Below are 56,366 nucleotides of genomic sequence, written 5' to 3'. Positions count from 1 at the left end.
CCGCGACGGCGGCACGAAACCGCAGATGATCGTGACGGAGACCGCCTCGTACAGCGACATTGTCTTCGGCTTGCTGTCGTTGGCGGGCTGGACCTACGCGCTGCAACTGGCCGACCTGCCCGACCAGAAGCTGTGGCGGGTCGACCAGAAAGCCGACTACGGGCCGTTCAACCAAGCGGCCCGCGGCCGGGTCGACCTGGCCAGGGTGTCCCGGCACTGGGAGGACATCCTGCGGGTGATCGCGTCCATCCACACCGGCGCCGTCCGCGCCCATGATGTGATCCGGATGCTGTCCCGCGACGGGCATCCCACCCAGCTTGGTGAGGCGGTCGCGAACTACGGCCGTATCCACAAGAGCCTGCATGTGCTGCGCACCGCCGACGACCCCGGCTACCGCAAGACCATGAAGGGCCAGGGCAATCTCCAGGAAGGCCGCCACTCGCTGGGTCGGGAGATCTTCCACGGTAAACGTGGCGAACTGCGGCAGCGCTACTACGAGGGCATGGAGGACCAGCTCGGCGCGCTGGGCCTGGTCTTGAACGCGATCGTGCTGTTCAACACCCGCTACCTCGACGCGGCGATCGCGGAGCTGCGCGCTGGCGGCCACGAGGTCCGCGACGAGGACGCCGTCCGGCTGTCCCCGTTCGTGCGCCACCACATCAACATGCTGGGCCGGTACTCGTTTCTGCTGCCCACCGATCTGGTCGGCCGGCTGCGCCCGCTGCGCGACCCCAACACCGTGGATACCGACGAGGAGGACGAGTCGGGCTGACCACGCTGGTCAGGGCAGCCGCGTGGCGCGGTCGGCGGCGACCCGCAACTCCTGGACGCCCTTGCTGAGGATGGCCACCGCACCGGCCCGGTCTCCGGCGGCCATCGTGGCCTGCGCCGAGAGCAGACCAGATACACCGGCGGCGGCCACGATCGCGGTGGACAGCACCGCGTCCGGCCTGTCAACCCAGCCGGCTCAGCCTGACAGCCTGCTTGAGGAAGACGACGCCGTCGATCATGTCGAGCTGGGCCGGGTCCAGCGGGAAATAGGCGAGATCGTGGGAGATGCGCGGGGCGGGCTTCGTGATGGCCTCGGCTAGGCGGCGGGCGTCGATGAGAGAGTGGTCCCACGGGAGCGTGGACAGGATGCCCTCGACGGTGTCCGGGGGCGGGGTGTTGTCGCCGGCCGTGCCGAGGGCCGAGGCCAGGAAGGCGTACCGGTCGCCCAGGCGCGTCCCGGTGATCGCCCCCGCGCTCCACCACTCCAGCTGCTGGTCGCCGAACGGCATGAAGCTCTTGTTCCGTTGCAGGTGGAGGTTGGAGGCGAAGACCAGGGCCGGGCCGTGCTCGGCGACGGTATGCAGGTTGGCGGCCATCATCGCGTCCCGCAGGGCCGACAGCCGGGTCCACCGTGCCGGGGACGCGTCGGCCATCCAGTAGTGGTAGCGGAGCAGGCCGGTGGCGGTGCGCCCGTACAGTGCCGCCCGCTCCCTGTTCTCCGCGCTCAGCTGCGGCGCCTGCGTGTCGAGCAGCGCCACCAGGTCGTCTGCGATCAGCCGCAGCCGCTGGGCGTCGGCGGACTGGCCGATCGATTGGGATGGATCCATGGCCGCGGCCTCGTTCGACCACCGGTCGTCCGGGCCCAGCAGCGTGTCGAGGGTTTCCCTGGTTACTACAGTGCAGGGGAGCGGGCCGTCGAGGAGAGCATAGAGGGCGGTGAGCGCCTGGCGCGGGCTCGCCGCCCAATACTCCAGAGGGCCATCGAACCCGAAGAACCGCAGCTTTCCGTCATGCTCCTCGTTGTACGCGCGCATCCAGCGCACGAGCTCGCGGTTGGCCGGTGACGCGCCGAAGCCGTGGCTGAAGCCGCGTTCCATGACGTCATCGAGCGTGCCCGCGCCCGTCGTGATGTAGTCGTCCACCACGAGGCCCATGAGACAGTCGCTCTCGATGGCGAACGACCGGTAGCCCTCGTGCTCGACCAGATGCCGGAAGATCTCGTTGCGCAACTCGCCCAGCTCCCCCACGAAGTGCCTGGCCTCGCCCAGGCCGAGCAGCAGGGGCTTGGCGGGAAGCGACCGCAGGAACGCCGAGACGCCCGCGCCATCGAGCGGCCGGGCCGTGTCCTTGATATCCATACCTTCAACGGTATCGTTGAACACTCGGTGTAAACTTTGGCCTGGAAATCCCCGCTCTCATCGCGACGGACCTTCAATCGGTGATGCACCCATGAGGCCAGTGGACCTGGCGCGCGAGCACGGCCTGTCCACCCAGGCGATCAGGAACTACGAGGACGCCGGCATCCTGCCCGCCGCCGAACGCACCGTCCACGGCTACCGCACCTACACGCCGCTGCACGCGCAAGCCCTGCGCGCGTTCCTCGCCCTCGTGCCCGGGCACGGTCGCCAGACGGCCACATCGATCATGCAGGCGGTCAACCGGGGTGCCACCGAGGACGCGCTGCGGCTCATCGACGAGAGCCACGGCCAGCTCCTCGACGACCGCCGCACCCTCCAGGCCGTCGAAGCCACGCTCCGCGATCTGGCACCCGTGCCGCAGGAACGCGGCGACACGTTCATCGGCCCCCTGGCCAAGAGGCTCGGCCTCCGCCCTGCCACCCTGCGCAAATGGGAGAACGCCGGGCTGGTCCAGCCGCGCCGCGATCCGCAGACGGGCTACCGGATCTACAGCGCGGCCGACGTATGGGACGCCCGGCTGGCCCACCAGCTCAGGCGGGGCGGCTACCTGCTGGAGCAGATCGCCCCGCTGATCGCCCAGGTCCACTCCGCCGGAGGCGTCGCCCCGCTGGAGTCGACCCTGCGCGACTGGCAGGCCTGCCTGTCCGCCCGGGGCCGCGCCATGCTCAAGGGCGCCGCCGACCTGGACGCGTACCTCCGCGCCCGCGAACCCTGAGGCCAAGTCACGTCCACCACAGGAAACGGCATGGCCACGAAAGGAAACCATGCATGAGTGACGGGGCATTTCGCCTGATCAATGGTTCAGCATTCGATCAAAGCAGCACGTGGCGCCTGAGAATGTCGCGCAGTGGGCCAGATCGAATTGCCACAGATCCAGGCCCAGACGGAGTCGGGAGTTGGATTGTGCCGAAGTCAGCCGGTGCCTGCGTTGACTCGGTGGCCACAGCGGAAATCCTTTCCGTGCCGGTGAGGTAGCTCCATGTTGTCGCCCACCCCCCGACAACCCAGAACCGGGCGGTCGGCGGGCAATGACCATTCACCCGATCGGCGCGGTCAGGACCGGCGGCGGTTGGCCGGGGCGCGGGCCTGCTGCCAGCGGGCCAATGCTTCCGGCGAGACCCGCGCGTAGCGGGTCAGCGAGGCGACGCTGGTGTGGCCGGAGAAGGACAGCAGGGTGGAGGTGTTCGCGCCGTCCTCGGCCGCGTGGGTCAGCGCCGAGTGCCGGAGTTGGTGCAGTGTCCATGGCCCGCCGGGCATCTTCGCGGTGGCGGCCTCGAAACATTCGGCCGCCCGCCGGTAGGACAACCGCGCCCGGCCGGACTCCGTATCGAGGTCCATCGGCGCCAGTTCGACCCGCGCCCGCCGGTCGGTCAGGAACACCGGCCCGGACTTCCGGCCATCCAGAAGCCGGGGCAACAACCGGGCGGTCCCGGTGCGCCACACGATGATGTCGTTCGCGCCGCCCTTGCGGCGGACCTTCGCCTTGCGGTTGGGGCGGTCCAGGTCCGGCACGTCCAACGCCAGCACTTCCTCGGCGCGGGCGGCGGTCTCGTACAACATCCGCCACAGGGTCCGTTCCCGCAGCGGCAGGTGCGGCTTGTTCAGCAGGGCCTCGACGTCGGCGCGGTCCAGCGAGCGGGTCCGGTCCGGCACCCGCAGCCGCCGGCGGATGCGCCGGGCCGGGTCGCCGGTGATCCACCCCTGGGTGCGCCACCAGCCGCCGGCCGAGCGCAGCGCGTCCAGCCGCGCGTTGACCGTCGAGTTCGCGCACTTGCCCCAGCGGCCGGCGAACCACGTGCCGATCCGCTGGACCGTCGCCTCCTCATCCAGCGTGCCCACCGCCGTGTCGGCGCCGAGCTTGTCCACCAGCGCGTGCAGCGCGATGCCGTAGGCGCGGGCGGTGTTGGCGTTGGGCACCTCAGCCAGGAACGCCGCCACCGCGTCGCCGAGTTGGGTGCTGACGCGGCGACCTCGATGCGGTGCACCGTGCCCACGGTCAGCCCGCGCGCCGGAAGGCGGTCAACGGCCAGGGAACCCTGGCGGTGCCCTGCCGGTCGCGGCGGGCGACGTCCACCTACACCACCGGGAAGTCGCGGGTGAAGACACCGTCGACGTACCGGCCCTCGATGTCCGACCGCGCAACCGCATCATGGTTGACGCCGTCGACATCGGTCACGATCACGCTGTCGCCTTCGGCGAACCGCTGGGGACCAGCCATCACAGGGCCACCGCCTCTATCGCATATAAGCGCATGGAGTCACCCGGTCCGGCCGGAGACGTTCCCCGAGGTCGATCACCACGCTACCGCAGATAACCAAGAGCTATCTGCGGAACCACCAACCACCGATCCGACGATCAGCAGCCACATGCGGGCTGACCAGCGGCGTCACGGCCTAACGTTGGTTTCCGGGCCGATGTTCCTCGACGGCCGTAAGGCCAGGACGGAGTCAGGATCGTTCCCTTAACGTGTGAACGCCGCGGCATCCCTGGCCGAGCGTGAAGGGTTCGGCCCCGACATCGACTGTATAATGCCATATACGGCCAGGGATTGTATTTTATCCTAGGCCGCCAACCTGACCATCAGAACACCCCAAGAAGACGCACGGACGCCGCGAGCCCCGACCCGGGCGCACTGCCGGGTCGGGGCTCGCGGCGTCCGACGTAAAGCTCAGATCAGGCCGAGCTTGCGCACCGCGTCGCGTTCCTCGGCCAGTTCGGCCACGGAGGCGTCGATGCGGGGGCGGGAGAACTCGTCGATCTCCAGTCCCCGCACGATCTCGTACTTGCCGTCCTTGGCGGTGACCGGGAAGGACGAGATGAGACCTTCCGGCACGCCGTAGGAGCCGTCGGAGACGACGCCGGCGGAGGTCCAGTCGCCCTCGGGGGTGCCGTTGACCCAGGTGTGCACGTGGTCGATGGCGGCCGAGGCCGCCGATGCCGCGGAGGAGAGGCCGCGGGCCTCGATGATCGCGGCGCCGCGCTTGGCGACGGTCGGGATGAAGGTGTCCGCGAGCCAGGCCTGGTCGTTGATGGCCTCGGCGACGTTCTTGCCGCCGACCTCGGCGTGCTGTACGGAGGGGTACTGGGTGGCGGAGTGGTTGCCCCAGATCGCGACCTTCTTCAGGTCGGTCACGGCCACGCCGAGCTTCTTGGCGAGCTGGGCCAGGGCGCGGTTGTGGTCGAGGCGGGTCATCGCGGTGAAGCGCTCGGCCGGCACGTCGGGGGCGTGCGACTGGGCGATCAGGGCGTTGGTGTTGGCCGGGTTGCCGACCACCAGGACGCGGATGTCGTCGGCCGCGCCGGCGTTGATGGCCTCGCCCTGGGGCTTGAAGATGCCGCCGTTGGCCTCGAGCAGGTCGCCGCGCTCCATGCCCTTGCTGCGGGGGCGGGCGCCGACCAGCAGGCCGATGTTGGTGCCGGCGAAGGCCTGCTTCGGGTCGTCGAAGATGTCGATGCCGGCCAGCAGGCCGAACGCGCCGTCGTCGAGTTCCATCGCGGTGCCCTCAGCCGCCTTGACCGCCTGGGGGATTTCCAGGAGGCGCAGTTTCACCGGGGTGTCGGCGCCGAGCAGCTGACCGGAGGCGATCCGGAACAGCAGCGCGTAACCGATCTGGCCGGCCGCGCCGGTGACGGTGACGTTGACAGGGGCTTGGGTCATAGCGGGTTCTCCAGCTCGAGACGACATTGGCTAGTACCTGGATGCTAGCCTCCCCGGCCCCGGGCGTCCGGGTGCGTCCAGTCACTCTCCGGCCGCGCGGTGGACGGGCGGGTCGGTGGCTTCGACGCCGAAGACGCGGCCGAGGGCGATGAGGCCTTCGTCGAGGTGGCTGAGGCTGGAGAGCACGGCGCGGGTCTCGGCGTCGTCGATGCGGTCGGAGACCGGGGTGCCGTCGTCGCGGACGAGGGCAGGGCCGGCGGTGCCGGGGTGGGTGAGGGCTTCGTGGATGCGGTCGATGTTGGCGCCGATGCGGCCGGTGAAGCGGTCGAGACGTTCGATGTCGGGGCCGGTGAGCTGGCCGGGCTGGGTGCGGGCGGCGACGTGGCGGGCGCGGAAGGCGATGCCTTCGAGGGTGGTCAGGACGTGCCAGCCGTAGTCGCGGCGGGCGCTACGCAGGTTGATGGGGTGGGTGAGGGGTTCGATGGTGGTGCGGACCTGTTCGACGGCGCGGTCGAGGTCGCGGGACAGTTCGATGATGCTGAGGTTTTCGCGGCCGGACATGACTTCGGCGGCGGAGGTGAGGAATTCGCGGAGTTCGTCGAGGGTGGTGGCGATGTCGTCGAGCATGACGGCGCGGGTACGGACGGGGACCACGATGACGGCGGCGAGCAGGCCGCAGGCGGCGCCGGCGGCGGTTTCGGCGACGCGGATCCAGAGGACTTCGATGCTGAAGGTGCCGAGCAGGCGGTAGAGCAGGCCGAGCATGGCGGTGACGAAGAAGGACATCAGGAACTGGGAGACGCGGGAGGTGTAGACCATGCCGAATACGCAGGCCGCGGTGAGGGCGAGGATGGCGGGGGTGTTGCCGCTGACCAGGAAGGCGAGTGCGACGCCGCCGACGATGCCGAGGAGGGTGCCGCCGGTGCGGCGGAGGCCTTTGACGAAGCGGGCGCCGGTGCTGGAGGTGCCGACGAACACGACGAAGACGGTGAGGACGGCCCAGTACCAGCGTTGGGGGGAGATGAGCTGGCCGGCGAGGACGGCGAGGCCGCCGCCGAGGACGGCTTGGATGGCGCTGCGGGTCTGGTTGTCGTAGGTGAGGATTCTGGCGGGTTCGGGGTCTTGTCCGGGGGTGGGGTTTTCGGTGGCGTGGGTGGCGATGCGCTGGGCGCGGTCGTCGGCGACGGCGAGTTCGGCGAGTGCTTTGCGGACGCCGTCGCCGGGGCGGGCGTGGTCGTCGATGCGGCTGCCTTCGACGAGCATGCGGCTGTATTCGCCGGTTTGGCTGATGAGGGGGAGTTCGCGGGGGTCGCGTTCCATCAGGGAGCGGAAGCGGGTGAGGCGGGTGACGAGGTCTTCGGTGACGTCGGCGGGCAGGGGGTGGGTGGCGGTGCGGCGGGCGGTGATGGTGAGCCAGCCGACGGCGAGTTCGACTTCGATGGCGCGGCGGCGGAGCTGGTCGGCTTCGTGGGGGCCGATGACGTCGGGGGCGTTGTCCTCGATGAGGAGGACGGTTTCGTGGAGGCGGGCGAGTGCGGTGCGGATCTGGCGGTCGCTGCGGCCGTGGGTGAGGGTGGCTTCGGTGGCGCGGACGGCGGCGGCGACGCGGGTGCGGAAGGCGCGGCGGATGCGGATGAGTTCGGTTTCGGCGTTGTGGCGCAGGAGGAGGAAGCGGACGACGGCGTTGGCGGCGAGGCCGGTGAGCAGCGCGATGATCAGCTGGGGGAGCTGGGTGGGGTGGGCTTGCAGGAACATCGGGAAGAAGAAGAGGAAGAACGCGATGGAGCCGAGCGCGGTGCCGCGGGGGCCGAATCGCTGGACGTGGACGGCGACGAAGATGAGCAGGACGAAGAGGACGGTGTCGAGGGGGTGGTGGAGGGCGCTGAGGCAGGCGGCGGTGATGGTGGCGGCGCCGAGGGGTGCGGCGAGGGCGAGGGTGGTGGCTTGGCCGCGGGTGGTGGTGTCGCTGATGGTGAAGGCGCTGAGCATGGCGGCGATGGCGGCGAAGAGGGAGGTGGTGAGGGGGTAGTGCAGCGGGGTGAGGGCGGCGATGGCGAGGACGATGCCGAGGACGGCCGAGGTGGCCAGGCGCAGGCGGGAGAGGCCGGGGTCGGCTGCGGCGAGGCGGTCGGTGAAGGTGGTGAAAATGGTGCGGAGGTGGCCGGTCATCGGGCGAGGAGCTCCCATTGGGCGAGGGTGAGGGCTTGGTGTCCGCTGGTGGCGGTGATGCGTAGCCGGTAGTGGCGGCAGGCGGTGGGGGTGGGGAGGGTGAAGGGGCGGGTTTGGCGGGGCCAGGGGAAGTGTTCGCCGGTGCGGGTGTCGAGGGTTTGCCAGTGGTGGCGGTCGTTGCGGCCTTCGAGGGTCCAGGCGGTGGGGTGGCTGCCCTGGTGGCCGGAGGTGAGGGTGTAGAGGACGACTTCGCGGGGGTGGCCGTCGACGGTGAATTCGAGGGTGGGTGTTGGGGTGCGGAAGGTTGCTTCGGTACGGCTGGTGTTGTCGGTGAGAGCGTCTGTTCGGCCGTCGGGGCTGTGTGCGGTGCCGGTGAGGTCGGTGAGGGGGGTTGGCGGGGTGGGGGTGGCTGGTTCGGTTGCCCAGGTGCCGGGGTGGGTGCGGAGGTCGAATTCGAGTACGGCGCCGTTGGTGAGGGTGGTGTGGTTGAGGGTGGCTGTGGCGTGGGGTTGGCCGTTGATGGTGAGGGCGTGTACGTACGGGGTGTCGGTGCCGGCGTGGGGTGCGCGGATCACCAGGTCTTTTCCGTTGTCGAGGTGCACGGTGGCGGTGCGGAACAGTGGCGCGCACGCGATGTAGTGCGGGCTGCCGATGGTGAGGGGGTAGAGGCCGAGGGCGGTGAAGACGTACCAGGCGGACATTTCGCCGTTGTCTTCGTCTCCGGGGTAGCCCTGGCCGAGTTCGCTGCCGAGGTAGAGGCGGCGGAGGACTTCGCGGACGGTGCGTTGCAGTTTGGCCGGTGCGCCGGCGTAGGCGTAGATGAACGGGATGTGGTGTGAGGGCTGGTTGGAGTGGCCGTATTGGCCCATGCGGACGTCGCGGGCTTCGGTCATTTCGTGGATGCGGCCGCCGTGTCCGGTCTCGGGGGTGCGGAAGAATTCGTCGAGTTTCGCTTCGAGGCGGTGGGGGCCGCCGTGGAGGGCGGTGAGGCCGGGGCCGTCGTGTGGTGCGGAGAAGGCGGTGTTCCAGGCGTTGGTCTCGACGAAGTCGTCGCCCCAGGTTTCGGGGTCGTAGCCTTCGGCGGGGTAGTGCGGTGTGCCTTCGGGGGTGCGGCCTTGGAAGAAGCCGATGCGTGGGTCGAAGTGGTGTACGTAGTGCTGGGCGCGTTGGCGGAGGTAGGTGGCGTTGTCGGCGTAACGGCGTGCGCGGTCTCCGGTGGCTTCGTGGGCGAGGGCGTCGGAGAGGTTGGCGAGGGCGTGGTCGTTCAGGCAGCCTTCGAGTGCCCAGGAGAGTCCTTCTCGGACGGTGGTGGGGGTGTAGCCGAGGAAGGGCGAACGGTCGAGTCCTTTGCGTCCGACGCTGCGTCGGGGTGGAGCGACGGTGGCGTTCTTGAGTGCGGCCTCGTACGCGGCTTCGATGTCGAAGTTTCGGACGCCTTTGAGGTACGCGTCGGCGAAGGCGGCGTCGGAGCTGGTGCCGGTCATGAGGTCGGCGTAGCCGGGGGAGGACCAGCGTGCGATCCAGCCGCCTTCGCGGTATTGCTGGACGAAGCCGTCGATCATCCGGCCGCATTGTTGTGGTGCGAGGAGTGCGTACGCGGGCCAGGTGGTGCGGTAGGTGTCCCAGAAGCCGTTGTTGACGTACAGCTCGCCGTCGACGACTTTCGCGCCGGTTCGTCGTCGTGTGCTGGGGCGGAGGCTGCGTACGACGGGGCTGGCGTGGCGTGTGCCGCGTGGGGTGTTCTCGTGGGCGCGGTTGGGGTAGAGGAACAGTCGGTAGAGGCAGGAGTAGAAGGTGGTGAGTTCGTGTTCTGCGGCGCCTTCGAGGTCGACGCGGTTGAGGACGTCCTGCCATTGGTCGCGGGCGCGGGTGCGTACGTCGTCGAAGGTGGTGCCGGCCGGGATTTCGAGTTCGAGGTTCCGTTTTGCTTGGGCGAGGCTGATCAGTGAGGTTGCGATTCGCAGCGTCACTTCGGGTTCGGCGAATTCCAGGTAGCCGGTCACGGTCCGCCAGAACGGGCGGCGGATGCGGGTGCCGCCGGTGGGTTGTTGGTCGGCTTCGGCGTACACGTACATGCGGCGGGCGCCGGCGGAGAGGCGGCTGCGGATCCAGGTGTGGCCGGTGACTACGCCGGTGTCCGGGTGTACGCGGAGGCCGCCGCGGTTGCGGGCGTTGTCGAACAGCACCCAGCCGCGGTTGTCGGGGAAGGTGAAGCGGACCAGGGCGGCGTGGTCGGACGGGGCGAGGTCGGCGGTGATTCCGGTGCGGAATCGCACGCCGTAGTGGTAGGGGCGGTCGGTTTCGTCGTCGTGGGTGAACGCGAGCGCGCGGCGGGTGGGGTGGGGTTCGACGGGGCCGGTGCCGGGCATCAGGTGGAAGGTGTGGCGGTCGCCCATCCATGGGCTGGGCTGGTGGCTGACGCCGAGGGCCTGCAGCCGTGGCCGGTTCTCGGCGTCGTTGTGGCGGTGGTAGGAGTAGATCCAGTTCAGTGCGCGGGCGTCGGTGATCGGGGTCCAGAAGTTGAACCCGTGCGGGACTGCGGTCGCCGGGAAGGTGTTGCCGCGGGAGAACGTGCCGCTCGAATGAGTGCCGCGGGTGGTGCGTACGTGGTCGACGGGCTCTTTGGGCGTGTACGCATGGTCGGCGAGGCGGACGTCGTCGAGCCACCCGGTCACGTCGCCGTCGCCGAGCGGGTCGACGAGCAGAACGATCCGCCGCACCCGTCGCCCTGCGTATGCGCCGAGCGGGCGTCGGACGAGGTTCCACTGGTCGACGTACAGCGTCTTCGCTTCGCCCTGAGCGGCAGCGGTGAACCCGGCGCTGCTTCCGTCATCGAACTCGACGTCGAGAGCCGCGTACGTGCTGCGGTAGCTGGGGATCGGCCCGTCGGAGGCCGGGAAGACCACATACGTCAGTGCACTGTGGACAGTCACCGGGACGTCCACCTCGAACAGGACGGTTCGTGGGCGCGCCGAGTAGTGCAACGCCCGCAGACCGGTGAACCCGACGCCGGTCTTCGCGGTGGGTGAGTACGACGGCCCGTGATCCACACACGCTCCGTGATCGACCGGTTGCGGATCGCCCGCTTCGAACGAGGAGAAGAACCCGGTGCTGATCACCTGTCCCACGGTAATCGCTGCGCGAGCGTGACACCTACCGTTGCTGGTGGCTACGGCACCAACCTCGACCCGCCCGCTCCATCAAGGTCAGAAGCTGGCGACGGGATCGCCGAAGAGGTCCTTGTCCGGTGTCACGCCCAGTCCGGGGCCTTCCGGCAAGGTGATGTGGCCGCCCTCGACATGGGGGCCGGCCTTCGGGCCGTAGTAGCCCTCGATGAGGGGGCCGCGATCCAGGCGCCTTCATTCAGGTCGGGCCGGATCGTGACGCCCAGGTGGACGCAGGCGGCGGCGATCACGTCCCCGCCGTAGGCGTCGTCGCTGGTGTGCGGCAGGTTCCGGGCGTCGCAGAGGTCCCGGAAGGCGCGCATCCGCATCAGCCCGCCGATGCGTGTCACCTTCATGCCGAAGCCGTCCACCAGCCCCGTCCCGGCCGCAGTGATGACCGTGTTCAGGCTCACTCCGCTTTCATCCAGATAGATCGGCTGCTGGACCATAGGAGCGTGCCCGGAGATGCGTGAAGGGCGGCCCCACGCACGGGGACCGCGGGGTGTCGGCAAAGTCGGTGTGAGGTGCCCTGCGCAGGCTGCTGAGGTCTGTGAAGGGCCCCTTCACAGACCCGAGACAGGTCCGGCGCACACCACGAGGTGGTCGCGTAGGCACCGCCGATGATGACGCGGCCGCCACGGCTCACTCTGCTGAACACGGGTCCCCGGCCAACTTTGCCGGGACCCTGCACGGGGACCGCCCTTCACCCGCTCACCCGCGGGATCAGAACCTCGCGCACTGCCCGGCGGAAGGGCCGTGAACAGTGTTGCCGAGGGCATGATCGGTCGGGGCGGGCGAGTTGCCAGCGCAGGCCAGCGGTCCGCGGACGGTACTGCTGGTGAGCGCCGGGCCGGCGTTGCCGGTGAGGGTGACCGGGCCGGAAATGTCGGTCAGCTCGACCGACGTCGTTCCGGTCGTCCCGGTGATCGCCACCGGGGCGTTCACCTTCGTGCGGTTGAGCACGACCTGCGCCGCGCCGGTCGCGGAGACGGGGCCGTCAAGTGCGCCGCCGCGCACCACCAGGGACGCGCCGCGCGCCACCGTGACCGGGCCGGAAACGGTGGCGCCGTTGAGGCACACGACTCCGCTCGACACGGTCAGCGGGCCGCGTTGCGCGCCGGTCAGCGTCTTCGTGCACGACGCGTCCGGGCGGCCCAGCAGTTCCAGCTCCGACAGGGACGCGGTACCGCCGGTGGTCTCGGTGACTTCGAGCCGGTAGTAGGCGTAGTGCGCCGGGTTCTTCACCTGGAACGCCCTGGTCTGCTGCCGCCACGGGAAGCTCTGGCCGGTCTGCTGATCGGCGACCGCCCAGGTCTTGCCGTCGTAGGAGCCTTTGAGCACCCAGCTCTTCGGATCGCCTGCGCCGGTGCCGGAGGTCAGCGTGTAGTCGGTGACCGCCTCGTCGGTGGACTTCAGCTGGTACTGCACCGCGCCGGTCACCTTCGCCTGGGTGCGGGAGGTGTTGTCCACCAGCGCCGACACGTCGGAACCGTCCGAAGCGGACAGTGCGCCGGGGGTGGTCTCGTCGTGCAGGGGATCGGGCGCCGCGTCGCCGGTGGTGATCGACTTCGGGGCGTCGTCCGGGCCAGTGCCCCACTTCGATGGGGCCGGGCCCATGTCGAAGTCGAGCGTCCCGCCGTGGGCGATTGCGTCCTGCGGCAGCGACGTGGAGGTCCAGTTCTTGCCGTTGACCTTGAGGCCCTGGACGTAGACGTTCTTCGCGGAGTTCTTCGGCGCGTTGATCACCAGGTCCCCGCCGGGCAGGTGCACGGTCGCCTTGGTGAACAGCGGCGAGCCGATCGCGTAGTTCGGGCTGCCCATCTGCAACGGGTAGAAGCCCAGCGCCCCGAAGACGTACCACGCGGACATCTCGCCGTTGTCCTCGTCACCGGCGTAGCCCTGGCCCAGTTCGCCGCCGGTGTAGAGCCGCGACAACGCCTCCCGCACCTTGGCCTGCGTCTTCGACGGCTTGCCCGCGTAGTCGTACATGTAGAGCAGGTGGTGCGAGGGCTGGTTCGAGTGGCCGTACTGGCCCATTCGCACGTCCCGCGCCTCACGCATCTCGTGGATCACGCCGCCGTAGCCGCCCGGGAAGGTCGCGGTCTCCGGCTCGGCGAAGAACCGGTCCAGCTTCGCGGCCAGCTTGTCCTTGCCGCCGTAGAGGTTCGCCAGCCCCTGCCCGTCCTGCGGCACGGTGAACGCCATGTTCCAGCCGTCGGTCTCGGTGTAGTCCCCGCCCCAGGCCCGCGGGTCGTACTGGTCCTTCGGCTTGGTGAACTTGCCGGTGGCGTCCTTGCCCTGGAAGAACCCGGTACTCGGGTCGAACAGATGTACGTACTGCTGCGCGCGGCTGGTGAAGTACCGGTGGTTCTCCAGGTACTCGGCCTTGCGCGGATCGCTGTCCGCCGCCTGGTCGTAGAGCTTCTTCGACAGGTTCGCGATGCCGAAGTCGTTCACGTAGCCCTCGATCGCCCAGGAGAAGCCCTCACCGGTCGAGTTCGGCGTGTAGCCGAGGAAGATCGACTGGTCCAATCCTTTACGGCCGACCGCGGAATTCGGCGGCGTCACGGTCGCGTTCTTCAGCGCCGCGTCATAGGCCGATTTCACGTCGAAGTTCGAGACGCCCTTGAGGTAGGCGTCGGAGAACGCGACGTCGGAACTCGTGCCGGTCATCAGGTCCGCGTAGCCGGGGGAGGACCACCGTGCGATCCACCCGCTGTCGCGGTACTGCTGCACGAAACCGTCCGCCATCTTGCCCGCCATGTCCGGTGTCAGCAGCGAATACGCCGGCCAGGTCGTGCGATAGGTGTCCCAGAAGCCGTTGTTCACATAGATCTGGCCGTCGACGACCTTCGCCCCGGTCTGGGTGGGCGTGTCCTGCCCGGTCTTGGCCGCCACCGGGCTCGCGTACCGGTACTTCGGCGCCCGCGCGGTGCCGGTGTTCTCGGCACCCTCGTTCGGGTACAGGAACAGCCGATACAGGTTGGAGTACAAGGTTTCCAGCTGGTCCTTCGACGCGCCCTGCACCTCGATCACGCCGAGCTGCTTGTCCCACGCCTGCTGCGCCGCCCCGCGCACCGCATCGAACGTCGCGGTCGGGGCGATCTCCTGCGCGAGGTTCTTCTTCGCCTGATCCACGCTGATCAGCGAGGTCGCGACCCGCATCGTCACGGTCTTGTCCGCGCTCGCGTCGAACCGCAGGTACCCGGTGACGTTGTCGCGGCCCTGCCCGGTCAGCTTGCCGCCGGCGCGGACCGGTTTGTCGAATGTGGCGTAGACGAACATCCGCCCGGCGCCCGCGGACAGCCCGCTCTTGACGTCGGAGTACCCGCTCAGCGTGCTGTTCGCGGCGTCGAGGGTGAGCCCGCCGGCGGTGGTCACGTTGTCGAAGATCAGGCTGGAATCGTTGCCGGGGAACGAGAACCGCATCATCGCCGCGTGGTCGGCGGGTGCGATCTCGGTCTTGATCCCGTTCTGGAAGGTGACCCCGTAGTAGTGCGCCCGCGCGACCTCACTGTCGTGGGTGAACGTCAGCGCGCGCTTGCTCCGGTCCGCGTCCGGCACGCCCGCCATGGCCGAGGGCATCACCTGGAAGGTCTGCCGGTCACCCATCCACGGGCTCGGCTCGTGGCTCACCGCGAACGCCTGCAGCGACGGCAGGTTGTCCGCGTTGTTCTGCGAGTGGTAGTTGTACAGCCAGCTCGCCGAACCGGCGTCGGTCACCGGGGTCCAGAAGTTGAACCCGTGTGGCACCGCGGTCGCCGGGAAGTTGTTGCCCCGGGAGAACGTCCCGTTCGCCATCGTGCCGCGAGTGGTCAGCACATTGTCGCTGGGCCGGGTACTGGCGGGCGGCACCGGCGTGGCGGAGATCTTCACGTCGTCCAGCCAGCCGCCGAACGTGGCCGGCCCACTCGGGTTGTCGTAGCCGAGCACGACCCGGGAGATGGTCCTGCCCGCCGCCACCCGGCCGATCGCCGCGCGCACCAGATTCCACTGATTGGCGTACAGCACCTTGCTCGCGCCCTGCCCCTGCGGGCTCAACCCGAACCCGTACTGGTCGGTCGCACCCAGATCACGCAGGTGCGTTCCATCGGTGAAGTCCAGATCCAGCGCCACGTTCGTGCTCGGGTACTTCAGATCACCCTCGACGAACTGCGGCTGCACCTTGTAGGACAGCTCCGTCGACGCGGTCACCGGGATCTGTACGTCGAACAGCTTGTTGTAGGAGTAGCCGTGCCCGGCGGCCTGGGTGCCCGCGTAGTGGAAGGCCTGCTTGCCGGTGAACCCGACGCCGTCCTTGTTCGTGTACCCGCCCGACGGGCCGGAATCGGTGAAGCTGCGCATGTACGGCACCGTCGCCGGGGTCGCCCCGCCCAGCTCCAGCTCGGACAGCTGCACTGCGTTGTCGCCGTGGTTGCGGGTGATGTCGAGCCGGTAGAAGCGATAGCCCGCGCTCGGGGCGGCGAGCTGGTAATCCTTGCGCTGGAAGCGGTCGTCGAACGTCTGACCGGTCCGCTTGTCCAGCTGAGTCCAGTGCGTTCCGTCGGTGCTGCCCTGCAGCGTCCAGTCCTGCGGGTCGCGGCCGGCGAAGTCGTTGGCCGAGGTGAGCGCGTAATGCGTGATCGTGCCCGGCGCGGTCAGCGACACCTGCGCCCAGGCCGCCGGCGCGGGAGCGAGCCACTTCGTCGCGGTCTTGCCGTCGACCAGATTGGCCGCGACCTCACCGGCACCGGCGTTCTCGCTGCTCGCGCTGATCACCGTGTCGCCGGTGACCCCCGCGGCGCGCGGCTTTCCGGCCGCATCGGTGTCCACGCTGTCCTGCGCGGGCTGCGGATCACCGGGCTCGAACGAAGAAGTGAAATCCGGTGGCGCGGCCTCCGCCGCCACGGCCGGACCGGCCCCGGGCAGCGCGGCCAGCCCCGCCGCCACCACAGCCGCGGCCAGCACGGCAGACAAGGATCTCGCACTTCGGGGCATCGGTGCTCCCACGTCGTCGGAACGGGCGCGCCTGCTTCGGGGGCTCCGGCGCCCCGGAAGCGAAACCCGTCGTGACATCGATGTCAAGATCAGTCGCGGATCTTGGCTCGAAACGGACAACCCCGGACGCGCCCGGCTGCTGCACCCGGATGTGCGACCCGGCGTGCTCACCCGTCCGCGAGCGCCGGGGTCGCGCGCAGGTATAACGGAATCCATGTCGCACGATCCCGATGAGGACGCCCGCGCACGGGCCGGGCAGGCACTCGCCGCCGGTGACCCGACCGGCTGGTTCGAACCGCTGTACGCCGATGTCGAGGCCGGAGCCGCGGTACTCCCGTGGGCGCGGACCGAGGCGGCGCCGGACCTCGCCACCTGGGTGGCCACCCATCCGGGCGGCGGCGCGCGGGCGCTGGTCGTCGGCTGCGGAATGGGCTACGACGCGGAGCTGCTGGCCGAAGCCGGTTACCAGACCTCGGCCTTCGATGTCTCGCCGAGCGCGATCAAAGCGGTGCTGAACCGGTTCCCCGACACCGTCGTCTCCTACCGCACCGCCGACCTGCTGGAACCGCCCGCCGAGTACTTCCACGCGTTCGATCTCGTCTTCGAATACCTCACCGTGCAGTCGATGCCGCGGGACGTCCGCCCGGCCGCGATCGCCGCGATCGGCGGATTCGTCGCCCCGGGCGGACGGCTACTGGTCGGCACTACCAACGCCGAACAGGTCGACCTCCCCACCGGACCGCCGTGGCTGCTCGACCGCGCCGAACTCGACTCGTTCGCCCGCGACGGGCTCACCCTGGACTCCGTGACCCCGATCCGCAACGACCAGCTCTGGTGGGCGGAATTCGCCCGCTAGCGCCCCCGCTCACGCGCGCTTCAACATTCACCGGGAGCACCGTCCTAAACGGATTCCAGGAATCGCTTGAGCACCCGCAGCCCGAACCGCAGTCCGTCCACCGGCACGCGCTCGTCCACGCCGTGCGCCATCGCGCGGTAGGGGAAACCCTCGGGCAGCGCCAGGGGAGCGAAGCCGTAACACGCGATTCCCAGCCGGGAGAACGCCTTCGCGTCCGTTCCGCCGCCAAGGCAATACGGCACCACGATCGCATCCGGATCCTCGGCGCGCAGCGCGGCCGCCATCGCATCGAACCACGGCGAGTCCACCGGCGCCTGCACCGGCGGCTGATGCGTGATGAACTCCCGCGTCACGCCCGGACCGAGCAGCGTGTCCAGCACCGCGAACACCTCGTCCTCCGTGCCGGGCGGCAGCCGCACGTCGACCTGCGCCGTGGCCGTCGACGGGATCACGTTCACCTTGTAGCCGGCGTTGAGCACCGTCGGCGTGGTGCTGGTGCGGATCGTTGGCAGCACCAGCGAACCCGCCACGCCGAGCCGCGCCACCGTCGCCTCCACCGCCGCACCGGAGGACAGGTCCACCGGCACGCCGAGCGCGTCGCCGGTGCGCTCCACGAACGCCCGCACGGCCGGGGTCAGCCGCACCGGCCAGCGATGCGACGCGATCCGGTGCAACGCCTCGACCAGCCGGACGACCGCGTTCTCGTCGTTGGGCCGGGACCCGTGACCGGCCCGCCCGCGTGCGGACAGCCGCAGGTGTGCGGTGCCCCGCTCGGCCGTGCCGACCGGGTAGAGCCGCACAGTCCGGCCGTCGGTGGCGGGCACCGGATAGGAATAGCCGCCGGACTCGCTGATCGCCGCCGCGCAGCCCTCGAACACCGACGGATGTCGCTCCACCAGCCAATGCGCGCCGAAGTCGCCGCGGTCCTCCTCGTCCGCGACGAACGCCAGCACCAGATCACGGCGCGGCCGCAGCCCTTCGGCCACCGCGGCCAGCACCATCGCGCAGAAATCCTTCATGTCCACCGCGCCGCGGCCCCACAGGAACCCGTCGCGCACCTCGCCCGAAAACGGCGGCACCGACCAGTCCGCCGCGTCCGCGGGCACCACGTCCAGATGCCCCTGCACCAGCAGCGCGGGCAGCCCCGGATCGGTGCCCGGGATCCGGGCGAGCACATTCGCCCGGCGCGGCGCGGACTCCACGATCCGCGCGGAAACCCCGTACCGGCCAAGGAAATCCGCCACGTACTCGGCCGCCTCGCGTTCCCCCGCGGCATCCCCGCCGCCGTGGTTGGTGGTGTCGAACCGGATCAGGTCCGCACACACCCCGACGACGTCGGCCGGCGCACTCTCAGCCATAGATGCCCTGCACCGCGCCCCCGGCGATCGCGGTGACCACCTTGAACGCCTTCATCGCCTCGGTCATGCTCGGCGCCTCGAACCCGACCCGGCGCACCCCGATCTGTTCCACCGTCGGGATCACCGCGGTCGCCTGCGCCAGATGACTCGCGTCGAACTCCACCTCGATCCGGTGCCGCCCCGGGTTCCGCTCGCCCCGCCCGGCCCGCGCCATCGCCTGCCGCGCGCCCGCGGTCAGCAGCTCGGCGGTCCGCGCCGGTGGCAGGCAGATCGCCGCGTACCGGCTCACGCATTCCTTCACCGCGACCAGTTCCGCCTCCGGCGCGTACTCGCGGGCGTCTTCGCAGGTGTGATCGTCGCCGCTGACCAGCAGCACCGGCACGCCGTACTCGGCGGCCAGCGCCGCATTCAGCCTGCCCTCGCTGGCCGGCACGTCGTCCAGCCACACGCCGGTGATCTGGTTCTCCAGATAGGTGTGCGACAGCACGCCGTCGAACCCGGCACCGGCGTGATAACCGAGGAACACGGCACCGTCCACACCGGAATCCACGCCCTGCATCATCGACAGCGGCTTGTGCCGGCCGGTCAGCATCCGCGCCCGCGGATCGAGGTCCTCCAGCAGCAGGTTCCGCTGCGACGAATGCGCCTCGTTGACCAGCACGTCCTCCGCACCGGCCGCGAACAGCCCGGCCAGCACCGCGTTCACATCGCCAGTGAACAACGTCCGCAGCCGCTGCCACTGGGAGGTCCCCGGAACGACATCGTCGGTCCAGGTGACCCCGGTCGCGCCTTCCATATCGGCCGAGATCAGGATCCGCATGGCGCGCACTCTAGTGATCCCGTCCCCGCGCATAACGATCGGACACGCACCGGTGCGGTCACATATTGCGGGGTTACCGCGGTATGTGGTTACTTTTCGTCTTCAGGGGGTCGGGGCCGGACGACGGGGGGATCTGCCAGTGCGGATGGGGTATGTGCGGCGCGTTTGCACGATCGCGGCGGTCGGCACACTGGGGGTGCTGCCGACGGCCGGGATCGCCGCCGCCCAGCAGCACGCTCAGCAACCCGCCCCGGAGCCCGCGCAGCCGAAAGTGCTGCGGGTCGCGCTGACCACCGGGATCGACCACCTGAATCCGTTCACCGCGTCACTGGCCGCCTCCACCCAGGTCGGCCGGTTCATCTACGAATTCCTCACCATCCCTTCCGCGGAGAAGGCCGCGGCCGCACCCGCCCTCGCGGAATCCTGGCGGATCTCCCCGGACAAGCTGACCTGGACGTTCAAGATCCGCCAGGGCGCGAAATGGTCCGACGGGCAGCCCATCACCGCGAAAGACCCCGCGTTCACCTTCAACCGGATGCTCACCGACGAGACCGCCCGCACCGCCAACGGCAACTATGTCGCGAACTTCGCCTCGGTCACCGCGCCGGACGACGCCACGCTGGTGATCAGGACCAAGACCGTGCAGGCCACCATGGACCTGCTCGACGTGCCGATCGTGCCCGAGCACATCTGGGCGCCGATCAAGGACCTCACCGCCCCCGAGACCGACACCGTGCCCGTGGTCGGCGTGGACGACGGGCCGTACCGGCTGACCGAATACAAGCAGAACGAGTACCTCAAGTTCGCCGCCAACAAGGGCTACTGGCGTGGCGCGCCGAAGGTCGACGAGCTGCAGCTGCTCGTGTTCAAGGACGTCGAATCCGCGGTGAACGCGCTCAAACAGGGTGAAGTCGACGTGCTCAACCGGCTCACCCCGACCCAGTTCGACGCGCTCAAGGACCGGCCGGACATCGCCACCAACCAGGCACCCGGCCGCCGCTACAACGAGATCACCCTGAACTTCGGCGTGCAGAACGCCCAGAACCAGCCGATCGGCAACGGCAACCCCGTGCTCAAGGACATCCGGCTGCGCCAGGCCATCGCGCAGACGATCGACCCGAAGACCGTCGTGGACAAGGTGATGGGCGGCTACGGCCAGCTCGGCGGCGGCGTGATCCCGCCGATCTACCAGGCCTACCACTGGGATCCGCCCCCCGACCAGGCCCGCGGCTTCGACCTCGCCAAGGCCAACGCTGCCCTCGACGCGGCCGGCTACCGCAAAGGCGGGGACGGCCTGCGTACCGAGCCCGGCGGCGCCCGCCTCGAACTGCGCCTGACCGGGCACGCCAACCGCGGATTCGACCAGCGCGTCGCCCAGTACGTCAGCGGCTGGCTGCACGACATCGGCATCTCGGTCAAACAGGAACTCGTCTCCGACGAGGAACTCAACGATCGCACCAACGCCGGCAACTACGACCTCGCGATCTCCGGCTACGCGACCAACCCCGACCCGGACTACGCGCTGTCCCTGCACACCTGCGCCGCCCGCCCGAACGCGCAAGGCAAAGGCGGCACCACCGACACGTTCTTCTGCGACCCCCAATACGACCAGCTCTACGCCCAGCAGCTCGCCGAAACCGACCCGGCGGCCCGGGCCGGCTACGTCAAACGGGCGCAGGCCCGGCTCTCCAGCCAGGCCGTCAACGTCGTGCTCGACTACGACAACGCCCTTGAGGCCTACCGCTCCGACCGGTTCTCCTCCTTCGGGAAGCAACCCCAGCCCGACGGCCCGATCCTGGAACAGACCGGCTACTGGGGCGTCTACGGCGCGGTCCCGGCCGTGGCCCGCAGCGGCGACAGCGCCGCCAACACCGGGCTCTGGATCGTGCTCGGCGTCGTGGCGGCCGTCGCGCTCTTCGGCAGCGGCTACACGCTCGGCCGCCGCCGCGCGATCCCGATGGACGACCGGGAATAGCCATGCCCGATCTCTCACGACACCCCGGCGAAAAGGCTGTGAAGGGGCCCTTCACAGCCTCAGAGTCCGTGAAGGGCCCCTTCACGGACTCCCGGCAGGACGGGCAGCGCGGCGGGACGGGCACGGCGCGGTTCGTGGCGGTCAAGGCCGCCGAGGCGGCGGCGAGCATCGTGCTGGTGATCGTGCTCGGCTTCTTCCTGTTCCGGCTGCTGCCCGGCGACCCGATCGCGTTCATGGCCCGCGACCGGCCCACCGACCCCGGCCAGATCGCCGAGCTGCGCGACCGCCTCGGCCTGGACAAACCGATCCTCGCCCAGTTCGGGAACTACTTCCTCGGCCTCTTCCAGGGCGACTTCGGCGAGTCCTACCTCGAACGCCGCCCCGTGCTGGACATGATCGGCGAACGGCTGTGGCCCACCGTCCTGCTCGTCGGCAGCGCGACCGTGCTCGCCGTCGCGATCGGGCTGTGGCTCGGCATCCGCGCGGCCTGGCGCCGCGACAGCCTCTTCGACCGCGCGCAGACCGGGATCGCGCTCACCCTCTGGTCGGTCCCGCAGTTCTGGCTCGGCCTGCTGCTGCTCGTGGCCACCGGCGGCCTGTTCCCCAGCCGCGGCATGCACTCGCCGGACGCCGCGCCCGGGTTCCTCCCGCAGACCCTCGACGTGCTGCACCACCTGATCCTGCCGTGCCTGACCCTGCTCGCCGTGTTCTACGCGCAGTACATGCTGGTGATGCGGTCCTCGCTGCTCGGCGAAATGAACGCCGACTACCTCGTCACCGCCCGCGCGAAAGGCCTGCGCGAAGACCTCGTGCGCCGCCGCCACGCGGTGCCGAACGCGTTGCTGCCCACGGTGACGCTGGTGTTCATGCAGTTCGGCATGGTGGTCTCCGGCGCGGTCACGGTGGAGGCGGTGTTCAGCTGGCCGGGCCTCGGCCAGCTCACCTACGACGCCCTGCACGGACCCGATCTGCCCGTGCTGCAAGGCGTTTTCGTGGTCCTCGCCGGCGCCGTGGTGCTGATGAACCTGCTCGCGGAACTGCTCTACCGCGTGCTCGACCCGAGGGTGCGTACCGGATGACCGCCGAAATCGCCGCGGAAAGCCCCCGCGCCATCGCCTGGCGCCGCCGCCGCGCCGGGATCGCCCGCACCTGGCACGAATTCGCCACCCGCAAAGCCGCCCTCACCGGCCTCTGCCTGCTCACCCTGACCGTCGTGCTCGCGCTGCTGCTCCCGGTGCTCAGCGACGCCGGCGGCCTCGACGTCACCCGCGCCACCGGCCGCCCGCTCAGCCCGCCGGACGGGCAGTACTGGCTCGGCACCGACATCGACGGCCGCTCGGTCCTGCTGATGACCGTGTGGGGCACCCGGATCTCGCTGCTCGTCGGGTTCTCCGCGACCGTGCTCAGCGTCTTCATCGGCACCCTGATCGGGATCACCGCCGCGCACTTCGGCGGCTGGGTGTCGGCGATCCTGTTGCGGTTCACCGACTTCTTCCTGGTCCTGCCCTCACTGGTGCTGGCCATCGCCCTGTCGGCGGTCCTGCCGCAAGGAGTGTGGACGATCGTGCTCGCCATCGGCGTCACCGCCTGGCCCAGCACCGCACGCCTGGTCCGCGCCCAGACCCTCACCATCGAAAGCCGCCCCTACATCGAACGCGCACGCGCCCTCGGCGGCGGCCACCGGCACGTGATCGGACGGCACGTGCTGCCCGGCGTGCTGCCCCTCGTACTGGCCAACACCACCCTCGTGGTCGGCAACTCGGTGATCGCCGACGCCACCCTGTCCTTCCTCGGCGTCGGCGACCCCAACGCGATCTCCTGGGGCGGGATGCTGCAGACCGCGCTCAACAACGGCGCCGTCACCCGCGGCGCCTGGTGGAACCTGCTGCCGCCGGGCATCGCCATCGTGCTCGTCGTGCTGATGTTCACCCTCGTCGGCCGGGGCCTGGAAACAGTGCTCAACCCCCGGCTCAAAGGAGGGAAATGACCCCGCTGCTGGAACTCAAGGACGTCAGCGTCACCTACCGCACCGGCCAGGCCGAGGTCCCCGCGGCCCGCGGCGTCGGCCTCCGGCTCGACGCGGGCGGCACGCTCGGCATCGCGGGGGAGTCCGGCTCCGGGAAATCCACCGTCGCGATGAGCGTGCTCCGCCTGCTGCCCCGCACCGCCCGCGTCACCGGCGAAATCCTGCTCGACGGCGAAGACGTCCGGACTATGCGCTGGGGACGGCTGCGCGCGGTCCGCTGGGCCGATGCGTCAGTGGTGTTCCAAGGCGCGATGCACGCGCTCAACCCCGTCCGCCGCGTCGGCGACCAGATCGCCGAACCCATCCGGCTGCACCCGCCCGGGGGAGCGCAGCCCACCGAAGCACAGCTCCAAGCCCGCGTCGCCGAGCTGCTCGACCAAGTCGGCCTGCCCCCCGGCCGCGCGAACGCCTACCCCCACGAGCTGTCCGGCGGCCAGAAACAACGCGTGATGATCGCCATGGCCCTGGCCTGCGAACCCCGGCTGATCATCGCCGACGAACCCACCACCGCGCTCGACGTCGTCGTACAGGCGCAAGTGCTGTCGGTCCTGTCGAAACTCGTCGCCGAACGCGGCATCGGCCTGATCATGATCAGCCACGACCTGTCCGTGCTCGCCTCCACCTGCGAACGCATCGCGGTGATGTACGACGGAGAAGTCGTCGAAGAACGCCCCAGCGCCGACCTCATGGCCACGCCCCGCCACGAACACAGCCGCGCGCTGGCCGCCGCGTTCCCGGCCGTCGGCGATCCCGTCTCCCGCTTCGCCCCGGCGACCGCCACCCCGCTGCCACCCGAACCGGACAACCGCGCGGCCGGGCCGCCCCTGCTCGCCGCGGAGAACCTGCACGTGAGCTTCCGCGACCGCACCGGCACCCGGATCCACGCCGTCAACGGAGTCGACCTCGCCGTCCACCGCGACGAGATCGTCGCCCTCGTCGGGCAATCCGGCTCCGGCAAGACCACCCTCGCCCGCACCCTGCTCGGCCTGCAACGCCCCGACTCCGGCACCGTCCGCTACGCCGGCGAGCCCGTACCGCCCGGCGGCAGCGCCCTGCGCGCCTACCGACGGCAGGTCCAGCTCGTCCTGCAGGACCCGGCCAGCGCCCTCAACCCCGCACACACCGTCTACGAAGCGGTCGCCGAAGGACCCCGCATCCACGGCCTGCCCGACGAACGCACGATCGTGCTCGACGCCCTCGAAGCCGCCGAACTACGGCCGCCGGGCACCTACCTCGACCGGCTCCCGCACGAGCTGTCCGGCGGCCAGCGCCAGCGCGTGGTCATCGCCGGGGCGCTCGCCCTCCAACCCGCCGTCCTGGTCGCCGACGAACCCGTCGCCTCCCTCGACGCGTCCGTGCGCGGCGAGATCCTCGCCCTGCTGCTGCGGCTGCGCCGCCGGCTCGGCCTCGCCGCCCTGGTCATCACCCACGACCTCGGCCTCGCCTGGAACATCGCCGACCGGGTCGCGGTGATGTACCACGGCGAACTCGTCGAGACCGGCACCGTCGAGCAGGTCCTGCTCGACCCCCGGCACGAGTACACCGCCTCACTGCTCGCGGCCCTGCCCGGCGGGACCGCGCCACGAGGCACCGGCCACTCCGCCGCCGGGGACCTCCGACCGGGGGTGAACACCTGACCGAAGAGCCATTTCCGGCCCGCCCCGTGCGGGCCGTTCTCCTTCACCGGGTAATCTTCTGGATCGAAATGGCCACCACGACCGACACCGCGGAGCCGACCGCGGGCACCCCCGACCGGGGCTTCCTGACGCCCTCGCGTTTCCCGTACCGGACCATCGCGATGGGTACCGTGGGAAGCACCCTCCTCATGCTCGCGGCACTCGGTGCCGGTGGAATCCTCATCCGCGACCCCGTGCTCGGCCACGGCCCCCTGTCGTGGATCCGCTACGGCCACGGCCGGGCGCTGGCCAACGCTCTGCTCTACACCGGCTTCGCACTCGTCGTCTGGGCCTGGGTGCGGCTCGGCCGCTATGCGCTCGCCGGGCGCATCGGCAGCCGCCCGATCCTGATCGCCGCGCTCTGCTGGATGGCGCCGCTGCTGGTGTCGCCGCCGCTGTTCACCCGCGACGTGTTCTCCTACCTCGCCCAGGGCGCCCAGCTGCTCTACGGGCTCGACCCGTACGCCAACGGCCCCGCCGAGCTGAGCGTGCTGCCCGACGTCGTGCAGAACGTGCACCCCCTGTGGCAGACCACCCCCGCCCCGTACGGGCCGCTGTTCCTGCTGATCTCCAAGGGCATCGTGTCGATCACCCAGGACGACATGATCGCCGGGGTCGTCCTCACCCGCGTGGTCCTGCTCGTCGGACTCGGCATGACGCTGTGGGCGCTGCCGCGCCTGGTCGCCCGCCTCGGCGGCAAGCTCCCCGTCGCCCTCTGGGTCGCGGTGGCCAGCCCGATGATGGTGATCCACCTCTTCGGCGGCCCGCACAACGACCTGATGATGCTCGGCTTCCTCGCCATCGGTGTGCTCGCCGCGCTGGAACGCCGGCACGTCATCGCGGTCGTGCTGGTCACCGTCGGCATGCTGATCAAACCGACCGCCGCGGTCGCGCTCCCGTTCCTGGTCTGGATGTGGGCCGCCGACCTGCCCGGCCCGTCGAAGGCGCGGAACTTCCTCAAGGCGGGCGCCGCCTCGGTCGGCCTGTTCCTCGGGGTGTTCGTCGCCGGTACCTGGATCTCGCTCGGCTCGCTCAACCTCGGCTGGTGGTCCGGCCTGAGCGCCCCCCAGCTGATCGCGAACTGGCTCAACTTCCCGACCGGCATCGGCGAGGCCGTCTACACCCTCATACACCTGGTCGCGAACGTGCCCCCGTCGCCGTTCGTCACGATCGCGCGCGCCATCGCCATGGTCGGGCTCGTCGCGTTCGGTATCCGGCAATGGTGGCTCTCGCGCAACGGCGGCAAGGAGGCCGTGTACCGCGCGGCGATCACCCTGCTGGCCGTCGCGATCCTCATGCCGCCCACCCTGCCCTGGTACCTCACCTGGGGCTTCGTGCTGATCTCGGCGTTCCCCTGGGAGCGGCGCAACCTCTCCGCGGTGGTCGCGGTCTCGGTGTTCGTCACCCTGGTCTACTACCCGACCGGGGAACAGGCCCTCTACGACTGGACGTTCATCGCGGTCGTCGTGGTGGCCAGCCTGTACGCCGCGGCGTCCCTGCTCCGCCCGGACCCGCTCGGCCTGATCTCCGCCTGGCGCAAGCCCCGGGAGGAGTTCCTCCCGGAGCCCGCACCCACCGGGCGCGGCTGAACCGTCGTCAGGAACCTGCGGCGACGGGCGCCAGCACCGCGGCCCGTTCCCGCAACCGCGCCTGCACCGGTGGCGCCGCCATCCGCGCCGCCGCGACACCGGACGCCGCGGCCAGCGCGGCGGTCACGCCTGCCGCCTCACCGGTGACGAAACAGGTCGCCGTGATCCGCAGGGTCCCGTTGGGGCCGGACCAAGATACGCCGGAAACCGGCAATGAGTTGATCTTGAGGCGGTTTATGGCTGCTGACGGCCCCGGAGTCCCGAAGCTGACCCGAGCCGCAAAGTAGGAACTAACGCTGGCCAGCGATTGGCTTAAGCGTGATTCTGGCTCGAACCGCGGCCAGGTGGTGGGGTCTCGGCGGCAGTCAAGCGAGCGGCGAGTTCGTCGAGGCGGTGGTGGGTGCCTTCTTTGGACGGTGCGAGGTACCGCTGACCTGTTTTCAGGGAACATCAAAACTTCCACGAAAATGCCCACGAGCGGGTGCCGACGGGGACGTGACTCACCCGGCCCGCCCCGGGCCTGGTATCCGGCGCGAACAACCATCCCGCCCGGCCAGCGGGTCACCGCTGAAAACCGCCCCCATCCCGGCGACCCTGCCACTCGCACCGCCACAGCGGGAACCACTTGGAACCGGCTACCTACGCGCCAGGCGATTAAGCACGGTTACACCTCCTGGTCCAGGCACGATCAAGGCCGTCGACGGCACTGACCATACTCACGAACCCAGCGACTGTTGCGCTGCCGAGTTAGGGGGCGTTCGCGGGGTGGATGCTCTGCGGATCGGGTGTCGGACGGCTCACCGTGAGCAGCAGCGGAACGCCGGCACCCTCGCGGGCGGCGAGGTCGGCGATGAACTCACCAAGCCAGCCGATGGCGTCCAGCGACCATTCGATCAGCGTTCCCTGGAAACTCACGCGGTACCGTGGCGGGCCGGACCAGACTCCGTCGGGCAGCGGGGGCGGCACAGGGTCCTGCCCGATCTGGGACTCGCATCGAAAGACCTCGTGGGCGAATTCGCCCACGGATTGGTGCAGTCGTTGCGCTGCGCGGTGAATGACCGGGTCCTGGCCGCTGTCCACAGTGAGGTGCACCGTCGTCCAGGACCGTACGTCGTCGAACCATGCCGCCGCCTGGACTGACGGCATCCGAGCGTGGTCGGGGCGCGCCGAGATGTCCAGGCTTTGCGCAGGCAGCAGTATCTGTGCTGCCCGCAACCGCAGCGTACCCAGTCGTGCCGTGACGTCACCGGCGCAGCTCAGGAACGGCCGCACCGGCAGTGACCGGGAACTGGGTACCGGACCGACCCCGACCTGGAACCAGGTGACCAGCGGCGACCCTGGCGCGGCCAGGGGATGGTCCCGGCCGGCGTCGTTCATGTCCCAGAGAGTGTCGAGCCACCCCATAGCCTGTGCCCGGTCATGGAACTGGATGTAGGCGTCGCGATCGGTGACCGGTTCCCGGTCGGGGCGGGGCGTTAGTTCACCGTAGATCGCGGCGTACAGGGTTCCCGCCATGCCGCGGAAACCCTGTACCAGCCCCGGTCTGGCTGTATCCCTTGCCAACAAATTCCTCGCTACTGGTCGTCTCCGGTGATCACGCAGTTCACATCGGCCTGGCGATCGATCGTCTCGGAGGTGTCGATCTCACCGTCCACGTCGACATCGACCCGGTTGCGCCAGGATATCGTCGCCGTAGTGTCACACGCTCGGTTCGCCGCGGACCGATTGGCACTACCGCCACCGGGAAAAATACCCGATGCGGTGTTGCACGCTTTTCGTCGCCATGTCCCGTCCGTGTAGTACTCGTACAGGCAGTTCTGCACGGTTGCCTTATTGCTGGTGCAGTTGCCCTGCTTCCACCAGCCGTGAGCGGAGATGACACCCGGGGTTGAGGACAGATGCGGGTTGTCGCCGTGGGTTTCCGGTGTGCAGCCCCACGCCGGCTGATTCGTCCGTGCCATTTCGGACGGTGCGCTGATGGGTGGCGCGTCTGGCGGCGCGATCCCGGGAACGGCGTCCTCATACGACACCTTCTGCGGCGCCACCGGCTGTGCGGCGTTCGCCACGGATGCCAGCATCCCCATAGGCGCGGACAACGCGGCAACAATGGCGACACGGACCATGTATCTCTTCGGATTACCTGACATTCGGACCTCCCCGTACGTGTGTGCGGGCCAGAATTCTCACAACGAATGTCACGCCCCCTGAGTTGTGAATCTCTCGATCATGAAGGTGTTGCCGATGGGGGTTCCAAGTGGGTGAAGATGCAACGGTGGTTCCGATCCCAAGGATCGCAGCACCGCGTCCACCGCCCCGACTGGCCCGTTCACCCCCGCGCCACCCGGCCTGTACGCGGTGCTCAGCGACGAGATTCGGGTACCCACAGCCCCTCACCAGCCGGAAACCGCCTCAAGATCAACTCATCGCCGGTTTCCGGCGTATCTTGGCTGGCCCCCCCGAGCAGCTTCACAGCCGGGTGGCTGCACGGTGAACTTGCTGCCCTGTGCAGCGAATCGACCGTCAGGAGCCCGCCCAGCCGCGCCAGGCGCGGACCTCCGTCGCGACGACCGCGTGTTCCGGCGGATGCTCCGCGTACTGCGGATACTTCGCCACCAGCCAGCCGACGAACGGGTCGCGCTCCGCGTCCGGGACCACGCGTGCCACCCCGTCCGCGCGGGCCCACCACAGCCGAGACCAGTCCTCGTCGTACTCGTCGGCCAGGAAACACACCGCCGGGTTCTCCGCGATGTTCGCCAGCCGCCGCAACGCCGTGCTGCTCTTGGGTTTGTGGTCGACGGCGAAGACGATCGTGTCCTCCCGCGCCGCGAAGGTCACCGGAACCAGATGCGGCACCCCACCGGCGCCGGCGGTGGCGAGCCTCGCCACGCGGGCCGCGGTGAGGCGGGTACGGGCTTCCTCAGGAGACAGGCGCATGCGATCACACCAGCATGGGGGAGTCGAGGGTGAGCGTGCCGAACTCGATGTCGAGCGAGGCGGGCACGCCCAGCGGCATCGTCGGGGACGACGCGACGTGCCCGAACCCGAACCCGCTCAGTACCGGCACCCCCAGCGGCGACAGGCGTTCGGCCAGCAGCTCCCGGATCTCCGCCGGATCCCCGCACGCGGCCCACGAACCCAGCACGATCCCGCGGACACCGCCGGACCAGCCCGAACGCAGCAGCTGGGTGAGCATCCGATCGATCCGGTACACGCTCTCGGTCACGTCCTCCAGCAGCACGATCCCCTCCCGCGCCGACCCCTGCTCGGCGGTGCCGATCCCCGCGGCCAGCAGCGACAGGTTCCCGCCCACCAGAACCCCCGACGCCTGCCCCGGCACCAGCACGTCCGCCTCCGCGGCGCGCAGCACCCGCGTGTGTTCCGGCTCGAACAAGGTCCGCCGCAGATGCTCCGACGCGACCTCGTCGAACAACACGCTCGCGGGCATCGGCGAGAGCACCGTGGCCAGCCCCCACCGTGCGTGCACCGCGCGATGCAAGGCCGTCACGTCGCTCGAACCGGCCAGGATCTTCGGCTCCACCGCCGCGAGCGCCGGCCAGTCCACGAGATCGGCCATCCGCTGCGCGCCGTAACCACCACGCGCGGCGAGCCCACAACGCACCTCCGGATCCAGCCACGCCTCGGTGAACTCCGCCGCCCGCGCTTCATCCGGGGCGGCCAGATACGCCGGGACGCCGCCGTCGGCCCGCACCCCGGCGCCGATCCGCAGCTTCACTCCCCAGCTCCGCAGCACCGGCACCGCGGCGTCCAGCAGATCCTGCGGCACAGGGCCGGACGGCGCGACGAGCGCCACGGTGTCCCCGGCACGCAGCCGGGCAGGTCTCATCGGGCCAGTTCCAGCACCGGTACCCCGGGCGGGACGAACCCGAACACCTGCCCGTAGAAGGACAACTCGCCCTCCAGCGCGGCGATGATCGACTCCGCCTTGCGGAGCCCGTGCTGCTCACCCTCGAACCGCAGGTACGCGTGCGGGATCCCACGCCCGGCCAGCCTGGCCACGAACCGGTCCGCCTGCTCCGGCGGGCAGATCTCGTCCTCGGCGCCTTGCAGGAACAGCACCGGCCTGGCCAGCTCGCCGGCGTGCGTGATCGGCGAACGCTCCCGGTACCGCGGCGCGGTCTCCGGATACCGGCCGATCAGCCCCACCAGGTACTGCGACTCGAAATCGTGGGTTTCCCCGCCCTCGGCGGTCCATCCGGTCAAGTCCAGGATCGGGCAGTGCACCGTCGCCGCGGCGTAGGTACGGGTCATCGTGATCGACGCGGCCGAGGTGAACCCGCCCGCGCTGCCGCCGCGCACCGCCAGCCGCGCCGGATCGGCCAGCCCCTCGGCCACCAGCGCCTCCGCGACCGTGACGCAGTCCTGGACGTCCACCACGCCCCACTGTTCCCGCAGCCGCTCCCGGAACGCCCGCCCGTATCCGGTCGACCCGCCGTAGTTCACCGCCACCACACCGATGCCGCGGCTGGTGAAGTAACTGATGTCCAGGTTCAGCGCGCCGGCCGAGGCACCGGTCGGCCCGCCGTGCACATGAACCAGCCACGGCGGCAGCTCACCCTCGGGCGCGGCGAACTCCGGGTTGGCGGGTGGGAACACGTACGCCGGGATCTCCGACCCGTCCGCCGCAGTGAACACCCTCTCCTGCACCTCGGGCAGATACGCCGCCATTGCCGCCAGCTCATCAGGCTGCGGGGTCAGCTCGACCGTCTTCCCGGTGGCCGGGTCCACCTGCACCACCGCACTTTCCCGCTGGGGACCCGCGGCGATCCCGGCGACTCCGCCCGGCACCGCGACCAGCCCGGACGACGACCACACGGTCAGCTTGGTGTCCACTGGCGTGACCGAACCGGCGTGCTCGTCCAGCACCGCCAGCCCTCCCGCGGCGAGCACCGCGAACTGCCCGCCGCCGCCCAGCGGCGTGAACCAGCTCCAGCCGAGCTTCCACAACGGGCCGCCCAGCTCCTGCCGCACCGGCGCCAGATGCGCCGTGGCTCCGTCGAGCCCGACCCGGTGCAGGTTCCACCAGCCGTCCGGATCCGCCAGCACCAGCAGCTGATCCGGCGACTCCCACTCCAGCTGGCACACCGCGACCTCGGGGCCGCCGGCCAGCACCCGCGCCGCGCCGAACGTGCCGTCCCCGGCGACCGGGGCCACGAACAGCTCGGTGCCGTCCCAGGGCATCGCCGGGTGATCCCACGCGAGCCACGCCGCGTGCGCCCCATCCGGGGACAGCTGCGGCGCGGTGAAGAACCGGTGCCCTTCGACCAGCACCCGTTGACCACCGCCGTCGAGCCGGATCGCGACGAGTTCCCGCGCGATGTCCGTGCGGCGCGGCCCCGTGCTGCGTTCCCGCACGGCCCACACCTCACCGTCGAGACCGGGCCGGAGGTCGCCGTAACGCACGCCCTGCGGGGTCGCGGGCTCCGGCGTCAGCGGCGACACCTCGCCCTCGGCCAGCGCGTACACCCGCTGGTCGGTCCAGTGCGTGAAAACGACCACCGAGCCCGCCGCCAGCCACGGCCGCCCGCCGTACTCGTGCACCCGGTTGCGGACATTCCACGGCGCGGGCAGCACATCCTCGGTGCCGCCGCCCGGCAACGCCCGCACGAGCGCCACCCGGCCGCTCTCGGCAGGCCGCGCCTCGGCCCACCAGAGCGCGTCGCCGACCGCGGCGAGCCACTGGGCGCCGCGGCCGGCCGCAGCGGCCGCAGCAGCGGAAACGGGCGAGGTCCAGGTTCCGGGTGCAGAGATCACAGGCATCCGGTGAGCCTAGTGCGGCGATCCGCTCCGTGCCCGGATCCGCACAGTGCGCGGCGGAGGCACCTCCGGCGCTGCGCCAACCAGGGGCGGCGGATGCCGATCATGCCCCGGTGGCCTAGGGTCGAAGGCGTTATGTCACGCGTAATCCACGTCTTCCGCAAGCCCGACCGGTTCGTGGCCGGCACGGTCGGCGAGCCCGGCGATCGCACGTTCTACCTCCAGGCGTCGGAGGACGTCCGGACGATCAGCGTCACGATCGAGAAGCAGCAGGTCGTCGTCCTCGCCGAGCGGCTCGGCGCGCTGCTGGAGGAGGTCGCCAGCCGGTTCGGTGCCGACGTGCCCGAGCACGTGCCCGACGACCTGGTCGACACCGAGCCGCTGGGGGTGCCGGTCGAGGAGGAGTTCCGGGTGGGCACCATGGGCCTGGGCTGGGACGCCGACTCCGGCGCGGTGGTCGTGGAACTGCTCGCCATCACCGAGGGCGAGGTCGACGAGACGGTGGTGCTCGACGACACCGAGGAGGGCCCGGACGCGGTCCGTGTGTTCCTCACTCCGGTCGCCGCGCGCGCGTTCGCCGAACGCGCCGACCGGGTGGTCAACGCCGGCCGCAAACCCTGCCCGCTGTGCGGGGAACCGCTCGACCCGGCCGGGCACATCTGCCCGCGCCAGAACGGGTACCGCCGCGACGTCGACGTCACCGAGGACTGAGGGAGCGGCCGTGGCGAGCAGCCCGCCCGGGCCCGGCGAGCCCGGCGCCGCCGAGTTCGTCACCCATGGCCGGATCGACGTCGAGGGCAGGCTGGTCGACGCCTCCAACGTGACCCTGTTCTGCGCCATCGAACTCGACGGCGTGACCGGGCGCGTGGTGTACAAACCGGTGTCGGGGGAGCGGCCGCTGTGGGACTTCCCCGACGGCACCCTCGCCGGTCGCGAGGTGGCCACCGCGATGATCGCAGGCGCCAGCGGGCTCGGCTCGATCCCGCCCACCGTGCTGCGCGACGGCCCGTTCGGCCCCGGCATGGTGCAGCTGTGGGTGGAGACCACCGAGCAGGAGGTGGTCGACGTCTGCGCCCCGGACGAGGTGCCCGAAGGCTGGCGCACCGTGCTGCACGCGCACGACCGGTTCGGCGAACCTGCGGTCCTCGCCCACGCCGACCACCCGAGCCTGCGCGAACTGGCCGCGCTGGACGTGGTGGTCAACAACACCGACCGCAAGGGCGGGCACCTGCTGGCCGCCGCCGACGGCCGGGTCTACGGCGTCGACCACGGCATCTGCCTGCACACTGACCCGAAACTCCGCACCGTGCTGTGGGGCTGGGCCGGCGAACGGCTGCCCGCCGAGGTGGTGGAAAAGCTGGGCAAGCTCCGGGCCGAGCTGGAGGGACGGCTGGGCACCGCTCTGGGCGAACACCTGACCACGTTCGAGATCCGCGCCCTCATCGAACGCACCGACCTGCTGCTGACCGAAGCCGTCTACCCCGAACCCGGCGACGACTGGCGCGCGATCCCCTGGCCGCTGTTCTGATGGCCGACCTGATCGACGCCGCGGCCCGCGCCCGGCTCGTCGCACCCGCCCCAAGGCTGTGAAGGGGCCCTTCACAGCCTTGGTGGCGAAGCGGTCCTGGTGATGGCGAGTTGAGTAGCCTGCCTGGCCACCACCCGCATGCCCGGCGTGGCGCGGGGACGCGGCCCCGCCCGCCGCACTAGCGTGGTCGGCCGTGCGCTCACATTCGTACGACGACGTGCTGTCCGGCCCGCGCAAGCGGAAGGTGCCCGAGGTGCCCGCCGACCCCGGCCTGGTGGTCGAGGACCCGGTCAGCGGCTACTGCGGCGCGGTGGTCAAGATCGAATACGGCAACGTCGTGCTCGAAGACGCGAAGGGACGCCACCGGGTGTTCCCGCTCGCCCCGGCCGCGTTCCTGCTGGAGGGCAAGCCGGTCACGCTCGTGCCAGTGAAGAGGAAGGCCGGCGCTCGGCAGGTGTCCCTGTCCGGCTCGGTCCGGGTGCAGGGCCTGCAGGCCAGGGTCGCGCGCGATTCGCGGATCTGGGTCGAAGGCAAGCACGACGCCGAGCTGGTCGAACGCGTATGGGGCCACGACCTGCGGGTCGAGGGCGTGGTCGTGGAACCGCTGGACGGGGTGGACGTACTCGCCGAGCGGATCGCCGAGTTCGGCACCGGCCCCGGCCGCCGGCTCGGCGTGCTGGTCGACCACCTGGTCCCGGGCAGCAAGGAGTCCCGGCTGGTCGCGCAGGTCCGTGACGAGCAGGTGCTGGTCACCGGCCACCCCTACGTGGACGTCTGGGAGGCGGTGAGGCCGGCCGCCGTCGGGATCCGGGCCTGGCCGAAGATCCCGCACGGGACCGAGTGGAAGGCCGGTATCTGCGAGGCGCTGGGCTGGGGCGAGACCTACGAGGGCTGGCAACGGGTGCTGGCCGGGGTACGCAGTTTCCGCGATCTGGAGACCCCGCTGATCGGCGCGGTGGAACGGCTCATCGACTTCGTCACCGAACCGGCCGAATAGTGCCGGGATTGTCCGCTTTCATGAGGTCACGCGTCGGTCACGGCGGGTCACTTGCCCGGTGCGAACCGGCCCGATCTGGGAATATGAGGCCATGGCAGCGGCTCTGATCTGGCTGATCGTCGGCATCGTGCTGATGATCGCCGAAGTGCTTTCCGGCGATTTCGTGCTGGTCATGCTCGGGGCTGCCGCGTTGCTGACCGCCGGGGTCGACGTGCTCACCGGCAACCCGGTCATCGACGTGCTGGTGTTCGCGGCCAGCTCGGTCGGGCTGATCGCGCTGGCCCGCCCGGCGCTCAAGCGGCGCTTCCTGGCCGGGTCGGGCGTCCCCACCGGCACCGACGCGCTGATCGGCGCGCACGCCGTCGTCGTGTCCACAGTGGACTACCAGACCGGGCAGGTCAAGATCGGCGGCGAGGTGTGGTCCGCGCGGGCGGTACACGAACAGCTGCCACCGATGGCGCCCGGCACCAAGGTGACCGTGGTGGAGATCGCCGGGGCCACCGCCGTGGTGGACGTGATGTCCTGAATGATCCGGGAAAACGGTACTAGGTAAGGGGAAACGCTCTTGTCGACAATAGCGGTCGTCGTGGTCGCGCTACTCGCCCTGTTCGTCATCATCACGGTGGTCAAGGCGATCATGGTGGTGCCGCAGGCCCAGTCGGCGGTGATCGAGCGGCTCGGCCGGTTCCGCACGGTCGCCTCGCCCGGGCTGACGTTCCTGGTGCCATTCCTGGACAAGGTCCGCGCGCGAATCGACCTGCGCGAGCAGGTCGTGTCCTTCCCGCCGCAGCCGGTGATCACCGAGGACAACCTGACGGTGAACATCGACACCGTGGTGTACTTCCAGGTCACCGACTCGCGCGCGGCGGTGTACGAGATCTCCAACTACATCATCGGCGTCGAGCAGCTCACCACCACCACCCTGCGCAACGTGGTCGGCGGCATGAGCCTGGAGGAGACCCTGACCTCCCGCGACGCGATCAACAGCCAGCTGCGCGGGGTGCTGGACGAGGCCACCGGCCGCTGGGGCATCCGGGTCGCCCGGGTTGAGCTGAAGGCGATCGAGCCGCCCCCCTCCATCCAGGACTCGATGGAGAAGCAGATGCGCGCCGACCGTGAGAAGCGCGCGATGATCCTCACCGCGGAAGGCCAGCGGGAGTCCTCCATCAAGACCGCGGAAGGGCAGAAGCAGAGCCAGATCCTCGCCGCGGAAGGGCAGAAGCAGGCCGCGATTCTCGCCGCCGAGGCGGAGCGGCAGTCGCGGATCCTGCGCGCCCAGGGTGAACGGGCCGCCCGGTACCTGCAGGCCCAGGGCCAGGCGAAGGCCATCGAGAAGGTGTTCGCGGCGATCAAGGCCGGCCGGCCGACCCCCGAAGTGCTGGCCTACCAGTACCTGCAGACCCTGCCGCAGATGGCGCAGGGCGACGCGAACAAGGTCTGGATGATCCCCAGCGACTACGGCAAGGCGCTGGAAGGGTTCGCCCGCGCACTGGGCGCCCCGGGCGACGACGGCGTGTTCCGCTACGAGCCGCCGAAGGACGACACCCCGGAGAAGCCGGACCTGGAGGACGACGAGGTCGCGGCCTGGTTCGACACCTCCAGCGACCCGAAGGTCGCCGAAGCGGTCGCGGCGGCGGAAGCCGTGGCCCGCAAGGAGGTTGACGGGCCGCTCGGCGCACCGGCCGGGGAGCACCCGCGCCGCGCGCTCGGCGCGGCCAAACCGGCCGCCGCCGAGCCCGAGGAAGCACCCGCCGCACCGGCCCGGCCCGCCGCACCGCCGCCGGTGGACCAGCGGCAGGCGCCCCCGCCGCAGCTCCCGCAGCCCCAGCCGCCGGCCACGCCGCCGGGTGGCCCGTACCAGGGTCCGCCGCAGCAGTTCGGTGGCCCGCAACAACAACAGCAGCAACAGCAGCCGGGGAGCGGTCCGTTCCCGCAGCAGGGCCCGTTCGGTGGCCCGCAGGGCGGTCCGCCGCCGCAGCGCTGATCTTCACCCGAAAACGGTGGCCGTCCCGGGACTCCCGGGACGGCCACCGTCGTGTTCACGCACCCCAGCCAAGGGCTCGCGGCGGTCAGCTGACCAGCAGCGGATACGTCCGCGCCCGCATGGTCTCCTCGTATCGCGCGATCGCGGTGACGATGTCCGGCCCTTCCACCAGCGCCGAGGTCAGCGAGCCGGTGTGCAACGCGCTGTTCGCGCCGTCGCCAAGCATCGGTGGCATGGCGTGGATCGCGTCACCGAGCACGGTGACGATCGCCGGGATCGACGCCGACCGGCCGCTGCACGCCGACGTACCGCGTGCCGCGGACCTGATGGACCGGATCGCGGACGATCTCACTCACCAGGAATCGGAGCCGGTGCACCGCTGATCACGGCGGACCGGTGCGGTCCTAGACTGCGGGCATGACCAACCGCTTAGTCTGTCTCGGCGATTCCTTCACCGAAGGGGTCGGCGATGACGACCCGGCCGCGCCGAACGGGGTACGCGGCTGGGCCGACCGGGTCGCCGCGGTGCTGGCCGCGGGCACGCCGGAGTTCCGCTGCGCCAATCTCGCCGTGCGCGGGAAGCTGCTCACCCAGGTGCTCGACGAGCAGCTCGAAGCGGCGCTGGCGATGAAACCGGACCTGGTCACCCTCTACGCGGGGGGCAACGACCTGATGCGGCCCAAGGTCGACATCGACGCGCTCACCGGCACGTACGAGCGGGCGGTGTCCCGGCTGCGGGCCACCGGCGCACAGGTGGTGCTGTTCACCGGCGTCGACGGGGTGGGGGACGCCCTGTTCCGCAAGATCCGCGGCCGCGTCGCGATCTACAACGAGCACGTGCGCGGGATCGTGGCCCGGCACGGGACGCTGCTCGTGGACCTGTGGTCGATGCAGCAGCTACGCGACCGGCGGATGTGGGCGCCCGACCGCCTGCACCTGAACTCCTCGGGACACAACGAGGTTGCCATCGAGACGCTGAACACTCTCGGCGTCGCACACGACCTGGCGCCGACGGTGCTGGGCCTGCGTCCGCGTCTGTCCACGCGGGAGCAGCGCGCGGAGAATCTGCGCTGGAGCCGCGAACACGCGTTGCCATGGATCGGACGACGGCTGCGTGGCGAGTCGTCCGGCGACACCTTGAGGGCGAAGCGGCCTTCGCTGGTGCCGTTCGAGGAGTCCGCGGTCAGGCCGTGAGCTGCCGCGCGCGGTGATCGGCGACGTTCACGCGGGTGCCACACCGGGTGGAACAGAACCGGCGCCTGCCGTTGCGGGAAGTGTCGACGAACGCGACGCCGCACTCCTCACGCGCGCAGACACCGAGACGCCCCGGCTCCTCGCACACCAGGTGCGCGAGGCCACCGGCGGTATAGGCGTGCATGCGCTCGACCACACCCGCGTCTTCGCTCGCGTAGTGCAGATGCGGCGCTTTCCCGTCGTGACGAGCGATGTAGGGGCGGCAGGTGGCGACGGTGAGCAGATCGTTCACCAGGTCGACGCGCTTCCCCTCCGGCGCCGCGAAAACCGCGTGCAACCTGCGCCCCCACGCGAGAATCTCGGCCGCTTCGCCGTCTTCGACCCGGCTCAAAGCCATACCGTGCGCGATCGCGGTGGCGAGGACCTCCGCAGCATCCGCGCCGCCGCGTTCGGCGAGCGTCGCCACCGCTGCGGCCACCTGAGCGCCCGAGCCGCCGTAAGGGTTGAAGTGCACTGAATCATTACAGCACGATTGGGGCATGAACGAAAACCGCTGCCCTCGCTGTGGCTGGCCGCTCGCCGAACTGCCCGCCTCCGCGATCTTCCCGGCTTCGCCGGGCAGTCGCGCCGATTACGTGCGCTGCCTGTGTGGCAGCTGGCTCACCCGCCTCGCCGGTGCGGTCGTCGGCGCCACGCGGACCGGCTGAACGAGTCAGGCCGGCTCCGGCCCGCCTCGCCGGAGGTGCGCGAACGCCGCGTCGAGTGCGTCGAGCCGGATCCGGCTCGACGCCGGCCAGATCGGGGATTTCCAGCACGTATCGGGTGAACAGCCGCACCGACAGGGTCCGGCCTGCTCGATGATCGCTTCGGCGAGGCTGGTTTCGCCGCCCGTCCAAAGTGTCCGGGCGTACCCGCGCAACGCTGGGGGTTGTTGCCGGCCGCTCCTGCCGGGCGGGTCGTCACCACCGGCAGTTTCCTCGCGAAGAGCGCGGACCTCGCTCTCGACGACCTGCCGTTCACCCGCGGCTACTGGCCGAAAGCCGCCTACGCAAGGTCGAAGCTCGCGCAAGTGCTGTCGCTTTCGGACTCGACCGCCGGTTGCGGGCGGCAGGCCTGTCCACGATAAGCGTGGTGAACCATCCCGGTGGGGCGCTGGATTCGTTGACGCCGTCCCGCCCTCCGGTCTGTACCCGGACGGTCGGCGCGCTGCTGAGCGGGGGTTACCCGCCGGACTGTTCCTGCAGGGGAAACACGCGAGCGCGTGGCCTGCCGTGCGGGCTGTGTGACCCGTCGGTACACGGCGGTGAGCTGCGGATGTTCGGCCTGCACGGCGCACCGCGCAGCGAGCCGGTGCGGGGGATCCTGGCGGACACGGCGTTGGCGGCCGCAGTGTGGACAGCCAGCGCCGAACTCACCGGTGTCACACCGTTCGGGCTTTGATCACCAATGTGTGGGCCGGGCCGGCCGCGCGGGCAGACGGGTGCGATCGTCGCCGCGGGCGGTGTTGATCTGGGCCTGGGTGAGGAAGAGACTGCCGGTGAAGTCGGCACCACGGACGTCGGCGTCCCGCAGATCGGCGCCGAGCAGATCAGCCTGACGCAGGTCCGCGCCCTGAAGATCGGCCGCGATCAGATAGGCACCACGCAGGTTCGTTCCACGCAGGTCGGCACCGGCCAGCCGTGCACCCATCAGGTCGGCGCCACGCCGATCCTTCTTCCTGCCCCGGACTTGCGCGCGGGCAAGTTCACTGGTCCGGGTGAGCAACGCCCCGGTCCTCGCCCGCTCCCCAGCCACGTCGGTCGCAAGCAACTCGTCGGGCGCGACATCGGTGCGTGCGGCGACCGCAGCGATCGCCGCGTCGAGTTCGGCGTGGATCTCCCGGCTTGTCGGCAGGGCACGGGCCTCGGTCAGGTACCACAGGAGTTCGTGAAGCTGCCGCATCACCGGCAACGCGGCGAACATCGCCGTCCGCACCTCCGGTGCGGTGCGCCAGTCCCGCCCCGCGAACGTCACCTGGGAGACCTGCTGTCCGGCACCGAAGCAGTCGTAGCCTGTGCAGCCCGCGAAACCCTTGGTGCGTAACCGATCGTGGATGCCGCAGCGGAAATCGGCCTGCAGATTGGGGCACGGGTCGCCTGCGGCCTTGTCGATGGCGAAGTCGGCGGAGCGGGTGAAGGTCAGCGCCACGCAGCACAGCCCGAAACAGCTCGCGCAATCGGCGGTGAGCGCGGGGTGGTCGGGCACTGCTTCTCCTTCACGGTCCTTCGGCGGTGTTTTTCGGTGCTGTCTCTTGGTGCTGTCTTTTCGTCAGTGTCTTTGCGCGGCTGTCTTTCGTCGCCGGGTTTCGCCCGCTCGGGCCGACTCGCTTCTCTGGCGCGGCCGACTCGCGGGTCGAGCATCTTTCTAGCGTAGCCGTGGCTGTTCTGCTGCTAGCCTCGCCGGGTGGTGATCATGTCCGGCGCCGGCTCAGCCCTCGCAACGGCCCTTGCAACGGCGGAGCCCGGCGCCGTTTCCGCCGAACTCGACCAGTGGCCCGGCGCCGGAGATCCGGCCGCTCTGCTCGCCGGGATCGCGGACTGGCTCAGCGGATACGGCAACCCGCTCACCCGCCGCACGTACGGTGAAGGCCTCGGCCTCCCAGTCACCGCCGACGCAATCCGCGCCTGGCAACGCCCCGGCGACACCACCGCGGCGTGGAACGACGCACTTGCGGCCTACGCCGCCGCACTGCGCGTCTCACTCAGCCCCGCACCGCAGCCGGTCCGGCGCTCCGGACCGCCGCCCGCCGCGCCGGGCCGGCTGCGGCACCTGCACTGGTTCCGCTGGTGCGCTGCCCGCCTGCTCGACCCCGGCCACGCCACCACCGGCGACGTCAAGGCCTGGCTCGACGCCCTCACCGACGCAGGCGCCGCACCCGCGACCCGGGACCGCATGCTCGCCACGGTCAAGACTCTCTACAGCCACCTCGCCGAGTGCGGCCTGGCCACCGCCAACCCCGCCGCCCTCAGCCGGCGACGACTGGGCCTCACCGCCGCGACGCAGAGCACGTCGGCCACCGTCACACTCACCGCACGCCAGGTCGCCGCCTTGCACGCCGCCGCTGCCGCCCCACGCCGCGGCGCGAGCCCCGTCGACACCGCCCGCGCTGCCGCCGTCGTCACGCTGTTCACGCTGGGGCTGCGCGTGAGCGAACTGTGCGCCCTCGACGAACGCGACCTCCACGTCACCCGAGGCCGCCGCGCGCTGCGAGTTCACGGCAAAGGCGGTAAGTCCCGCGTCGTCTACCTCAGCCGCCCCGCCGAAGACGCCCTCGCCACCTACCAGACACGCGCCGGCACCCCATCGACCACCGTCGCCCGCCGCGGTACCACTGCAGCCGGCGAGGACCGCCCACTCCTGCGTACCCGCACCGGCCGCCGCTTCCAACGCCAGGCGATCTGGCAGCTACTCCGCCGCGTCGCCGCCGGCAGCGGCGCCGACCTCGCCACCGTCGCCGACTCGCTGCACCCGCACGCCCTGCGCCACTTCTACGTCACCACAGCCGTGGAAGCCGGCGCCAACCTCGACCACGTCCAAGCCGACGTCGGCCACAGCAGCATCGACACCACCCGCGGCGTCTACGACCACGCCGCCCGCGACCCGGCCCGCAGCGCCGTCGACCTCGTCGCGGAGACGTGGCACCCGGAGTGATCGGGTGGCCACGTCGTCGGCGGGAGCGGCATCGAGGGCCTGTTGGTGTTCGCTGACGCGGCGTTCGAGTTCGGGTGCCTTCGAGTTCGGGTGCCTTGGCATTTCGAGTTTGCATCATGAATCCGAGCCGTCCATCACCTCGACGAGGAGGTGAGCGCGTGCACGGCTTCGGAAGCGGAATGGCTGAAGGCCGACGGCGACCCGGCGCCTGGATCAGCACCGGCGGCGGCCGGGTGGACTACGAAATCCGCTACACCTCGCGCACCGAAGAGCAGAAGGACAGTCTCCCGCCTGACGGCAAACGTGCGCTCGCGCGCCTGGAGGGGCCACCGGAGCAGCAACCTGTGGAAGATCGGACAGGAAGCCAAAAGCGACGGCGCCTGGTGCGCGGACTTCAGCGACTACGGGCAGGCCACATACGTCATCGGCGACAACAACGTGGTCCGGATGACCGTACCGTTCATCTACTTGGGTCGGCTGACACCTCCGACACCTCGGTAGCAGGCCACGATCCCGTCAGCGGGCACAGGAGTGGCACGCTGACGAGGTGGCCGCCCCGGCGCCCGACCAGGTGATGGACGCGAACAGCTCGCCCGGTCGACGTCGTTCACGCTTCGTGAACAGCTGCGGGGAGCCCGCCCAAAGCCCTGAGGGTGGCGGCGTGCCGGTCTGCGCGGTTGCTCGCCGTCGATGGCGGCGAGATAACGGCGGCAAGTGCGCGGCGGACGAGATCGACTCGGTCGCCGGCGCCACGATCGATGCTCGATTCGATGCGCAGATTTACGGCGAGAGTCGCGCCCAGTCGCGTCGCTTGTCCGCTCACCGGTGTCTGCTCGTCCTTTAACGTCCCCCTCCTCGCGGTCTCGGCTGCCTTGAACTCGGGTCCGGCTGTAAGTCCGGATCTTCAGCGGCCCATACTTTTTCACGCCCACCTACCTCACTGTCAGTAACAACAATACCACAGTGTGTAGTCAACGGGTTCCAGTTTCACCTGTGCTACAGAATCTCTGTTCTGTAGCACAGAAGATCTGAAGTTATATTAACTGCAACCCTGGTTATTAGATATATAACTGACAAGATACTCTGGATCGCATGGTTGACCAGGAGATTCGTCCCGACGTCGAGCAGGCGGGCGTGGCTCGGTGTGGGTTTCGGCGATGCCGGCAGGCGTTGCCTCCGCCGGGGCCGCGGGGAGGGCGTCCGTACGAGTTCTGTCCGGAGCGGACGTGGCCGGGCGGGAAGAGCTGCAAGCAGCTCGCGGGCGCGGAGTCGGCGCTGCGCGAGGCATTGGGTGAGGACGGGGTTCCGACGGCGGCGTTGAGAGACGCCGGCGAGGCGTTCGGCAACGCGGCGGCAGCGGCGGCGGAGCCGCTGCGAACACTCAGCAACGCTCTCGACACGATCACGGCCCGGCTGCGGGCGGAGGTCACCGCGGCGGTAGCGCGAGCGGAGGCTGCGGAGCAGGCGGCACGAGAAGCCGACCATCAGCGCGACGAAGCGTCAGCGAAGGCCGAGGCAGCGGAAGCGGCAGCGCGTGACGCGGTAGCGGAGGCGCGGGCAGCGGAGGAGGCTCGCGGAGCTGCCGAAGCGACAGCGGAGGGAGCGGTTGCGGCGCGAGTGGCGGCGCAGCTGGAGCAGGCGCGCGCGGAGGCGACTGCGCAGGCGGTCGCCGAGCGGGCGGCGAAGGCGGCCGAGGAAGCGGGAGCGTACCGCAAGCGCGTGGATGAGCTGCGCGAACGCGTCGCAGAGTTGACGGCCGACGTGTCGGCGCGTGCAGAGGAGCTTTCCGGGCGCACGGCGGAGCGCGACGCAGCACGGGCCGCTCTGCAGGATCTTCAGGACCAGAGCAAGTCCGTGGAACGGCTGCTGACCGCCCAGAATGCAGAGCTGGAGGCGGCCGGTGCCCGGCTGCGCGACAGTGACGCCAGGAATCAGCACATTCTCGCCGAACACCATGTGCGCGATGCCGAACTCCGGTCCCGGATCGGCGAAGTACGGACCGAGTTGGTCAGTGCGCGGGGTCAGGTGGACGCGGTGAGCGCGCAGCTCGCCCAGTCGACGGCAGACCGTGACCACGTCACAAGCCTGCTGTCCCGCGTACGTCGGCGCGCGCTCGCTGCCGCGGCGGAGCCCTCCACGCCGCTGCGCGACGACTTGCTGGCGATCCTCCTCGACGATGGCGACGACGGTGGTGACGTACCCGCGTAGACGGAGCAGCCGACTGCGGCGTGTACGCGGGAGATACCGCGTACACGGTCAGGCTTCGATGAACGGGTCTCCGCAGAGCGTGCAGGTGATCGGGCCGAGTTCGAGGCTTGAGCGGGCTGCGCGGATGCGTCGCGGGGGTTCGCACCGGCAGATCGCGGCGACGTAGTTCGGGCCACCCCGGTGTGCGCCCCGGCCGTCGACGGGGGCGACGACTACAGGTGGCAAGGCGGGCGTGTCGGGGTCCTCGATGTCTGGTGGGGGAGCGATGGCGCGGACGGCGACCTCCTGTTCGGTGTGCCGCCAGACGGTCAGGGCGGCTTCGAGGGTGGAGAGTTCCGCGCGGTAGGTGGCTACGGTTTCCGGTAAAGCGGTGGTGGCGGACCAGCCGATTCGGTCGGCTTGGTCGGCGCGGAGACCGACTTCCGCGGCGAGGGCGGCGAACCGCTTGTTGTGGTAGCGGCCGTCGCTGACGTCGACGATGTCGCGGGTGGCCGCGATGCCGTGCGCGGCTTCGTGCAGCGTGGTGGAGAGGATTTCGGCGGGGCTGCGGCGGAGGCCTTCCGCACCGAGGAAGAACTCGGCGCGCGGGTCGACACCGTCGCCGACGTGCCAGCGTGCGCGGGCGAAGTGCCCGTGGATCTCGGTGGTGGTTCCCATGGTGCCGGAGGCCAGGACGAGGATGGCGTCCGGCACGTCCGCGTGCCGGTGGCGGATCGCTGCCCAGAGCTGTTCCATCGCGTGCATCACGCGGGTCGTCGGGCCGAGCCGGGGGTTCTGCATGCACTGATCTTCCCGCTTAAGCGGGAAGATCAGCTACCGGACCGGTCGAGAGCGACGGGGGCGAGGGCAGGGGCGAACATCAGGGTTCAGTATCCGCCGGTCGGGCCGGGCCTTCGCAACAGACCCGGCCGGCTCGCGCGGACGAGACCTGGCTATGGCAACGGACCGGGTTGCTGTCCACAGGAGACGGACGGCCCCGTGACCGGTCACGGGTGGCCGACGATGGCGCACCCGGTCGTGACCTGGTGGTCGATGGCGTGCACACATCGCCTGGCGCTGCGATCCCGCCGCGAAGCCGGGGCGTGCGGCGTGATCGCCGGAAGCGAACGCCGCACGCCGTGAGCGAACGCGGGCTCCGTGCCGCGGTGGCCTGTTCTACCGTCGGCAACGACAGGCGACGAGCAGGAGGCGGTCATGGCGGGCACCACGGCATCCCGGATGCAGAGCACGGGGCAGAGCGGCGACGACTCGGTGTACGACCGGCTGCTGCGCGACCGGATCGTGTTCCTGGGTACCGAGGTGACCGAGGAGGTCGCGAACCGGATCATCGCCCAGTTGCTGTTGCTCGCCGCGGACGATCCGGATCGTGACATCACCTTCTACGTGAACTCGCCGGGTGGCTCGGTCACGGCGGGGATGGCCATCTACGACACGATGCAGCTGGTGCAGCCGGACGTGGCGACGTGGGGGCTGGGGTTCGTCGCCTCGATGGGGCAGGTGCTGCTGTCGTCCGGGACGCCGGGGAAGCGGTACCTGCTGCCGAGCACCCGGGTGGTGATGCACCAGCCCTCGGCGGGCATCGGCGGCGTGGCGACCGATATCAAGATCCAGGCCGAGGTGTTCGGGCGGATGAAACAGCGGATCGCGGAGATCACGGCGCGGCAGACCGGGCAGCCGGTGGAGCGGATCATCGCGGACGCGGACCGTGACCGCTGGTTCGACGCCGAGGAGGCCCTGGCTTACGGGTTCGTGGACCGTGTGGTGTCGCCGGACCTGGCCCGCTGAGCCCGGATCTGTCGAAAGTCCTTGGCACGCCGGGGAATCCGGTGCCGAGCGGTCGCCCAGCAGCCCGCGGTTCGCCCGACACTCTGCTGCCCAGCCCGACGCAACGATCACGCTGACAGGTTCTTACTCCGCGACGGCCGGGTGCGGCACAATCGGGAACCATGACCGCAACCGCCCGTGACATCCCCGGTCTGGTCGTCGACGATTCGGCGAACCGGCCTCCTTACCAGCCCCGGGTGACGTTCGAGCGTTCCGCCGCGGCGGTCCGTGAGGCGCTGAGGGCCCTCAGCGCGGACGATCTCGCGGAATTCAAGCGCGACTTCCACCGCACGATGGCGGAGGCAGAAGACAGTTTCGACCTGACGCCCGTGCACGAGGCCGTCGGGTTCTGGTACGGCCGGGCGCTGCGGCACCTCAACCCGGAAATCGGCGAGTACACCGCCGGCGTGATCGAGCGCCTGGGCGCCGGCGACGAGTCCGATCTCGCGGGGGAACACTGATGAGCTACGAGGTCCGCTACCCGACCCGCGCCGCCGAGCAGAAGGAAACCCTGCCCCCGGAAGGGCAGCAGGCACTGGCCGGCCTGGAAAAGAAGCTCGGCAACGACCCGTGGAACGCGGGCCGCGCGGACAAGGGCAGCGGTTCGTGGCGAGCGGGTTTCGGGCGTTTCGGCGACGCCCAGTACGTGATCGGCGAGCGTGACGTGGTGCGGGTGACCATGCTGTTCATCACCTGGGTCGGATAACGCCGAGCACCCGTCACCGCAGGAGGAACCGCACGAACCAGGGCAGCGAAACCGCTCAGCCCGAGGGCATGAGTTCCACGATCGTGCGCGTCCCCGCGGGATGGTGCGGGCCTGGCTGCAGTCCGGCGCTGGCGGCGAGGTCGTGCAGCTGGGCGAGTGACCGTTCGCGGCCGCCGACGTAACAGAGCATGCGGAGGTCGCCTTCGGTGCTGCCGCCCTCGGCGGAGTGGTCGATGACGAACACCGTCCCGCCTTCGGTGGCGGCTTCCGCGCAGCGGCGGAGGATTCGCACGGCGTGGTCGTCGTCCCAGTCGGGGAGTACGCCCGACAGCAGGTAGCCGCGTGCGCCGGTGGGGAGTGGGTCGAAGAAGCTGCCGGCACGGCTGGATGCGCGCCCGTCGAGGCCGGCGGCGGTGATCGCTTCGGCGGCGCGTGCGGCTGGGCCGGCCAGGTCGAGCACGGTGCCATGCAGGTGCGGGTGGGCACGCAGGATCGCCAGCAACAAGGTGCCGTCACCGCCGCCGACGTCGACGACGTGGTCGAGCTGTCCCCACGGGTAGCCGATGGCGATCGACGGCGCGTCTGCGGAGAGGCGGGTGGACATCAGCGCGTCGAAGGAGGCCGAGCGGTCCGGATCGGCGGACAGGTCCTCCCAGTAGGACCGGCCGAATCGGTGGGGGAAGGCGGGTGCTCCGGTGCGCACCGTGTGCAGGAGCTCGACGAAGCACAGATCGGCGCGGCCGACCGAACCATCGAGGTCGAGCCAGGCGCGTATGCCGTCCGGATGGTCCTCGCGCAGCTGCTCTCCCCGCGGGGTGAGGGCGTAGCCGGACGCGGCGGGGGAGAGCACTCCGGCGGTCACGAGGTGGGCCAGTACCCGGCCGAGTGCGTCGGGATCGGCGTGCACGGCCGTGGCCAGCGCCTCGGGAGTGGTGGTACCGGCGGCGATGTGGTCAGCCAGCCGCAGGGTCGCGGCGACCCGGATTGCCATCGGGGTCACGAGGTCGGCGGCTGCCCACAGGCCGCCGCCCCAGCCGGTGTTCTCGTCGGTCATGGCGTTCACTCAGTCGGCGAGGCGGAAGTAGAGGTCGGTTTCCCAGCGTGTGGCGTCCGGTTCGGCGCGGGGGTCGGTACGGTAGACCTCGAGCCGTCCGGCCCAGTGTTCACCGTCGGCTTCTTCGGTGCGGTCCCAACGGATGCCCTCGCGTTCACCCCATTCGAGGACGGCGGCGGTGGCCGCGGCGAGCCCGTCCGGTGCGCCGTGGTGGGTTTCGACGACGTACTTGCCGCTGGGAACGACGCCGGTGACGTACTCGCCGCCCAGCTCGACTGGCGCCGCGACGGGGACCCCGGCTTCCACGGTGAGGCTGCGCATGCCAGGCCCGAGCACGAGGTAGCGGAAGAACGGCGCGTCCGCGGGCGGGACACCCCGCGCGGCGAGTTCGCCGACGATGGCCGCGATCCGGTGCGCGACCTCGCGCAGCCCGTCCACCCCGATGGTGGTGCGGTAACCGGCATAGTGCTGTTCGGGCCGGGCTACGACGGTGGGCATGGCTCCTCCAGTGCTCGCAGGCGTTCCGGTTGCGATGCCGGGACGATTCCCGATGATGCCCCACGGCACCGACAGTTTCCGGCCTCCTCGCCCAGCCGGGCGATCCCGTCGAGGATCCGGGCGAGCCCGAAACGGAAGTGGTGCGCGGGATCCGACGTCCCGCCGTGGGCCTGCCCGGCCGTCGTGCCCACCCGTGTGGCGCGTGGGAACCGTGACGGATCCGCGGCCGGGATCGCGGCGAGCACGGGGGCGCAGCGGGCCCACCATTCGAGGTCGGTCAGCCCGCTGCGCCGAGCGGTGCGCGCGGCTTCCAGCGATCCGCGGGCGGCGCCGGCGACGAGGCCGTTGACGAGACTGACCACCGCGTCGAGCTGGACGTCGTCGAGTCGTAGCTCGTCGAGGGCGGACAGTTCGCGTTCGTATTTGGCGAAGCTGTGCGGGCCGAGCGCGGGCCGTCCGCCGGGAACCTCCAGCAGCCACGGGTGCCGGTGGTAGAGCCGCCAGAGGTCTTCGGCGACCGTGGTGAGCGCGGCGCGCCAGCCTTGCGGCAGCTCAGTGCCCAGCTCCCCGTACGCGCGGTCGACCATCAGTCCGACCAGCTCCGTCCGGCCCGGTACGTAGGTGTAGAGCGACATCGGCGCGACGCCGAGTGCGCCGGCGACGTGGCGCATGGTGACCGAGGCCAGTCCGTCCGCTTCTGCCAGCCGGATCGCCGCGGTGACCACGTCGGCGGCGGTGAGCTTCGGTTTCGGCCCACGCTTGGACGGGCCGGGCACGTCCCACAGCAGCTCGATCGCGCGCCTCGGGTCGTCCTCCTGCGCGGGGTCCATTGTTTCTCCTCGTACGTAGTACAGAGTTTTCAGGTAGACTAGCGTGCCGAAGCTGAGGGGGAGAGCACCGAACGCAGTGATCATGGAACCGGGCGAGGTCGTTTTCTGGCGTCCGGACGGGGGCACGCCCGACGGGCCGGGACGGCTCGGCACGGTGGACGTCGTGTTGCCGGAGGGGCTGCGCACCGTGCCTGCGCGGCGCCTGCCGATCGCCGACGCGGTGACGTTGCTCCCGGAGGGTCCCTCCGGTGAGTTCTGGGCGCTGGCCGCGGAAGCGGGTGCGCGGCTGGCCGAGGCGGGCTGGACCGGTCCGCTGGATCCGGCCGAGGAACAGTGGCTGCACCGCCTCGCCGACGCGATGCCGCCGCACGCGCATGCCGGGCCGGTCCCCGGCTGTCCGGACCTGCTGCCCGAGCGATACCCGACGCTGCTGCGGTTCCTCGGCGACCTGGCCGGTCTGGAGCCGGAAGTACAGGTGTCGCTGCGGATCGAGGCGCTCGACCCCGCCGGAGGCAGCTTCCGCGGGGTCGTCCAGGTGCACGGCGGAGCAGAGCCGCTGGTCGACGCCGCGCAGCTGTGGGAGTCCGACAAGCAGGACACCCGGCACGAGGTCCTGCTGGCGCTGCGGCACGCTGCGGACGTGTGGCCCCCGCTCGGACCCCTGCTGTCCGCGGCGGTGCCCTCCTCGATCCCGCTGGATGACGGCGAACTCACCGAGCTGCTCACCGGCGCGCTCGACCCGGCGGGGATGACCGTGCACTGGCCCGCGGAACTGACGGGGCTCACCGCTCGCGCGGTCGTCCGCCCCGGCATCGAGCCGGGCGACGTACGGTCGTTCTTCGGCGGAGACCGGGTGCTGGAGTTCGACTGGCAATTCGCGCTCGGCGACGGCGAGCTGACCAAGGCCGAGCTGGACACGCTTGCCGAGGCGCAACGCCCGGTGGTGCGGCTGCGTGACCAATGGGTCGTGCTCGACCGCAAGACCGCCGACCGCGCCCGGGACCGCGTGCTCGAACCACTCACCGGGATCGAAGCGCTCGGCGTCGCGCTGACCGGCCACACCGAGGTCGACGGCGACGAGATCGAAGTCCGCACGGACGGCTGGCTCGACGAGCTGCGTACCCGCCTCTCGGCCGCTCCCGAACCTGTCCCGCAACCGGCCGGGCTCGCCGCCCACCTGCGGGACTACCAGCTGCGCGGGCTGCACTGGCTGGACACGATCACCGGCGTCGGCCTCGGCGGCTGCCTCGCCGACGACATGGGACTCGGCAAGACGATCACGCTGATCGCGCTGCACCTGCACCGCGATGCCGGGCCAACGTTGGTGGTCTGTCCGACATCGCTGCTGGGCACGTGGGAAAGCGAGATCCGCCGGTTCGCGCCGGGCACGCCCGTCCGCCGGTTCCATGGCAGCTCCCGCTCCCTCGACGGCGTCGACGGCGGTTTCGTGCTCACCACCTACGGCACGCTCCGAGCCGATCCGGCGCCGCTGACCGTGATGGACTGGGATCTGCTCGTCGCCGACGAAGCCCAGCACGTGAAGAACCACCGTTCGGACACCGCGAAGGCGCTACGCACGGTCCGGTCCGCGGCACGGGTCGCGCTCACCGGCACGCCGGTGGAGAACACGCTCACCGAACTGTGGGCGATCCTCGACTGGACCACACCCGGCCTGCTCGGCCCGCTCACGGAGTTCCGCGAGCGCTGGGGCAAGCCGGTCGAGTCCGGCGATGCCGCGACGGCAGCGCGGCTGACCCGGCTACTGCGGCCGTTTCTGTTGCGCCGCCGCAAAACCGACCCCGGGATCGCACCGGAGCTGCCGGCCAAGACGGAGACCGACCGGCCGGTGTCGCTGACCACGGAACAGATCGCGCTCTACGAGGCCACGGTGCGCGAGCTGATGGCGCAGGTCGCCGCGAGCGACGGCATGGCCCGCCGTGGCCGGGTGGTGAAACTGCTGACCGCGCTCAAACAGATCTGCAACCATCCGGCGCAGTACCTGGCCGAACCGGAGGACAGTCCGCTGTCCGGGCGCTCCGGGAAACTCGAACTGCTCGACGAACTGCTGGACACCATCCTCGCCGAAGACGGCGCCGTGCTGGTGTTCACGCAGTACGTGGTGATGGCGCGGCTGCTGCAGCGGCACCTCACCGGCCGCGGGATCCCGTCCGAGCTGCTGCACGGCGGCACCCCGGTCGCCCGGCGCGAGGAGCAGGTCCGCCGGTTCCAGCACGGCGAGGTGCCGGTGTTCCTGCTCTCGCTCAAAGCCGCCGGAACCGGACTGACCCTCACCCGCGCCGACCACGTCGTGCACTACGACCGCTGGTGGAACCCGGCAGTGGAGGACCAGGCCACCGACCGGGCGTACCGGATCGGCCAGACCCGGCCCGTCCAGGTGCACCGGCTCGTCGCCGAAGGCACCGTGGAGGACCGGATCGCGGTGATGCTGCGGGAAAAGCGCGCGCTCGCCGAGTCCGTCCTCGGTGGCGGGGAAGCCGCGCTCACCGAACTCACCGACGCCGAACTGACGGAACTCGTCACCCTCCGGAGGGACGCATGACCGACCGCGTGCGCGGCTTCGCCGCCTTCCCTGCCCGCGCCGGCCGCGGCCCGTTCGCCCGCACCTGGTGGGGCCGCGCGTGGGTCCAGGCGATGGAGGACACCGCGCTGGACCTGCGGCAGCTGCGCAAGGGACGGCAGTACGCCGCAGCCGGGCTCGTCGGCCCGATCACCGTCGGCCCCGGCCGGATCACCGCCACCACCGAGGACGTCGGCGAAGGCCCGTTCCGCACCGCGGTACAGCTGGCCGAACTGTCCGCTGCGGACTGGGAACTGCTGCTGGACCGGGCCGGCGCGCACGCCGGGCACCTGGCCGCGCTACTCGACCGCCAGCTGCCCCCGGAACTGGCCGAAGTGGTCCCGCTGCTGCCCGGCATCGGCGACCTCGACCCGGACTGCGACTGCCCCGGCTGGGAGCTGCCCTGCCGACACGCAGCGGCCCTGTCCCTTCAGGTGGCCTGGCTGCTCGACGCCGACCCGTTCCTGCTGCTGCTCGCCCGCGGCCGCACCGAAACCGAGGTGCTCGACAACCTGGGCATGCGGACCAGGACCCGCACCGGGGTGCCCGCCGCCGAGGCCTACGCCCGGGTCGTGCCGCCGCTGCCCGAACCGGCCGGGTTCGTGCCACGGGGGCGCTGAAGACCGGTTACTCCGAGCGTGGCTTCCGCGCAGTGACATACGCCTGCGGCGTCGACTCGAAGTCGCCCTCCGGCTCCCGAACCAAGACCGACTGAATCACGAATCCCGCATCGGACAACACATCGCGCACGAAATCCACCGGCAGGCGATGCGCGTCCGCGGAGATGTCGTGGCCATAGGCCTGCTCCAGATGCCGGACCTCATCACCGACCTGGAACGCGGTCAGCAGGAGGCCGCCGGGCACCACCACCCGGTGCAGCTCGGCGGCCAGCACCGGCAGATCCGGCCGCGGCGTGTGGATGAGGGAGTACCACGCGAGCGCACCCGCCAGCGCACCGTCGGGCAAGTCCAGCGCGGCCATCGAACCCACGTCGAACCGCAGCCCCGGATACGTCCGGCGAGCCACCTCGACCATGCCGGGGGAGAGGTCGACACCGAACACGTCCAGCCCCAGCTTCGCCAGATAACCGGTCAGCCGCCCAGGACCGCACCCCAGATCCCCGACCGGCCCGTCGCCCACGAGTTCGGCGAACGCACCGAGCATCGCCCGGTCCCACGTGCTCTCTTCCAGCAATCCGTGCAACATTTCGGCATAGGACTCGGCGACGGTGTCATAGGCGGTCCGGGTCTCGGACACGTAAGCGGGCTCGGTCATGAAGCGCCACCCTAACGAGCGAGCGCACAACACGCCCGCAGCGACACGGGCTAGCCGCAAGCGCGCGCGATGATCGCCGAGGTATCCGTGCCCGGCGGCAAAGTACCGAACGCGACACCCCCGGCGCCACCGAACCTGGTGGCACAGAAGGCATCCGAGACCGCGGCGGCCCCGTGCCGAACCAGCAGCGAACCCTGCAGGACCAGCGCCATCGACTCCACCACCCGCCGCGCACGAAACTCGATACCGTCCACATCGGACAGTTCCTTCTTCAGCGCGCCGACCGCCTCGTCCAGCCGCCCATCCCCACCGGCCGCCCGCCCGGCCTCGGCGAAGAACGCCTCCACCGACTCCGGCTGCCGGGCCATCGCCCGCAACGCATCCAGCGCGGCGACATTGCCCGAACCCTCCCAGATCGACATCAACGGCGCCTCCCGGTACAGCCGCGGCATCCCGGACTCCTCGACGTACCCGTTACCCCCGAAGCACTCCAGCGCCTCCGCGGCATGCATCGGCGCCCGTTTGCACACCCAATACTTCGTCACCGCCAGCCCCAGCCGCCGGAACGCCTGTTCCTGCTCGTCACCCGGCCGGTCACCCGCGGCCGCCAGCCGCATCGCCACCGTGGTCGCCGCATCGGACTCGACCACCAGATCCGCCAGCACGTTCGCCATCAGCGGCTGATCCACCAGCGCCCTGCCGAACGCGGACCGGTGCCTCGCGTGATGCACCGCCCGCACCGCGCCCAGCCGCATCCCGGACGCACTGCCCAGCGCGCAGTCCAGCCGCGTGTTGTTGACCATCTCGATGATCGTCCGGACACCCAGGCCCTCGTCACCGACCAGCCGGCCCACCGCGTCGTCGTACTCGATCTCCGCCGACGCGTTCGACCGGTTGCCCAGCTTGTCCTTCAACCGCTGCAACCGGATCCCGTTACGGGCACCGTCCGGCAGCACGCGGGGGAGAAGGAAACAGGACAACCCACCAGGCGCCCGCGCCAGCGTGAGGAACACGTCGGACATCGGCGCACTCGTGAACCACTTGTGCCCGACCAGCCGATACGTGCCGTCACCCGCCGGGCGTGCCACAGTCGTGTTCGCACGGACGTCGGACCCGCCCTGCTTCTCCGTCATCGACATGCCCGCGATCAGACCGCGCTTGCCACTCGGCACACGCAGCCCGAAGTCGTACTCCGTCGCCGCAAGCAGCGGCTCATACTGCTCAGCCAGGTCGGGATTCGCCCGCAACGCGGGCACCGCCGCGTACGTCATCGAAATCGGACAGGTGTGCCCAGCCTCCGCCTGACCCCACACGTACATCTTCGCCGCGCGCGCCGCATGTACGCCCACACGCTCGTCCCGCCACGGCGCGGCCTGCAACCCATGCGACACCGCGACGCGCATCAAGTCGTGCCAGTGCGGATGGAACTCGACCTCGTCGATCCGGTGCCCGTACCGGTCATGCGTACGCAGCACCGGCTCGTTCTCATTGACCAGCCGGCCCCACTCCTGGACCTGCTCGCTCCCCGCCAGCCGGCCCAGCTCATGCAGCTCCCCGGACACCCACCCCGCATCCGCCCGCCCGAGCGCCGACAGCAGCGCCGGATCATCCGCCACGTCGTACACCAGCGGCGGAACCTGATTGGTCACCTCATGCGTCGCGCGCATCCGAACCTCCCAGCGACCGCACGACGAACGTGCGCAACTCGACGACCTCCACCGACCCGGCCCTCGGTGGGCGGCACCTCCGCCGCCGCCCCGACCAGCGCGGCCGCAGTCACCCCGGCATCCTGCGCGGGCAACACCCCCGACGGCAAGGGTGCCAACAAGGATCGTGCCACCAGCCTCAATGAGGCGGTGCTGCGCACCGGCTGCCTGGACGCGGTCACCTCGGTGGCCGAGCGTGGCACCCTCGAAGCCGACGTGCTGGCCCAGACGATGCTCTTGCGATCTACGGCGGGACCAACACCGGGATCCGGGCAGTGGCCGGGGCGCGCACGGGCACAGCGAGGACGAGACCCGCTACGTCCGCCGCAGCTACCTCACCCCGAGGCCGCGCGCACCATCGCGGTGGAGATCGCCAACGCCACCTTCGCCGCCCGCTCGGCCACAACGTGGATGCTCGGCCAGCTCCCGGGCCGCCGCCGCGCCGGCCCGATGTCCTGTCTTCCCGCCGTACCCACACTCGGCGAGCTGCGCGACTGCCGCTGCACCCGGGGGTCCGGCGAGTACGGCATAGAAGAAGTGAAACAACTTCAGTCGACCGCGTGGTTCAACCGCGCCGCCTGACGCAGAAGATGATCACGCTCAGGCAGATTCGGCGCCTTCCGAGCCGCCTCCGCATACAGACGCGCAGCCACCACCACCTCACCATCGCGCTCGTGCAAATATGCCGACACCGCGGTATGCCGGGGGAGCGAAGCGTCTACCTCCGCGAGCGCGGCGAGACCCGCCCGCGGACCATCCGCCTCGCCGACCGCCACCGCACGGTTCAGCCGCACCACCGGACTGTCGGTCAACGCGACCAGCTCGTCATACCACTCGACGATCTGCACCCAATCCGTCTCGCCGGCAGTGGGGGCGTCCGCATGCAACGCCGCGATCGCGGCCTGCGCCTGGAACTCACCCAACCGGTCACGCGCCAGCGCAGCCTGCAGGATCTCCACACCCTCCGCGATCAATGCGGTATCCCAGCGTGACCGATCCTGCTCGGCGAGCGGCACCAGACTCCCGTCCGCCGCCGTCCGAGCCGCCCGCCGAGCGTGGTGCACCAACATCAACGCCAGCAGCCCGGCCACCTCGGGATGATCGGACACCGCCGCCAGCTGCCAGGTCAACCGGATCGCCTCGGCTGCCAGGTCGACGTCACCGGAATACCCCTCGTTGAACACGAGGTACAGCACCCTCAGCACCGTCGCGACGTCCCCGGGCTGCTCGAACCGTACCCCGGACACGGTTCGCTTCGCCCGGCTGATCCGCTGCGCCATCGTCGCCTCCGGCACCAGATACGCCTCGGCGATCTGCCGCGTCGTCAACCCACCGACCGCCCGCAACGTCAGCGCCACCGCCGAAGACGGCGTCAACGACGGATGCGCACACAGGAAGTACAGCTGCAGCGAGTCGTCCACCACAGCAGCCGGACCGGGCGCAGGCTCTTCGTCGACGAGTTCTTCCCGCCGCCGCCGAGCTGCGTCGGCCCGCGTCGCATCGAGAAACTTCCGCCACGCGACGGTGACCAGCCACGCCTTCGGATCACGCGGGGGAGCGGACGGCCACACTCGCAACGCCTCGACCAGCGCCTCCTGCACAGCGTCCTCGGCCGCCGCGAAATCCGCACCGCGGTGGACGAGGACGCCCAGCACCTCCGGCGTCCGGCTACGGAGCACCGCCTCGTCCATCGATCACTCAGCCGTGGCGGAGTGATCGCCCAGGAACGGCCGCAACTCCAGCCACTCGTGGATCGGCTTCCCACCCGCGCCGGGTGCCGCGGACAGCTCACCGGCCACCGCCAGCGCCCGCTCGTAGGAGTCCACATCGATCACCATCCAACCCGCGATCACGTCCTTCGTCTCCGCGAACGGACCGTCGGTCACCGGCGGCCGCCCTGCACCGTCGTACCGCACGAACGTGCCCTCGGGAGCCAGCGCCTGACTGTCGACGAACTCACCGGTCTTCTCCAGCCGGGCCGCGAGATCGTTCATGTACTGCACGTGCGCCGAGATCTCCTCGGGCGTCCACTGGTCCATCGGCTCGGGATTCACCGAGGCCG

At 70.3% G+C, this 56,366-nt stretch carries 54 protein-coding genes (2 of these 54 only partly in view); 26 read left to right on the top strand and 28 right to left on the bottom strand.

Going from position 1 to position 56,366, the window contains the following annotated elements; genetic code table 11:
* Positions 1-772, top strand: partial view of a Tn3 family transposase gene (locus tag ATK36_RS32770; protein WP_211291790.1) — the end only. It extends 1,229 nt beyond the left edge of the window; the window shows 772 of its 2,001 coding nt (coding positions 1,230-2,001); its start codon lies beyond the left edge, outside the window; its stop codon occupies positions 770-772.
* A gap of 9 nt (positions 773-781) precedes the next feature.
* Here the strand turns inward: ATK36_RS32770 and ATK36_RS32030 are convergent, their stop codons facing one another.
* Together ATK36_RS32030 and ATK36_RS05410 are read right to left on the bottom strand one after the other, a co-directional pair.
* Positions 782-940 carry a hypothetical protein gene (locus ATK36_RS32030; protein ID WP_170069602.1) on the bottom strand — a complete coding sequence of 53 codons (159 nt, stop codon included), beginning with the start codon at positions 938-940 and terminating at the stop codon, positions 782-784.
* Between the two features lie 13 nt (positions 941-953).
* A complete protein-coding gene (locus tag ATK36_RS05410) occupies positions 954-2,153 on the bottom strand; it encodes an erythromycin esterase family protein (protein ID WP_211291789.1) in 1,200 nt (399 codons plus the stop codon).
* A 67-nt stretch (positions 2,154-2,220) separates the two neighbouring features.
* On the opposite strand from ATK36_RS05410, the gene ATK36_RS05405 reads away from it, so the two are divergent.
* Positions 2,221-2,904 (top strand): TioE family transcriptional regulator, encoded by a 684-nt coding sequence (locus ATK36_RS05405; protein ID WP_098510083.1) that lies wholly within the window; start codon positions 2,221-2,223, stop codon positions 2,902-2,904.
* Positions 2,905-3,242: 338 nt separating this feature from the next.
* On the opposite strand, the gene ATK36_RS05400 is transcribed toward ATK36_RS05405, so the two are convergent.
* From ATK36_RS05400 to ATK36_RS05375, 7 genes are all read right to left on the bottom strand, one after another.
* Positions 3,243-4,127: a tyrosine-type recombinase/integrase gene (locus tag ATK36_RS05400; RefSeq protein ID WP_245914349.1), complete on the bottom strand. Its 885-nt coding sequence runs from the start codon at positions 4,125-4,127 to the stop codon at positions 3,243-3,245.
* Between the two features lie 136 nt (positions 4,128-4,263).
* Positions 4,264-4,407, bottom strand: a complete 144-nt coding sequence (locus ATK36_RS32025; RefSeq protein ID WP_170069601.1) for a hypothetical protein — start codon at positions 4,405-4,407, stop codon at positions 4,264-4,266.
* A gap of 450 nt (positions 4,408-4,857) precedes the next feature.
* On the bottom strand, positions 4,858-5,847 hold the full coding sequence (locus ATK36_RS05395) for a malate dehydrogenase (RefSeq protein WP_098510082.1): 990 nt from the start codon (positions 5,845-5,847) through the stop codon (positions 4,858-4,860).
* Between the two features lie 81 nt (positions 5,848-5,928).
* Positions 5,929-8,016 (bottom strand): FUSC family protein, encoded by a 2,088-nt coding sequence (locus tag ATK36_RS05390; RefSeq protein ID WP_098510081.1) that lies wholly within the window; start codon positions 8,014-8,016, stop codon positions 5,929-5,931.
* Positions 8,013-11,135: a GH92 family glycosyl hydrolase gene (locus tag ATK36_RS05385; RefSeq protein WP_098510363.1), complete on the bottom strand. Its 3,123-nt coding sequence runs from the start codon at positions 11,133-11,135 to the stop codon at positions 8,013-8,015. The genes ATK36_RS05390 and ATK36_RS05385 overlap by 4 nt, the downstream gene beginning before the upstream one ends.
* A gap of 131 nt (positions 11,136-11,266) precedes the next feature.
* Entirely contained in the window at positions 11,267-11,629 is a 363-nt protein-coding gene (locus ATK36_RS05380) for an enolase C-terminal domain-like protein (protein ID WP_281259013.1), read from the bottom strand.
* A 274-nt stretch (positions 11,630-11,903) separates the two neighbouring features.
* Positions 11,904-16,157 (bottom strand): GH92 family glycosyl hydrolase, encoded by a 4,254-nt coding sequence (locus ATK36_RS05375; protein WP_098510080.1) that lies wholly within the window; start codon positions 16,155-16,157, stop codon positions 11,904-11,906.
* Between the two features lie 214 nt (positions 16,158-16,371).
* On the opposite strand from ATK36_RS05375, the gene ATK36_RS05370 reads away from it, so the two are divergent.
* Complete coding sequence (locus ATK36_RS05370) at positions 16,372-17,013, top strand: class I SAM-dependent methyltransferase (protein WP_098510079.1); 642 nt, start codon at positions 16,372-16,374, stop codon at positions 17,011-17,013.
* Between the two features lie 44 nt (positions 17,014-17,057).
* Here ATK36_RS05370 and ATK36_RS05365 read toward each other — a convergent pair whose 3' ends face one another.
* Together ATK36_RS05365 and ATK36_RS05360 are read right to left on the bottom strand one after the other, a co-directional pair.
* Entirely contained in the window at positions 17,058-18,371 is a 1,314-nt protein-coding gene (locus ATK36_RS05365; RefSeq protein WP_098510078.1) for a M20/M25/M40 family metallo-hydrolase, read from the bottom strand.
* On the bottom strand, positions 18,364-19,191 hold the full coding sequence (locus ATK36_RS05360; RefSeq protein ID WP_098510077.1) for a M55 family metallopeptidase: 828 nt from the start codon (positions 19,189-19,191) through the stop codon (positions 18,364-18,366). Before ATK36_RS05360 ends, ATK36_RS05365 begins: the two co-directional genes overlap by 8 nt.
* Positions 19,192-19,336: 145 nt before the next feature.
* Here ATK36_RS05360 and ATK36_RS05355 point away from each other — a divergent pair, with 145 nt between their 5' ends.
* The 5 genes from ATK36_RS05355 to mptB all read left to right on the top strand — a co-directional run bounded on the left by ATK36_RS05355 (position 19,337) and on the right by mptB (position 26,457).
* Positions 19,337-21,166, top strand: a complete 1,830-nt coding sequence (locus ATK36_RS05355; protein WP_098510076.1) for an ABC transporter substrate-binding protein — start codon at positions 19,337-19,339, stop codon at positions 21,164-21,166.
* A 68-nt stretch (positions 21,167-21,234) separates the two neighbouring features.
* Positions 21,235-22,245, top strand: coding sequence for an ABC transporter permease (locus tag ATK36_RS05350; RefSeq protein ID WP_098510362.1), 1,011 nt, complete (start codon positions 21,235-21,237; stop codon positions 22,243-22,245).
* The gene (locus ATK36_RS05345; protein ID WP_098510075.1) at positions 22,242-23,153 is read left to right on the top strand and encodes an ABC transporter permease; all 912 of its coding nucleotides are present in this window, start codon (positions 22,242-22,244) and stop codon (positions 23,151-23,153) included. Before ATK36_RS05350 ends, ATK36_RS05345 begins: the two co-directional genes overlap by 4 nt.
* A complete protein-coding gene (gene nikE, locus ATK36_RS05340) occupies positions 23,150-24,829 on the top strand; it encodes a nickel ABC transporter ATP-binding protein NikE (RefSeq protein ID WP_098510074.1) in 1,680 nt (559 codons plus the stop codon). Before ATK36_RS05345 ends, nikE begins: the two co-directional genes overlap by 4 nt.
* Before the next feature lie 68 nt (positions 24,830-24,897).
* Positions 24,898-26,457, top strand: a complete 1,560-nt coding sequence (gene mptB / locus ATK36_RS05335; protein WP_098510073.1) for a polyprenol phosphomannose-dependent alpha 1,6 mannosyltransferase MptB — start codon at positions 24,898-24,900, stop codon at positions 26,455-26,457.
* 7 nt (positions 26,458-26,464) lie between these two features.
* Here mptB and ATK36_RS31265 read toward each other — a convergent pair whose 3' ends face one another.
* The 6 genes from ATK36_RS31265 to ATK36_RS05310 form a co-directional block, all read right to left on the bottom strand.
* Positions 26,465-26,671, bottom strand: coding sequence for an FAD-dependent oxidoreductase (locus ATK36_RS31265; protein ID WP_141544374.1), 207 nt, complete (start codon positions 26,669-26,671; stop codon positions 26,465-26,467).
* A gap of 533 nt (positions 26,672-27,204) precedes the next feature.
* Positions 27,205-27,972: a hypothetical protein gene (locus ATK36_RS05330; RefSeq protein ID WP_245914347.1), complete on the bottom strand. Its 768-nt coding sequence runs from the start codon at positions 27,970-27,972 to the stop codon at positions 27,205-27,207.
* A gap of 59 nt (positions 27,973-28,031) precedes the next feature.
* Positions 28,032-28,604 (bottom strand): hypothetical protein, encoded by a 573-nt coding sequence (locus tag ATK36_RS32765; RefSeq protein ID WP_211291788.1) that lies wholly within the window; start codon positions 28,602-28,604, stop codon positions 28,032-28,034.
* A gap of 373 nt (positions 28,605-28,977) precedes the next feature.
* On the bottom strand, positions 28,978-29,391 hold the full coding sequence (locus ATK36_RS05320) for a TIGR03668 family PPOX class F420-dependent oxidoreductase (RefSeq protein WP_211291787.1): 414 nt from the start codon (positions 29,389-29,391) through the stop codon (positions 28,978-28,980).
* 4 nt (positions 29,392-29,395) lie between these two features.
* Positions 29,396-30,301: a S66 peptidase family protein gene (locus ATK36_RS05315; protein WP_098510071.1), complete on the bottom strand. Its 906-nt coding sequence runs from the start codon at positions 30,299-30,301 to the stop codon at positions 29,396-29,398.
* A complete protein-coding gene (locus ATK36_RS05310) occupies positions 30,298-32,235 on the bottom strand; it encodes a prolyl oligopeptidase family serine peptidase (protein ID WP_098510070.1) in 1,938 nt (645 codons plus the stop codon). Before ATK36_RS05310 ends, ATK36_RS05315 begins: the two co-directional genes overlap by 4 nt.
* Before the next feature lie 132 nt (positions 32,236-32,367).
* Here ATK36_RS05310 and ATK36_RS05305 point away from each other — a divergent pair, with 132 nt between their 5' ends.
* The 5 genes from ATK36_RS05305 (at position 32,368) to ATK36_RS05285 (ending at position 36,741) form a co-directional block, all read left to right on the top strand.
* Positions 32,368-32,943: a DUF3090 domain-containing protein gene (locus ATK36_RS05305; protein ID WP_098510069.1), complete on the top strand. Its 576-nt coding sequence runs from the start codon at positions 32,368-32,370 to the stop codon at positions 32,941-32,943.
* Between the two features lie 10 nt (positions 32,944-32,953).
* On the top strand, positions 32,954-33,760 hold the full coding sequence (locus ATK36_RS05300; RefSeq protein WP_098510068.1) for an SCO1664 family protein: 807 nt from the start codon (positions 32,954-32,956) through the stop codon (positions 33,758-33,760).
* 193 nt (positions 33,761-33,953) lie between these two features.
* Entirely contained in the window at positions 33,954-34,757 is an 804-nt protein-coding gene (locus ATK36_RS05295) for a DUF3097 domain-containing protein (protein ID WP_098510067.1), read from the top strand.
* Positions 34,758-34,848: 91 nt separating this feature from the next.
* The gene (locus tag ATK36_RS05290; RefSeq protein WP_098510359.1) at positions 34,849-35,283 is read left to right on the top strand and encodes an NfeD family protein; all 435 of its coding nucleotides are present in this window, start codon (positions 34,849-34,851) and stop codon (positions 35,281-35,283) included.
* Between the two features lie 111 nt (positions 35,284-35,394).
* Entirely contained in the window at positions 35,395-36,741 is a 1,347-nt protein-coding gene (locus ATK36_RS05285) for an SPFH domain-containing protein (protein ID WP_386999471.1), read from the top strand.
* Between the two features lie 85 nt (positions 36,742-36,826).
* Here the strand turns inward: ATK36_RS05285 and ATK36_RS32020 are convergent, their stop codons facing one another.
* Positions 36,827-36,976 carry a hypothetical protein gene (locus tag ATK36_RS32020; protein WP_170069600.1) on the bottom strand — a complete coding sequence of 50 codons (150 nt, stop codon included), beginning with the start codon at positions 36,974-36,976 and terminating at the stop codon, positions 36,827-36,829.
* Here ATK36_RS32020 and ATK36_RS32015 point away from each other — a divergent pair.
* Positions 36,975-37,124, top strand: coding sequence for a hypothetical protein (locus tag ATK36_RS32015; RefSeq protein ID WP_170069599.1), 150 nt, complete (start codon positions 36,975-36,977; stop codon positions 37,122-37,124). The genes ATK36_RS32020 and ATK36_RS32015 overlap by 2 nt on opposite strands.
* A 34-nt stretch (positions 37,125-37,158) precedes the next feature.
* Positions 37,159-37,935 (top strand): SGNH/GDSL hydrolase family protein, encoded by a 777-nt coding sequence (locus tag ATK36_RS05280; protein ID WP_098510066.1) that lies wholly within the window; start codon positions 37,159-37,161, stop codon positions 37,933-37,935.
* Here the strand turns inward: ATK36_RS05280 and ATK36_RS05275 are convergent.
* The gene (locus tag ATK36_RS05275) at positions 37,925-38,449 is read right to left on the bottom strand and encodes a CGNR zinc finger domain-containing protein (protein ID WP_098510065.1); all 525 of its coding nucleotides are present in this window, start codon (positions 38,447-38,449) and stop codon (positions 37,925-37,927) included. The two genes, ATK36_RS05280 and ATK36_RS05275, sit on opposite strands and share 11 nt — an antisense overlap.
* A 25-nt stretch (positions 38,450-38,474) precedes the next feature.
* Between ATK36_RS05275 and ATK36_RS32010 the strand changes: the two genes are divergently transcribed.
* The 3 genes from ATK36_RS32010 to ATK36_RS33275 all read left to right on the top strand — a co-directional run bounded on the left by ATK36_RS32010 (position 38,475) and on the right by ATK36_RS33275 (position 39,375).
* Positions 38,475-38,642, top strand: a complete 168-nt coding sequence (locus ATK36_RS32010) for a hypothetical protein (RefSeq protein WP_170069598.1) — start codon at positions 38,475-38,477, stop codon at positions 38,640-38,642.
* 224 nt (positions 38,643-38,866) lie between these two features.
* Entirely contained in the window at positions 38,867-39,061 is a 195-nt protein-coding gene (locus ATK36_RS33280) for a hypothetical protein (protein ID WP_245914345.1), read from the top strand.
* A 5-nt stretch (positions 39,062-39,066) separates the two neighbouring features.
* Entirely contained in the window at positions 39,067-39,375 is a 309-nt protein-coding gene (locus ATK36_RS33275) for a hypothetical protein (RefSeq protein ID WP_245914343.1), read from the top strand.
* On the opposite strand, the gene ATK36_RS05265 is transcribed toward ATK36_RS33275, so the two are convergent.
* Positions 39,376-40,179, bottom strand: a complete 804-nt coding sequence (locus ATK36_RS05265; RefSeq protein WP_098510064.1) for a pentapeptide repeat-containing protein — start codon at positions 40,177-40,179, stop codon at positions 39,376-39,378.
* A gap of 207 nt (positions 40,180-40,386) precedes the next feature.
* Between ATK36_RS05265 and ATK36_RS05260 the strand changes: the two genes are divergently transcribed.
* Together ATK36_RS05260 and ATK36_RS05250 are read left to right on the top strand one after the other, a co-directional pair.
* Positions 40,387-41,625, top strand: a complete 1,239-nt coding sequence (locus ATK36_RS05260; RefSeq protein ID WP_098510357.1) for a tyrosine-type recombinase/integrase — start codon at positions 40,387-40,389, stop codon at positions 41,623-41,625.
* A gap of 1,092 nt (positions 41,626-42,717) precedes the next feature.
* Positions 42,718-43,833: a response regulator receiver protein gene (locus ATK36_RS05250; RefSeq protein ID WP_098510062.1), complete on the top strand. Its 1,116-nt coding sequence runs from the start codon at positions 42,718-42,720 to the stop codon at positions 43,831-43,833.
* 48 nt (positions 43,834-43,881) lie between these two features.
* Here the strand turns inward: ATK36_RS05250 and ATK36_RS05245 are convergent, their stop codons facing one another.
* Entirely contained in the window at positions 43,882-44,613 is a 732-nt protein-coding gene (locus ATK36_RS05245) for a hypothetical protein (RefSeq protein ID WP_245914341.1), read from the bottom strand.
* Between the two features lie 414 nt (positions 44,614-45,027).
* On the opposite strand from ATK36_RS05245, the gene ATK36_RS05240 reads away from it, so the two are divergent.
* The 3 genes from ATK36_RS05240 (at position 45,028) to ATK36_RS05230 (ending at position 46,363) form a co-directional block, all read left to right on the top strand.
* On the top strand, positions 45,028-45,618 hold the full coding sequence (locus tag ATK36_RS05240) for a ClpP family protease (protein ID WP_098510061.1): 591 nt from the start codon (positions 45,028-45,030) through the stop codon (positions 45,616-45,618).
* Between the two features lie 161 nt (positions 45,619-45,779).
* Positions 45,780-46,118, top strand: coding sequence for a DUF6247 family protein (locus ATK36_RS05235; protein ID WP_098510060.1), 339 nt, complete (start codon positions 45,780-45,782; stop codon positions 46,116-46,118).
* On the top strand, positions 46,118-46,363 hold the full coding sequence (locus ATK36_RS05230) for a hypothetical protein (RefSeq protein WP_098510059.1): 246 nt from the start codon (positions 46,118-46,120) through the stop codon (positions 46,361-46,363). Before ATK36_RS05235 ends, ATK36_RS05230 begins: the two co-directional genes overlap by 1 nt.
* Positions 46,364-46,418: 55 nt before the next feature.
* Here ATK36_RS05230 and ATK36_RS05225 read toward each other — a convergent pair whose 3' ends face one another.
* Genes ATK36_RS05225 through ATK36_RS05215 form a run of 3 tightly spaced genes read right to left on the bottom strand, consistent with a single transcriptional unit; the run spans position 46,419 to position 48,745 of the window.
* Positions 46,419-47,417, bottom strand: coding sequence for a methyltransferase (locus ATK36_RS05225; RefSeq protein ID WP_098510355.1), 999 nt, complete (start codon positions 47,415-47,417; stop codon positions 46,419-46,421).
* Between the two features lie 9 nt (positions 47,418-47,426).
* A complete protein-coding gene (locus ATK36_RS05220; protein ID WP_098510058.1) occupies positions 47,427-47,915 on the bottom strand; it encodes a GyrI-like domain-containing protein in 489 nt (162 codons plus the stop codon).
* Entirely contained in the window at positions 47,900-48,745 is an 846-nt protein-coding gene (locus ATK36_RS05215; RefSeq protein ID WP_098510057.1) for a TetR/AcrR family transcriptional regulator C-terminal domain-containing protein, read from the bottom strand. The genes ATK36_RS05220 and ATK36_RS05215 overlap by 16 nt, the downstream gene beginning before the upstream one ends.
* Positions 48,746-48,827: 82 nt before the next feature.
* Here ATK36_RS05215 and ATK36_RS05210 point away from each other — a divergent pair, with 82 nt between their 5' ends.
* Positions 48,828-51,305 (top strand): DEAD/DEAH box helicase, encoded by a 2,478-nt coding sequence (locus ATK36_RS05210; RefSeq protein WP_098510354.1) that lies wholly within the window; start codon positions 48,828-48,830, stop codon positions 51,303-51,305.
* The gene (locus tag ATK36_RS05205; RefSeq protein ID WP_098510056.1) at positions 51,302-51,943 is read left to right on the top strand and encodes an SWIM zinc finger family protein; all 642 of its coding nucleotides are present in this window, start codon (positions 51,302-51,304) and stop codon (positions 51,941-51,943) included. The genes ATK36_RS05210 and ATK36_RS05205 overlap by 4 nt, the downstream gene beginning before the upstream one ends.
* A gap of 7 nt (positions 51,944-51,950) precedes the next feature.
* Here the strand turns inward: ATK36_RS05205 and ATK36_RS05200 are convergent, their stop codons facing one another.
* A complete protein-coding gene (locus tag ATK36_RS05200; protein ID WP_098510055.1) occupies positions 51,951-52,598 on the bottom strand; it encodes a class I SAM-dependent DNA methyltransferase in 648 nt (215 codons plus the stop codon).
* Between the two features lie 50 nt (positions 52,599-52,648).
* On the bottom strand, positions 52,649-54,265 hold the full coding sequence (locus ATK36_RS05195; protein ID WP_098510054.1) for an acyl-CoA dehydrogenase family protein: 1,617 nt from the start codon (positions 54,263-54,265) through the stop codon (positions 52,649-52,651).
* A 66-nt stretch (positions 54,266-54,331) separates the two neighbouring features.
* Here ATK36_RS05195 and ATK36_RS31250 point away from each other — a divergent pair, with 66 nt between their 5' ends.
* Positions 54,332-54,886 carry a hypothetical protein gene (locus tag ATK36_RS31250; protein WP_170069597.1) on the top strand — a complete coding sequence of 185 codons (555 nt, stop codon included), beginning with the start codon at positions 54,332-54,334 and terminating at the stop codon, positions 54,884-54,886.
* On the opposite strand, the gene ATK36_RS05185 is transcribed toward ATK36_RS31250, so the two are convergent.
* Both ATK36_RS05185 and ATK36_RS05180 read right to left on the bottom strand, forming a co-directional pair.
* The gene (locus tag ATK36_RS05185; RefSeq protein ID WP_098510053.1) at positions 54,853-55,995 is read right to left on the bottom strand and encodes an RNA polymerase sigma factor; all 1,143 of its coding nucleotides are present in this window, start codon (positions 55,993-55,995) and stop codon (positions 54,853-54,855) included. The two genes, ATK36_RS31250 and ATK36_RS05185, sit on opposite strands and share 34 nt — an antisense overlap.
* A gap of 3 nt (positions 55,996-55,998) precedes the next feature.
* On the bottom strand, positions 55,999-56,366 hold the 3' portion of the coding sequence (locus ATK36_RS05180; RefSeq protein WP_098510052.1) for a YciI family protein. It continues 40 nt past the right edge of the window; the window shows 368 of its 408 coding nt (coding positions 41-408); its start codon lies beyond the right edge, outside the window; its stop codon occupies positions 55,999-56,001.

Origin of the sequence: Amycolatopsis sulphurea (assembly GCF_002564045.1) — a bacterium.
In the GTDB taxonomy this organism is placed as follows: Bacteria; Actinomycetota; Actinomycetes; order Mycobacteriales; family Pseudonocardiaceae; genus Amycolatopsis; species Amycolatopsis sulphurea.
This window is presented reverse-complemented; position numbering and strand designations above follow the sequence as displayed.

Bases quoted from the DNA above. Each gene is read 5' to 3' on its own strand.
- ATK36_RS05195 (WP_098510054.1), bottom strand. From the start codon at position 54,265: ATGCGCGCGACGCATGAGGTGACCAATCAGGTTCCGCCGCTGGTGTAC.
- ATK36_RS05355 (WP_098510076.1), top strand. From the start codon at position 19,337: ATGGGGTATGTGCGGCGCGTTTGCACGATCGCGGCGGTCGGCACACTG.
- ATK36_RS05280 (WP_098510066.1), top strand. From the start codon at position 37,159: ATGACCAACCGCTTAGTCTGTCTCGGCGATTCCTTCACCGAAGGGGTC.
- ATK36_RS05370 (WP_098510079.1), top strand. From the start codon at position 16,372: ATGTCGCACGATCCCGATGAGGACGCCCGCGCACGGGCCGGGCAGGCA.
- ATK36_RS05365 (WP_098510078.1), bottom strand. From the start codon at position 18,371: ATGGCTGAGAGTGCGCCGGCCGACGTCGTCGGGGTGTGTGCGGACCTG.
- ATK36_RS32010 (WP_170069598.1), top strand. From the start codon at position 38,475: ATGAACGAAAACCGCTGCCCTCGCTGTGGCTGGCCGCTCGCCGAACTG.
- mptB (WP_098510073.1), top strand. From the start codon at position 24,898: ATGGCCACCACGACCGACACCGCGGAGCCGACCGCGGGCACCCCCGAC.
- nikE (WP_098510074.1), top strand. From the start codon at position 23,150: ATGACCCCGCTGCTGGAACTCAAGGACGTCAGCGTCACCTACCGCACC.
- ATK36_RS05250 (WP_098510062.1), top strand. From the start codon at position 42,718: ATGGTTGACCAGGAGATTCGTCCCGACGTCGAGCAGGCGGGCGTGGCT.
- ATK36_RS05225 (WP_098510355.1), bottom strand. From the start codon at position 47,417: ATGACCGACGAGAACACCGGCTGGGGCGGCGGCCTGTGGGCAGCCGCC.
- ATK36_RS05260 (WP_098510357.1), top strand. From the start codon at position 40,387: ATGTCCGGCGCCGGCTCAGCCCTCGCAACGGCCCTTGCAACGGCGGAG.
- ATK36_RS05200 (WP_098510055.1), bottom strand. From the start codon at position 52,598: ATGACCGAGCCCGCTTACGTGTCCGAGACCCGGACCGCCTATGACACC.
- ATK36_RS05290 (WP_098510359.1), top strand. From the start codon at position 34,849: ATGGCAGCGGCTCTGATCTGGCTGATCGTCGGCATCGTGCTGATGATC.
- ATK36_RS05220 (WP_098510058.1), bottom strand. From the start codon at position 47,915: ATGCCCACCGTCGTAGCCCGGCCCGAACAGCACTATGCCGGTTACCGC.
- ATK36_RS05245 (WP_245914341.1), bottom strand. From the start codon at position 44,613: ATGCAGAACCCCCGGCTCGGCCCGACGACCCGCGTGATGCACGCGATG.
- ATK36_RS05395 (WP_098510082.1), bottom strand. From the start codon at position 5,847: ATGACCCAAGCCCCTGTCAACGTCACCGTCACCGGCGCGGCCGGCCAG.
- ATK36_RS05235 (WP_098510060.1), top strand. From the start codon at position 45,780: ATGACCGCAACCGCCCGTGACATCCCCGGTCTGGTCGTCGACGATTCG.
- ATK36_RS32015 (WP_170069599.1), top strand. From the start codon at position 36,975: ATGGCGTGGATCGCGTCACCGAGCACGGTGACGATCGCCGGGATCGAC.
- ATK36_RS05320 (WP_211291787.1), bottom strand. From the start codon at position 29,391: ATGCGCCTGTCTCCTGAGGAAGCCCGTACCCGCCTCACCGCGGCCCGC.
- ATK36_RS05360 (WP_098510077.1), bottom strand. From the start codon at position 19,191: ATGCGGATCCTGATCTCGGCCGATATGGAAGGCGCGACCGGGGTCACC.
- ATK36_RS05330 (WP_245914347.1), bottom strand. From the start codon at position 27,972: ATGGCGGGAACCCTGTACGCCGCGATCTACGGTGAACTAACGCCCCGC.
- ATK36_RS05380 (WP_281259013.1), bottom strand. From the start codon at position 11,629: ATGGTCCAGCAGCCGATCTATCTGGATGAAAGCGGAGTGAGCCTGAAC.
- ATK36_RS05205 (WP_098510056.1), top strand. From the start codon at position 51,302: ATGACCGACCGCGTGCGCGGCTTCGCCGCCTTCCCTGCCCGCGCCGGC.
- ATK36_RS05230 (WP_098510059.1), top strand. From the start codon at position 46,118: ATGAGCTACGAGGTCCGCTACCCGACCCGCGCCGCCGAGCAGAAGGAA.
- ATK36_RS05345 (WP_098510075.1), top strand. From the start codon at position 22,242: ATGACCGCCGAAATCGCCGCGGAAAGCCCCCGCGCCATCGCCTGGCGC.
- ATK36_RS05315 (WP_098510071.1), bottom strand. From the start codon at position 30,301: ATGAGACCTGCCCGGCTGCGTGCCGGGGACACCGTGGCGCTCGTCGCG.
- ATK36_RS05215 (WP_098510057.1), bottom strand. From the start codon at position 48,745: ATGGACCCCGCGCAGGAGGACGACCCGAGGCGCGCGATCGAGCTGCTG.
- ATK36_RS05305 (WP_098510069.1), top strand. From the start codon at position 32,368: ATGTCACGCGTAATCCACGTCTTCCGCAAGCCCGACCGGTTCGTGGCC.
- ATK36_RS05390 (WP_098510081.1), bottom strand. From the start codon at position 8,016: ATGACCGGCCACCTCCGCACCATTTTCACCACCTTCACCGACCGCCTC.
- ATK36_RS32765 (WP_211291788.1), bottom strand. From the start codon at position 28,604: ATGTCAGGTAATCCGAAGAGATACATGGTCCGTGTCGCCATTGTTGCC.
- ATK36_RS05240 (WP_098510061.1), top strand. From the start codon at position 45,028: ATGGCGGGCACCACGGCATCCCGGATGCAGAGCACGGGGCAGAGCGGC.
- ATK36_RS05285 (WP_386999471.1), top strand. From the start codon at position 35,395: ATGGTGGTGCCGCAGGCCCAGTCGGCGGTGATCGAGCGGCTCGGCCGG.
- ATK36_RS05185 (WP_098510053.1), bottom strand. From the start codon at position 55,995: ATGGACGAGGCGGTGCTCCGTAGCCGGACGCCGGAGGTGCTGGGCGTC.
- ATK36_RS05375 (WP_098510080.1), bottom strand. From the start codon at position 16,157: ATGCCCCGAAGTGCGAGATCCTTGTCTGCCGTGCTGGCCGCGGCTGTG.
- ATK36_RS32025 (WP_170069601.1), bottom strand. From the start codon at position 4,407: ATGGCTGGTCCCCAGCGGTTCGCCGAAGGCGACAGCGTGATCGTGACC.
- ATK36_RS32020 (WP_170069600.1), bottom strand. From the start codon at position 36,976: ATGCCACCGATGCTTGGCGACGGCGCGAACAGCGCGTTGCACACCGGC.
- ATK36_RS05210 (WP_098510354.1), top strand. From the start codon at position 48,828: ATGGAACCGGGCGAGGTCGTTTTCTGGCGTCCGGACGGGGGCACGCCC.
- ATK36_RS05310 (WP_098510070.1), bottom strand. From the start codon at position 32,235: ATGCCTGTGATCTCTGCACCCGGAACCTGGACCTCGCCCGTTTCCGCT.
- ATK36_RS05405 (WP_098510083.1), top strand. From the start codon at position 2,221: ATGAGGCCAGTGGACCTGGCGCGCGAGCACGGCCTGTCCACCCAGGCG.